General features: G+C 71.8%; 51 protein-coding genes and 1 pseudogene (2 of these 52 only partly in view). 40 read left to right on the top strand and 12 right to left on the bottom strand.

Annotated elements, in window-relative coordinates:
- The 8 genes from murG to OHT01_RS28890 all read left to right on the top strand — a co-directional run.
- Window positions 1-1,035 carry the 3' portion of an undecaprenyldiphospho-muramoylpentapeptide beta-N-acetylglucosaminyltransferase gene (gene murG / locus OHT01_RS28855; RefSeq protein ID WP_328556027.1) on the top strand. Its footprint begins 57 nt before the window's first position, so the window shows 1,035 of its 1,092 coding nt (coding positions 58-1,092); its start codon lies off the left edge, out of view; the stop codon is at window positions 1,033-1,035.
- Window positions 1,036-1,060: 25 nt separating this feature from the next.
- Window positions 1,061-1,846 (top strand): cell division protein FtsQ/DivIB, encoded by a 786-nt coding sequence (locus OHT01_RS28860; protein ID WP_328556028.1) that lies wholly within the window; start codon window positions 1,061-1,063, stop codon window positions 1,844-1,846.
- Window positions 1,847-2,120: 274 nt separating this feature from the next.
- Complete coding sequence (gene ftsZ, locus OHT01_RS28865; protein ID WP_328556029.1) at window positions 2,121-3,314, top strand: cell division protein FtsZ; 1,194 nt, start codon at window positions 2,121-2,123, stop codon at window positions 3,312-3,314.
- Entirely contained in the window at window positions 3,311-4,048 is a 738-nt protein-coding gene (gene pgeF, locus OHT01_RS28870) for a peptidoglycan editing factor PgeF (protein WP_328556030.1), read from the top strand. The genes ftsZ and pgeF overlap by 4 nt, the downstream gene beginning before the upstream one ends.
- Before the next feature lie 6 nt (window positions 4,049-4,054).
- Window positions 4,055-4,774 carry a YggS family pyridoxal phosphate-dependent enzyme gene (locus OHT01_RS28875; RefSeq protein WP_328556031.1) on the top strand — a complete coding sequence of 240 codons (720 nt, stop codon included), beginning with the start codon at window positions 4,055-4,057 and terminating at the stop codon, window positions 4,772-4,774.
- Window positions 4,775-4,903: 129 nt separating this feature from the next.
- A complete protein-coding gene (locus OHT01_RS28880) occupies window positions 4,904-5,545 on the top strand; it encodes a cell division protein SepF (protein ID WP_328556032.1) in 642 nt (213 codons plus the stop codon).
- Window positions 5,546-5,598: 53 nt separating this feature from the next.
- Complete coding sequence (locus OHT01_RS28885) at window positions 5,599-5,886, top strand: YggT family protein (protein WP_326788310.1); 288 nt, start codon at window positions 5,599-5,601, stop codon at window positions 5,884-5,886.
- 55 nt (window positions 5,887-5,941) lie between these two features.
- A complete protein-coding gene (locus OHT01_RS28890; RefSeq protein ID WP_328556033.1) occupies window positions 5,942-7,258 on the top strand; it encodes a DivIVA domain-containing protein in 1,317 nt (438 codons plus the stop codon).
- Between the two features lie 406 nt (window positions 7,259-7,664).
- Here the strand turns inward: OHT01_RS28890 and ileS are convergent, their stop codons facing one another.
- On the bottom strand, window positions 7,665-10,808 hold the full coding sequence (gene ileS, locus OHT01_RS28895) for an isoleucine--tRNA ligase (protein ID WP_328556034.1): 3,144 nt from the start codon (window positions 10,806-10,808) through the stop codon (window positions 7,665-7,667).
- 582 nt (window positions 10,809-11,390) lie between these two features.
- Between ileS and OHT01_RS28900 the strand changes: the two genes are divergently transcribed.
- The 5 genes from OHT01_RS28900 (at window position 11,391) to OHT01_RS28920 (ending at window position 16,299) form a co-directional block, all read left to right on the top strand.
- On the top strand, window positions 11,391-12,221 hold the full coding sequence (locus tag OHT01_RS28900; protein ID WP_328556035.1) for a TraR/DksA family transcriptional regulator: 831 nt from the start codon (window positions 11,391-11,393) through the stop codon (window positions 12,219-12,221).
- A gap of 125 nt (window positions 12,222-12,346) precedes the next feature.
- Window positions 12,347-12,970 (top strand): signal peptidase II, encoded by a 624-nt coding sequence (gene lspA / locus OHT01_RS28905; RefSeq protein ID WP_328556036.1) that lies wholly within the window; start codon window positions 12,347-12,349, stop codon window positions 12,968-12,970.
- A gap of 208 nt (window positions 12,971-13,178) precedes the next feature.
- Window positions 13,179-14,123 carry an RluA family pseudouridine synthase gene (locus OHT01_RS28910; RefSeq protein WP_328556037.1) on the top strand — a complete coding sequence of 315 codons (945 nt, stop codon included), beginning with the start codon at window positions 13,179-13,181 and terminating at the stop codon, window positions 14,121-14,123.
- A 38-nt stretch (window positions 14,124-14,161) separates the two neighbouring features.
- Complete coding sequence (locus tag OHT01_RS28915; protein WP_328558308.1) at window positions 14,162-14,632, top strand: GNAT family N-acetyltransferase; 471 nt, start codon at window positions 14,162-14,164, stop codon at window positions 14,630-14,632.
- Between the two features lie 80 nt (window positions 14,633-14,712).
- A complete protein-coding gene (locus tag OHT01_RS28920) occupies window positions 14,713-16,299 on the top strand; it encodes a Na+/H+ antiporter (RefSeq protein ID WP_328556038.1) in 1,587 nt (528 codons plus the stop codon).
- A gap of 124 nt (window positions 16,300-16,423) precedes the next feature.
- Here the strand turns inward: OHT01_RS28920 and OHT01_RS28925 are convergent, their stop codons facing one another.
- On the bottom strand, window positions 16,424-17,575 hold the full coding sequence (locus tag OHT01_RS28925; RefSeq protein WP_328556039.1) for a mechanosensitive ion channel family protein: 1,152 nt from the start codon (window positions 17,573-17,575) through the stop codon (window positions 16,424-16,426).
- A gap of 354 nt (window positions 17,576-17,929) precedes the next feature.
- On the opposite strand from OHT01_RS28925, the gene OHT01_RS28930 reads away from it, so the two are divergent.
- The gene (locus OHT01_RS28930) at window positions 17,930-18,499 is read left to right on the top strand and encodes a dienelactone hydrolase family protein (RefSeq protein ID WP_328556040.1); all 570 of its coding nucleotides are present in this window, start codon (window positions 17,930-17,932) and stop codon (window positions 18,497-18,499) included.
- A 79-nt stretch (window positions 18,500-18,578) separates the two neighbouring features.
- Here OHT01_RS28930 and OHT01_RS28935 read toward each other — a convergent pair whose 3' ends face one another.
- The 4 genes from OHT01_RS28935 to OHT01_RS28950 form a co-directional block, all read right to left on the bottom strand.
- Window positions 18,579-20,246, bottom strand: coding sequence for an alkaline phosphatase D family protein (locus OHT01_RS28935; RefSeq protein ID WP_328556041.1), 1,668 nt, complete (start codon window positions 20,244-20,246; stop codon window positions 18,579-18,581).
- Window positions 20,247-20,428: 182 nt separating this feature from the next.
- Window positions 20,429-21,274 (bottom strand): thioredoxin domain-containing protein, encoded by an 846-nt coding sequence (locus OHT01_RS28940; RefSeq protein ID WP_328556042.1) that lies wholly within the window; start codon window positions 21,272-21,274, stop codon window positions 20,429-20,431.
- Between the two features lie 172 nt (window positions 21,275-21,446).
- Complete coding sequence (locus tag OHT01_RS28945; RefSeq protein ID WP_328556043.1) at window positions 21,447-22,133, bottom strand: hypothetical protein; 687 nt, start codon at window positions 22,131-22,133, stop codon at window positions 21,447-21,449.
- A 119-nt stretch (window positions 22,134-22,252) separates the two neighbouring features.
- A complete protein-coding gene (locus OHT01_RS28950) occupies window positions 22,253-23,581 on the bottom strand; it encodes a DUF2252 domain-containing protein (protein ID WP_328556044.1) in 1,329 nt (442 codons plus the stop codon).
- 266 nt (window positions 23,582-23,847) lie between these two features.
- Between OHT01_RS28950 and dnaE the strand changes: the two genes are divergently transcribed.
- Window positions 23,848-27,387, top strand: coding sequence for a DNA polymerase III subunit alpha (gene dnaE / locus OHT01_RS28955; RefSeq protein ID WP_328556045.1), 3,540 nt, complete (start codon window positions 23,848-23,850; stop codon window positions 27,385-27,387).
- A 90-nt stretch (window positions 27,388-27,477) separates the two neighbouring features.
- Here the strand turns inward: dnaE and OHT01_RS28960 are convergent, their stop codons facing one another.
- On the bottom strand, window positions 27,478-27,657 hold the full coding sequence (locus OHT01_RS28960; RefSeq protein ID WP_328556046.1) for a hypothetical protein: 180 nt from the start codon (window positions 27,655-27,657) through the stop codon (window positions 27,478-27,480).
- A 224-nt stretch (window positions 27,658-27,881) separates the two neighbouring features.
- On the opposite strand from OHT01_RS28960, the gene OHT01_RS28965 reads away from it, so the two are divergent.
- The 4 genes from OHT01_RS28965 (at window position 27,882) to OHT01_RS28980 (ending at window position 31,914) form a co-directional block, all read left to right on the top strand.
- Entirely contained in the window at window positions 27,882-29,099 is a 1,218-nt protein-coding gene (locus OHT01_RS28965; RefSeq protein ID WP_328556047.1) for an NYN domain-containing protein, read from the top strand.
- 194 nt (window positions 29,100-29,293) lie between these two features.
- Complete coding sequence (locus OHT01_RS28970; protein ID WP_328558309.1) at window positions 29,294-30,268, top strand: ABC transporter ATP-binding protein; 975 nt, start codon at window positions 29,294-29,296, stop codon at window positions 30,266-30,268.
- An 88-nt stretch (window positions 30,269-30,356) separates the two neighbouring features.
- The gene (locus OHT01_RS28975) at window positions 30,357-31,178 is read left to right on the top strand and encodes an ABC transporter permease (protein WP_328556048.1); all 822 of its coding nucleotides are present in this window, start codon (window positions 30,357-30,359) and stop codon (window positions 31,176-31,178) included.
- Between the two features lie 34 nt (window positions 31,179-31,212).
- Window positions 31,213-31,914, top strand: coding sequence for an AAA family ATPase (locus OHT01_RS28980; protein ID WP_328556049.1), 702 nt, complete (start codon window positions 31,213-31,215; stop codon window positions 31,912-31,914).
- Between the two features lie 400 nt (window positions 31,915-32,314).
- On the opposite strand, the gene ybaK is transcribed toward OHT01_RS28980, so the two are convergent.
- From ybaK to OHT01_RS29000, 4 genes are all read right to left on the bottom strand, one after another.
- Window positions 32,315-32,815, bottom strand: a complete 501-nt coding sequence (gene ybaK, locus OHT01_RS28985; RefSeq protein WP_328556050.1) for a Cys-tRNA(Pro) deacylase — start codon at window positions 32,813-32,815, stop codon at window positions 32,315-32,317.
- A gap of 17 nt (window positions 32,816-32,832) precedes the next feature.
- Window positions 32,833-33,573, bottom strand: a complete 741-nt coding sequence (locus OHT01_RS28990) for an LON peptidase substrate-binding domain-containing protein (protein ID WP_328556051.1) — start codon at window positions 33,571-33,573, stop codon at window positions 32,833-32,835.
- Between the two features lie 11 nt (window positions 33,574-33,584).
- The gene (locus OHT01_RS28995) at window positions 33,585-34,625 is read right to left on the bottom strand and encodes a hypothetical protein (RefSeq protein ID WP_328556052.1); all 1,041 of its coding nucleotides are present in this window, start codon (window positions 34,623-34,625) and stop codon (window positions 33,585-33,587) included.
- A gap of 405 nt (window positions 34,626-35,030) precedes the next feature.
- Window positions 35,031-36,608, bottom strand: coding sequence for an oxidoreductase (locus OHT01_RS29000; protein ID WP_328556053.1), 1,578 nt, complete (start codon window positions 36,606-36,608; stop codon window positions 35,031-35,033).
- Between the two features lie 174 nt (window positions 36,609-36,782).
- On the opposite strand from OHT01_RS29000, the gene hisD reads away from it, so the two are divergent.
- The 11 genes and pseudogenes from hisD to OHT01_RS29055 all read left to right on the top strand — a co-directional run bounded on the left by hisD (window position 36,783) and on the right by OHT01_RS29055 (window position 48,321).
- A complete protein-coding gene (gene hisD / locus OHT01_RS29005) occupies window positions 36,783-38,123 on the top strand; it encodes a histidinol dehydrogenase (RefSeq protein ID WP_328556054.1) in 1,341 nt (446 codons plus the stop codon).
- Complete coding sequence (locus OHT01_RS29010; protein WP_328556055.1) at window positions 38,120-39,256, top strand: histidinol-phosphate transaminase; 1,137 nt, start codon at window positions 38,120-38,122, stop codon at window positions 39,254-39,256. Before hisD ends, OHT01_RS29010 begins: the two co-directional genes overlap by 4 nt.
- Complete coding sequence (hisB, locus tag OHT01_RS29015; protein ID WP_266757720.1) at window positions 39,253-39,846, top strand: imidazoleglycerol-phosphate dehydratase HisB; 594 nt, start codon at window positions 39,253-39,255, stop codon at window positions 39,844-39,846. The genes OHT01_RS29010 and hisB overlap by 4 nt, the downstream gene beginning before the upstream one ends.
- Window positions 39,843-40,007: a hypothetical protein gene (locus OHT01_RS29020; protein ID WP_261708150.1), complete on the top strand. Its 165-nt coding sequence runs from the start codon at window positions 39,843-39,845 to the stop codon at window positions 40,005-40,007. The genes hisB and OHT01_RS29020 overlap by 4 nt, the downstream gene beginning before the upstream one ends.
- Window positions 39,998-40,645, top strand: a complete 648-nt coding sequence (gene hisH / locus OHT01_RS29025; protein ID WP_328556056.1) for an imidazole glycerol phosphate synthase subunit HisH — start codon at window positions 39,998-40,000, stop codon at window positions 40,643-40,645. Before OHT01_RS29020 ends, hisH begins: the two co-directional genes overlap by 10 nt.
- On the top strand, window positions 40,642-41,367 hold the full coding sequence (gene priA / locus OHT01_RS29030; RefSeq protein WP_328556057.1) for a bifunctional 1-(5-phosphoribosyl)-5-((5-phosphoribosylamino)methylideneamino)imidazole-4-carboxamide isomerase/phosphoribosylanthranilate isomerase PriA: 726 nt from the start codon (window positions 40,642-40,644) through the stop codon (window positions 41,365-41,367). The genes hisH and priA overlap by 4 nt, the downstream gene beginning before the upstream one ends.
- A pseudogene (locus tag OHT01_RS29035) lies at window positions 41,364-41,744 on the top strand (RidA family protein); the annotation flags it as partial. The gene priA and the pseudogene OHT01_RS29035, both read left to right, overlap by 4 nt.
- Before the next feature lie 86 nt (window positions 41,745-41,830).
- On the top strand, window positions 41,831-42,586 hold the full coding sequence (hisF, locus tag OHT01_RS29040; RefSeq protein WP_328556059.1) for an imidazole glycerol phosphate synthase subunit HisF: 756 nt from the start codon (window positions 41,831-41,833) through the stop codon (window positions 42,584-42,586).
- Window positions 42,587-43,045: 459 nt separating this feature from the next.
- On the top strand, window positions 43,046-44,023 hold the full coding sequence (gene bdeA / locus OHT01_RS29045) for a bis(hydroxyethyl) terephthalate hydrolase (RefSeq protein WP_443043459.1): 978 nt from the start codon (window positions 43,046-43,048) through the stop codon (window positions 44,021-44,023).
- 443 nt (window positions 44,024-44,466) lie between these two features.
- On the top strand, window positions 44,467-46,734 hold the full coding sequence (locus OHT01_RS29050) for a LuxR C-terminal-related transcriptional regulator (protein ID WP_328556060.1): 2,268 nt from the start codon (window positions 44,467-44,469) through the stop codon (window positions 46,732-46,734).
- 114 nt (window positions 46,735-46,848) lie between these two features.
- Complete coding sequence (locus OHT01_RS29055; protein WP_328556061.1) at window positions 46,849-48,321, top strand: helix-turn-helix domain-containing protein; 1,473 nt, start codon at window positions 46,849-46,851, stop codon at window positions 48,319-48,321.
- A 177-nt stretch (window positions 48,322-48,498) separates the two neighbouring features.
- Here the strand turns inward: OHT01_RS29055 and OHT01_RS29060 are convergent, their stop codons facing one another.
- On the bottom strand, window positions 48,499-49,134 hold the full coding sequence (locus OHT01_RS29060) for a TIGR03085 family metal-binding protein (RefSeq protein WP_328556062.1): 636 nt from the start codon (window positions 49,132-49,134) through the stop codon (window positions 48,499-48,501).
- 142 nt (window positions 49,135-49,276) lie between these two features.
- Between OHT01_RS29060 and hisI the strand changes: the two genes are divergently transcribed.
- The 10 genes from hisI to OHT01_RS29110 all read left to right on the top strand — a co-directional run.
- Window positions 49,277-49,690, top strand: a complete 414-nt coding sequence (hisI, locus tag OHT01_RS29065) for a phosphoribosyl-AMP cyclohydrolase (RefSeq protein WP_328556063.1) — start codon at window positions 49,277-49,279, stop codon at window positions 49,688-49,690.
- An 11-nt stretch (window positions 49,691-49,701) separates the two neighbouring features.
- Window positions 49,702-51,189 carry an anthranilate synthase component I gene (locus OHT01_RS29070; RefSeq protein ID WP_328556064.1) on the top strand — a complete coding sequence of 496 codons (1,488 nt, stop codon included), beginning with the start codon at window positions 49,702-49,704 and terminating at the stop codon, window positions 51,187-51,189.
- A gap of 270 nt (window positions 51,190-51,459) precedes the next feature.
- Complete coding sequence (locus OHT01_RS29075) at window positions 51,460-52,113, top strand: TIGR02234 family membrane protein (RefSeq protein ID WP_328556065.1); 654 nt, start codon at window positions 51,460-51,462, stop codon at window positions 52,111-52,113.
- Between the two features lie 159 nt (window positions 52,114-52,272).
- Window positions 52,273-52,521, top strand: coding sequence for an HGxxPAAW family protein (locus tag OHT01_RS29080; protein ID WP_328556066.1), 249 nt, complete (start codon window positions 52,273-52,275; stop codon window positions 52,519-52,521).
- Window positions 52,522-52,613: 92 nt separating this feature from the next.
- The gene (locus OHT01_RS29085) at window positions 52,614-53,066 is read left to right on the top strand and encodes a DUF2752 domain-containing protein (protein WP_328556067.1); all 453 of its coding nucleotides are present in this window, start codon (window positions 52,614-52,616) and stop codon (window positions 53,064-53,066) included.
- A 166-nt stretch (window positions 53,067-53,232) separates the two neighbouring features.
- A complete protein-coding gene (gene trpC / locus OHT01_RS29090; RefSeq protein WP_328556068.1) occupies window positions 53,233-54,042 on the top strand; it encodes an indole-3-glycerol phosphate synthase TrpC in 810 nt (269 codons plus the stop codon).
- Between the two features lie 223 nt (window positions 54,043-54,265).
- Window positions 54,266-54,478: a tryptophan biosynthesis modulator TrpM gene (gene trpM, locus OHT01_RS29095; RefSeq protein WP_328556069.1), complete on the top strand. Its 213-nt coding sequence runs from the start codon at window positions 54,266-54,268 to the stop codon at window positions 54,476-54,478.
- Between the two features lie 288 nt (window positions 54,479-54,766).
- Window positions 54,767-56,059 carry a tryptophan synthase subunit beta gene (trpB, locus tag OHT01_RS29100; protein ID WP_328556070.1) on the top strand — a complete coding sequence of 431 codons (1,293 nt, stop codon included), beginning with the start codon at window positions 54,767-54,769 and terminating at the stop codon, window positions 56,057-56,059.
- Entirely contained in the window at window positions 56,056-56,871 is an 816-nt protein-coding gene (gene trpA / locus OHT01_RS29105; RefSeq protein WP_328556071.1) for a tryptophan synthase subunit alpha, read from the top strand. Before trpB ends, trpA begins: the two co-directional genes overlap by 4 nt.
- Window positions 56,872-57,022: 151 nt before the next feature.
- A protein-coding gene (locus tag OHT01_RS29110; protein ID WP_328556072.1) for a DsbA family protein crosses the window boundary here: on the top strand, window positions 57,023-57,671 show its 5' portion. The gene runs 128 nt beyond the window's last position; the window shows 649 of its 777 coding nt (coding positions 1-649); the start codon lies at window positions 57,023-57,025; its stop codon lies beyond the right edge, outside the window.

Below are 57,671 nucleotides of genomic sequence, written 5' to 3' on the forward strand. Positions count from 1 at the left end.
CTCGCGGATGCCCTGCGCAGGCAGGACCCGACCGTGGGGATCACGGCCCTGGGCACGGAACGCGGACTTGAGACCCGGCTCGTACCCGAGCGCGGTTACGAACTCGCGCTGATCCCTGCCGTACCGCTGCCGCGCAAGCCCACCCCCGAGCTGATCACCGTCCCCGGGCGGCTGCGCGGCACGATCAAGGCCGCCGAGCAGATCATGGAGCGGACCAAGGCCGACGCCGTCGTCGGCTTCGGCGGCTACGTCGCGCTGCCCGGCTACCTGGCGGCCAAGCGCCTCGGCGTGCCGATCATCGTCCACGAGGCCAACGCCCGCCCCGGTCTCGCCAACAAGATCGGATCGCGGTACGCGGCCCAGGTCGCCGTCTCCACGCCCGACAGCAAGCTCCGCGGGGCCCGTTACATCGGCATCCCGCTGCGCCGCTCCATCGCCACCCTCGACCGGGCCGCCGTACGGCCCGAGGCGCGCGCCGCGTTCGGGCTCGACCCGAACCTGCCGACGCTGCTCGTGTCGGGCGGCTCGCAGGGCGCCCGCCGCCTCAACGAGGTGGTCCAGCAGGCGGCTCCGTACCTCCAGCAGGCCGGGATCCAGATCCTGCACGTGGTGGGTCCGAAGAACGAACTGCCGCAGGTGCACCAGATGCCGGGAATGCCCCCGTACATCCCGGTATCGTACGTGGACCGGATGGATCTCGCGTACGCCGCGGCCGACATGATGCTCTGCCGCTCGGGCGCGATGACCGTCGCCGAGCTCTCCGCCGTCGGACTGCCCGCCGCCTACGTCCCGCTGCCCATCGGCAACGGCGAACAGCGGCTGAACGCCCAGCCGCTGGTCAAGGCCGGCGGCGGACTGCTGGTCGACGACGCGGAGCTGACCCCGCAGTGGGTGCAGCAGAACGTGCTGCCCGTGCTCGCCGACCCGCACCGGCTGTACGAGATGTCGCGTGCCGCCAGCGAGTTCGGCCGCCGGGACGCCGACGACCTGCTCGTCGCCATGGTGTACGAGGCGATCGCCTCGCGGCACCGCTAGGACCGCATGAGGGAAGGCAGGGAGCGTGGCCGGACCGACGACCGCCGACCGCGGCGAACGGCAGAAGCTGGAGTCCGGCCCGCCCCGGCCGCCCCTCATCGGGCGGCTCCGCCGCCTTCGTAGGCTCATCATCCTTTTGCTTGCTGTGCTGTTGACCGGAACCGCCGCGGTGTGGGTTCTCTACGGTTCCCCGTGGCTGCGCACGGAGCGCGTGTCGGTTTCCGGGATGCGGGTGCTGACGGCCGCGCAGGTGCGGGAGGCGGCCGACGTCCCGGTCGGATCCCCGTTGATCTCCGTTGACACGGACGCGATCGAAGCGCGACTGCTCAGGAAATTGCCCCGAATCGACTCGGTCGACGTCGTCCGGTCCTGGCCGCACGGAATCGGTTTGAAAGTGACCGAACGAACCCCGGTCCTGATCGTCAAAAAGGGCGCAAACTTCATCGAAGTGGACGCCAAGGGCGTGCGGTTCGCCACCGTTCCCGACGCTCCGAAAGGTGTGCCCGCACTGGAACTGGCGGTTTCGCGGCGCGCCGCGCTGCGCCGCTTCCCCGCCGACCGGCTGGTGCGTGAGGCGGTGCGGATCGCCGGGGAACTTCCGGGCGCCGTCGCCCGTGACACCCGTACCGTCAAGGTCCGTTCCTACGACGCCGTCTCGCTGGAGTTGACCGGCGGGCGGACGGTCGAGTGGGGCAGCGTCGAGAAGGGGCCGGCGAAGGCCAGGACGCTCCTTGCTCTCATGAAAGCCGATCCCGGGGCCCGGTACTTCGACGTAAGTGCCCCCACCGCCCCCGCATCGTCGGGCAGTTGACTCGCATCGATGCAGGCCAGCACCCTGGTTGGGCAGTGCTGCGCCTGATCACATAGGGTGAAAAGAAAAACGGGAGGTTCGGCGTGTTCGTTGAACGTGCGCCGCTTGTCGACTTAGTGTCCTGTTCGGAGAGTCCAAGGAACAGACACACTGGTAACCCTAAACTTCAGCGTTAGGGTTCGGGTCGGCGTTCGGACCGTCCCATTCGGCATCAGTCGTCGGATCGCGAACGTGCGAGGCGACGACACGTAACTCGAGGCGAGAGGCCTTCGACGTGGCAGCACCGCAGAACTACCTCGCAGTCATCAAAGTCATCGGTGTCGGCGGCGGTGGTGTCAATGCCATCAACCGGATGATCGAGGTCGGTCTCAAGGGCGTCGAGTTCATCGCCATCAACACCGACGCGCAGGCGCTGTTGATGAGCGACGCCGACGTCAAGCTCGACGTCGGCCGGGAACTCACCCGCGGCCTCGGGGCCGGAGCCAACCCGGCAGTCGGCCGCAAGGCCGCCGAGGACCACCGCGAGGAGATCGAGGAGGTCCTCAAGGGGGCCGACATGGTCTTCGTGACGGCCGGAGAGGGCGGCGGCACCGGAACCGGCGGCGCGCCCGTCGTGGCCAACATCGCCCGCTCGCTGGGCGCCCTCACCATCGGCGTGGTCACCCGCCCGTTCACCTTCGAGGGCCGGCGCCGCGCCAACCAGGCCGAGGACGGCATCGCGGAGCTCCGCGAAGAGGTCGACACCCTCATCGTCATCCCGAACGACCGGCTGCTGTCCATCTCGGACCGCCAGGTCTCGGTCCTCGACGCCTTCAAGTCGGCCGACCAGGTCCTGCTCTCCGGCGTTCAGGGCATCACCGACCTCATCACCACGCCCGGTCTGATCAACCTCGACTTCGCCGACGTCAAGTCCGTGATGTCCGAGGCCGGTTCCGCGCTCATGGGCATCGGCTCGGCCCGCGGCGACGACCGCGCGGTGGCGGCGGCCGAGATGGCGATCTCCTCGCCGCTCCTCGAAGCCTCCATCGACGGCGCCCGCGGCGTGCTGCTCTCCATCTCCGGCGGCTCCGACCTCGGCCTGTTCGAGATCAACGAAGCGGCCCAGCTGGTCAGCGAGGCCGCGCACCCCGAGGCCAACATCATCTTCGGCGCGGTCATCGACGACGCCCTCGGCGACGAGGTACGGGTCACCGTCATCGCCGCCGGCTTCGACGGCGGCCAGCCGCCGGCCAAGCGGGACAACGTCCTCGGCTCGTCCTCGGCCCGTCGCGACGAGCCCGTCCAGACGCGCCCCGCCGAGAGCCGCCCGTCCTTCGGGTCGCTCGGCAGCGTCACGCCCAAGGAGGTCGCCCCGGAGCCCGCTCCGGAGCCGGTCAGTGAGCTGCCGGTGTCCCCGCCGGTCCCGCCGTCCCGCTCCTACTCGGACAGCGCGGCCGAGGAACTGGACGTGCCGGACTTCCTGAAGTGATAGGACAACGCTCCGAAACGAGCACCGTGGGCGGCGCCCACTTCGCCTTCACCGACAGGTGGGGCGGGGTGAGCGCCGTTCCGTACGAGGAGCTCAACCTCGGCGGAGCGGTCGGCGACGACCCCGACGCCGTACGCGCCAACCGGCGACTGGCGGCCGAGGCGCTCGGCCTCGACCCGGCCCGGGTCGTCTGGATGAACCAGGTGCACGGACCGGACGTGGCCGTCGTCGAGGCGCCCTGGGACTCCTCGGAGATCCCGTCCGTCGACGCGATCGTCACGGCGCGGCGGGGGCTCGCGCTCGCCGTCCTCACCGCCGACTGCACGCCCGTCCTGCTGGCCGACCCCGTCGCCGGAGTGGCGGCCGCGGCGCACGCGGGACGGCCCGGCATGGTCGCCGGGGTGGTTCCCGCGGCGGTACGGGCCATGGTGGAACTCGGCGCCGATCCGGCCAGGATCGTCGCCCGCACCGGACCCGCGGTCTGCGGACGGTGCTACGAGGTGCCGGACGCGATGCGCGCCGAGGTCGTCGCCGTCGAGCCCGCCGCGTACGCCGAGACCGGGTGGGGAACGCCCGCGGTCGACGTGACCGCCGGAGTGCACGCGCAGTTGGAACGGCTCGGAGTGCGTGACCGGGAGCAGTCGCCGGTGTGCACGCTCGAATCGGGGGACCACTTCTCTTACCGACGGGACCGCACCACCGGGCGGCTCGCGGGCTATGTCTGGCTGGACTGATGGGGCATGACGGACCGTAAGGCTCAACTCGCCGCGAATCTGGCGAAAGTGGAAGAACGCATCACGGCGGCGTGTGTCGCCGCCGGGCGCAAGCGTGAAGAAGTGACCCTGATCGTGGTCACCAAGACCTATCCCGCGAGTGATGTGCGGATCCTGTCGGGACTCGGTGTGCGTCATGTGGCCGAGAACCGGGACCAGGACGCGGCACCCAAGGCCGCGGAGTGCTCGGATCTGCCCCTGTTGTGGCATTTTGTCGGCCAATTGCAGACCAACAAGGTGCGTTCTGTGGTCGGTTACGCGGATTTCGTGCAGTCCGTCGACCGTTCCCGACTCGTCGCGGCCCTGTCCAAGGAAGCGGTGCGGGCGGAGCGCGAGGTGGGATGCCTCATCCAGGTCGCGCTGGACGCGCAGGAGAGCGGCCGGGGTGAGCGGGGAGGTGTGGGGGTCGGCGGGATCGAGGAGTTGGCCGACCTCGTCGCGGCGGCTCCGGGACTCAGGCTCGACGGGCTGATGACCGTCGCTCCGCTCACCGGCGAGTACGCGGGCCGCCAACAGGAGGCGTTCGGGCGGCTGATGGATTTGTCGACTGCCGTGCGCCGGGCTCATCCGGCTGCGAACATGGTCTCGGCAGGGATGAGCTCGGACCTCGAACAGGCCGTGGCGGCCGGAGCGACACATGTACGCGTCGGTACTGCGGTACTCGGAGTCCGACCCGGCCTCGGGTAACGTCGCCAAGAAGTCGGACCACAGCAGAAAATATGGTCATTTCCGCCAAAGGCGGGCATAACGACCTCGTGGATCGCGGGCACTTGGCAATTCGTCAGCCGATCCACCACAGAGCGGAGGACTCAGAGCATGGCCGGCGCGATGCGCAAGATGGCGGTCTACCTCGGCCTCGTGGAGGACGATGGGTACGACGGCAGGGGCTTCGACCCCGATGACGACTTCGAGCCCGAGCTGGATCCGGAGCCCGAGCGGGACCGGCGACGGCATGAACCGCCGCACCAATCACATCAGGCGCACTCGTCCCAACGGGACGAATCGGTACGAGTGGTACAGCCCCCGGCGCAGCGCGACCCGGTGCCGCATTCCGCCTCGCTCGCCTCGGAGTCCGGGCGTCCGGCGCGCATCGCCCCCGTGGCGTCCATCACACAAGAACGTCAGAGCCTGGAGAAGAACGCCCCGGTGATCATGCCCAAGGTCGTGTCGGAACGAGAGCCGTACCGGATCACCACGCTGCATCCCCGGACCTACAACGAGGCCCGTACCATCGGGGAACACTTCCGTGAGGGCACCCCGGTGATCATGAACCTGACGGAGATGGATGACACCGACGCGAAGCGACTTGTCGACTTCGCGGCCGGTTTGGTGTTCGGTCTCCACGGCAGCATCGAGCGGGTGACGCAGAAGGTGTTCCTGTTGTCGCCTGCTAACGTCGATGTCACGGCGGAGGACAAGGCCCGCATCGCAGAGGGCGGGTTCTTCAACCAGAGCTGAGACGCAGGACCGGAAACACCGCATGGGAAACAGGGGAGAGGGAAGCACGGATCATGAGCGTGGTCGGGCAGGTCTTCTACATCGCGCTGATGTGCTTCCTCATCGTGCTGATTTTCCGGTTGGTCATGGACTACGTCTTCCAGTTCGCCCGCTCATGGCAACCCGGCAAGCCGATGGTGGTCGTTCTGGAGGCCACCTACACTGTCACCGATCCACCGCTCAAGCTTCTGCGGCGGTTCATTCCGCCGCTGCGTCTCGGGGGCGTGGCGCTTGACCTGTCCTTCTTCGTACTGATGATCATCGTCTTCATCCTGATCAGACTTGCGCAGAGCGTGATGTGAGCGATGTGAACGATACGGTCTTGCCGAATGCCGACGACTACGTTGAGGTGAAGAGATGCCGTTGACCCCCGAGGACGTGCGGAACAAACAGTTCACGACCGTCCGCCTCCGAGAAGGCTATGACGAGGACGAGGTCGATGCCTTCCTCGACGAGGTCGAAGCCGAACTGACTCGCCTGCTCCGCGAGAACGAGGACCTGCGCGCCAAGCTGGCCGCTGCCACGCGCGCGGCCGCACAGAACCAGCAGCAGCAGGGTATGCGCAAGCCGCCCGAGCAGCAGGACCAGCAGGGCCCGCCGCAGGGTATGCGTGGGCCCGGCGCTCCTGTGCCCGCCGGCATATCGGGTCCGCCGCAAGGCATGGGTGGCCCCATGGGTGGCCCGCCCCAGCTGCCGAGCGGTGCGCCGCAGCTGCCCGCGGGCCCCAGCGGCCAGGGCGGCCAGCAGGGCCAGGGCCCGATGGGTCAGGGTCCGATGGGCCAGGGCCCCATGGGTCAGGGTCCGATGGGTCAGGGTCCGATGGGCCAGGGCCCCATGGGTCAGGGTCCGATGGGCCAGGGTCCGATGGGCCAGGGCCCCATGGGTCAGGGTCCGATGGGTCAGGGTCCGATGGGCCAGGGCCCCATGGGTCAAGGTCCGATGGGCCAGGGCCCCGGCCAGATGCAGCAGATGCAGCAGATGGGCGGCCCGATGGGTGGCCCCATGGGCGGTCCCATGGGTGGCCCCATGGGCGGTCACGGTCAGCAGATGCCGCAGCAGGGCCCCGGTGGCGACAGCGCCGCGCGTGTCCTCTCGCTGGCTCAGCAGACCGCCGACCAGGCGATCGCCGAGGCCCGCTCCGAGGCGAACAAGATCGTCGGCGAGGCCCGTAGCCGCGCCGAGGGTCTGGAGCGCGACGCCCGTGCCAAGGCCGACGCCCTGGAGCGGGACGCGCAGGAGAAGCACCGCGTCGCGATGGGCTCCCTGGAGTCCGCCCGCGCCACGTTGGAGCGCAAGGTCGAGGACCTGCGCGGCTTCGAGCGCGAGTACCGCACGCGTCTGAAGTCCTACCTGGAGTCGCAGCTGCGCCAGCTGGAGACGCAGGCGGACGACTCGCTCGCCCCGCCGCGCACCCCGGCCGCGGCGTCCCTGCCGTCGTCCTCCTCGCCCTCGATGGCCCCCGCAGGCGCCGGTGCGCCGTCCTACGGCGGCAACCCGGGCATGGGCGGTGGCATGGGCGGACCGTCGCAGGGCGGACCGTCGTACGGCGGCCAGCAGCAGATGTCTCCCGCGATGACCCAGCCGATGGCTCCGGTGCGGCCCCAGGGCCCGTCGCCGATGCAGCAGGCGCCCTCGCCGATGCGCGGGTTCCTCATCGACGAGGACGACAACTGACGGCCGTGAACACGCCTTAGGCGTCGGCAGCGTTCAGGGCGGGGCCCCCGGAGATCTCCGGGGGCCCCGCCCTTTTGCGTGGGCGCGGGCCACCAGGGGCTCGTACGGGGCCCAGAGGGCGTTCGCGGGGGTGCGTGGGCTCCTGCTCGACGAGCCGGGCCCGCCCGCTCGTACGGGGCGCGCAGGCGGCCGGGGCGTGATGCGGCGGCCCGCACGTGCGGGGAGCGGCGGTCCCCGGGACCAGGGCGCCCCGGCCGCTCGTACGGGGTGTGCCCGGCGCCGGCGCCTCGGGACGGGGCCCTGGTGAAGGCCGGGGCACCCGAGGCCGGGCGCCGGAAGCGGAAGGCCCGGGGCCGCCAGGATTTCCTGGCGGCCCCGGGCCTTCCGTGCCGGTGTGCGGTCCTCGTTACGCCTTGCGGAGGCGGAACACCAGGGACAGGCCCTCGTCCGTGAACGGCTCCCCGTAGGCGCCGTCGGCCTCACCCTGGGCGAAGTCCGTGGCCAGGACCTCGTCGGCGATGAGACCGGCGTGCTCGCCGAGCGCCGCGACGACCGCCGGGTCCGTGGAGGTCCAGCGGAGCGCGATGCGGTCGGCGACGTCGAGGCCGCTGTTCTTGCGGGCCTCCTGGATCAGCCGGATCGCGTCACGGGCGAGGCCCGCCTGCCGCAGTTCCTCGGTGATCTCCAGGTCGAGGGCGACGGTCGCGCCGGAGTCCGAGGCCACCGACCAGCCCTCGCGCGGGGTCTCCGTGATGATGACCTCGTCGGGGGCCAGGGTCACGGTCTCGCCGCCGACCCCGACCGACGCCGTGCCCTCACGCAGGGCGAGGGAGAGCGCGGCGGCATCGGCCCCGGCGATGGCCTTCGCCACATCCTGGACGCCCTTGCCGAAGCGCTTGCCCAGCGCGCGGAAGTTCGCCTTCGCCGTGGTGTCGACCAGTGAGCCGCCGACCTCGGAGAGTGAGGCGAGCGAACTCACGTTCAGCTCCTCGGTGATCTGCGCGTGCAGCTCGGGGTCGAGCGTCGCGAAGCCGGTCGCGGCGATCAGCGCGCGCGACAGCGGCTGACGGGTCTTGACGCCCGACTCCGCGCGCGTGGCCCGCCCGAGCTCCACGAGCCGGCGCACCAGCACCATCTGGCGCGACAGCTCAGGGTCGATGACGGACAGGTCCGCCTCCGGCCAGGACGACAGGTGCACGGACTCAGGGGCGTCCGGGGAGACCGGGACGACCAGGTCCTGCCAGACCCGCTCGGTGATGAACGGGGTCAGCGGGGCCATCAGCCGCGTGACCGTCTCCACGACCTCGTGCAGCGTGCGCAGCGCGGCCTTGTCGCCCTGCCAGAAGCGGCGGCGGGAGCGGCGGACGTACCAGTTCGAGAGGTCGTCGACGAACGCCGACAGGAGCTTTCCGGCACGCTGGGTGTCGTACGCCTCCAGGGCCTGCGTCACCTGGTCGGTGAGCGCGTGGAGTTCGGAGAGCAGCCAGCGGTCCAGCACCGGACGGTCCGCCGGGGCCGGATCGGCCGCGCTGGGAGCCCAGTTGGAGGTGCGGGCGTACAGCGCCTGGAAGGCGACGGTGTTCCAGTAGGTGAGGAGCGTCTTGCGGACGACCTCCTGGATGGTGCCGTGACCCACGCGCCGGGCCGCCCACGGGGAGCCGCCGGCCGCCATGAACCAGCGCACCGCGTCCGCGCCGTGCTGGTCCATCAGCGGGATCGGCTGGAGGATGTTGCCCAGGTGCTTGGACATCTTGCGGCCGTCCTCGGCGAGGATGTGGCCGAGGCAGACGACGTTCTCGTACGAGGACTTGTCGAACACCAGGGTGCCGACGGCCATCAGCGTGTAGAACCAGCCGCGCGTCTGGTCGATGGCCTCGGAGATGAACTGCGCCGGGTACCGGCTCTCGAAGATCTCCTTGTTCTTGTACGGGTAGCCCCACTGCGCGAACGGCATCGAACCCGAGTCGTACCAGGCGTCGATGACCTCGGGCACGCGGGTCGCGGTCAGACCGCAGCCGTCCTGCGGGCACGGGAAGGTCACCGCGTCGATGTACGGGCGGTGCGGGTCCAGCTCCGACTGGTCGGTGCCGGTCAGCTCGGACAGCTCCGCGCGCGAGCCGACACAGGTGATGTGGCCCTCCTCGCAGGTCCACAGCGGGAGCGGGGTACCCCAGTAGCGGCTGCGCGAGAGCGCCCAGTCGATGTTGTTGTTCAGCCAGTCGCCGAAGCGGCCGTGCTTGACCGACTCCGGGAACCAGTTGGTCCCCTCGTTCTCCTCCAGGAGGCGGTCCTTGACGGCCGTCGTGCGGATGTACCAGGACGGCTGCGCGTAGTACAGGAGCGCGGTGTGGCAGCGCCAGCAGTGCGGGTAACTGTGCTCGTACGGGACGTGCTTGAAGAGCAGGCCGCGGTTCTGGAGGTCCTCGGTGAGCTTTTCGTCCGCCTTCTTGAAGAAGATGCCGCCCACGAGCGGGACGCTCTCCTCGAAGGTGCCGTTCGGGCGGATCGGGTTCACCACCGGAAGGCCGTACGAGCGGCAGACCTTGAGGTCGTCCTCGCCGAAGGCGGGGGACTGGTGGACCAGACCCGTACCGTCCTCGGTCGTCACGTACTCGGCGTTGACGACGTAGTGGGCGGGCTCGGGGAACTCGATGAGCTCGAACGGACGTTGATACGTCCAGCGCTCCATCTCGGCACCCGTGAAGGACTCGCCGGTGGCCTCCCAGCCCTCGCCGAGCGCCTTCTCCACGAGCGGCTGCGCGACGACGAGCTGCTCATCGCCGTTCGTCACGACGACGTAGGTGACGCCGGGGTGGGCGGCGACCGCGGTGTTGGAGACCAGCGTCCACGGCGTGGTCGTCCACACCAGGAGCGCGGCCCGGCCGGCCAGCGGACCGGAGGTGAGCGGGAAACGGACGTACACGGAGGGGTCGACGATGGTCTCGTAGCCCTGGGCCAGCTCGTGGTCCGACAGGCCCGTCTCGTCGCGCGGGCACCAGGGCGCCACGCGGTAGTCCTGGACCAGCAGGCCCTTGTTGAAGATCTCCTTGAGCGACCACCACACGGACTCGATGTACTCGGGGTCCATGGTCCGGTAGGCGTCGTCGAGGTCGACCCAGTAGCCCATGCGGTTCGTCAGCTCGGTGAACGCGTCGGTGTGGCGGGTCACGGACTGGCGGCACCGGTCGTTGAACTCGGCGATGCCGTACGCCTCGATGTCCTGCTTGCCGGTGAAGCCGAGCTCCTTCTCGACCGCGAGCTCCACCGGGAGGCCGTGGCAGTCCCAGCCGGCCTTGCGGCCCACGTGGTAGCCGCGCATGGTGCGGAAGCGCGGGAAGACGTCCTTGAAGACGCGCGCCTCGATGTGGTGGGCGCCCGGCATGCCATTGGCGGTGGGCGGACCTTCGTAGAACACCCACTCCGGCCGGCCCTCGGACAGCTCAAGGCTCTTGGCGAAGATCTTCTGCTCGCGCCAGAAGTCGAGCACGGCGTGCTCGAGGGCGGGCAGGTCGATCTGGGCGGGCACCTGGCGGTACGTCGGCGCTGTCATCGGCGAGCTTCCTCCAACGGACTTTCTGCCTTCCGTCGGAGGGACGAGAGCCGTGTTGCTACGGACGCCGTGTGCGGCGCGCTCCCGCGGTACCACCCTCCTTGGCTCCCCGATGCGCCTTTCGCATCAGTGAGCCCCCTCATTGGGGTCGCGATACCGGGTCTACTGGCCCCTGCGGGGTGTTCTGCCGGCGGCTCCGGGGTGATCTTCACGTCGCGCTCGCCCCCGGGCTTCCACCGTCCCCGGGTCGCTCCTGGCCGCGTACGCCGCTACTCGTCCCCATCCACGCTTCTCGCTCCGCCCAGTGTACGGGGCACCGGGGACGGCGGCCGACCGGTTTTCCCGGGCCCCGCCGTGGCCTGCGGCATGACCCGAATGGCGAGGCGCGCGCGTCCGGATCGCGGGACGCCGGGTCCGGCGGATTACCCGGCGGGGAGCTGGGCACAACGCATGCAGACTCGCCGCGCGGGGCTCGCGAGGCGGGCGAATCGTGGGCGGGCCCCGTTGCCGCGGGACAGAAGTCGATTTATCGTCCCAGCACGATTCGCGAGCAAGATCACAATATGTGAAGGGGCCGCGGCCATGGTGGCGAAGAAGACCGCCGTACAGCAGTCGGCGTCCGGCAGATCCACGAGTGCGGCGGCCCAGGACGAGGGTGGGAACAAGAACGCGCAGGCGGCCCCCGCGACAGCCGAAACGACGCTCCCGAAGACGGCCGCCACGAAATCGGCGTCCAGGAAGACCGCGTCCACGAAGAGCGCGGCCAAGAAGACGGCCGCCAAGAAGGCCACGAAGAAGGCGGCACCGGCCGCGCGGAAGCCCGCGGCCAGGAAGTCCACCGCCACGAAGAGCACCAGCACGGCCAAGAAGACGGCCGCTTCCGCGGCCCAGGACGCGGTCGAGGCCGCGAAGACGACGGGAGCCACGACGGTGGTTGCGAAGAAGACTCCTGGCACGGCCACGGCCGCGAAGAAGGCCACCGCGCTCCCCAAGGCGAGGCTCGCCGCGGCGGAGCCCGGCGAGCTCGCGGTGCGCCCGGGGGAGGACCCCTGGACCCCGGAGGAGGTCGGGGAGGCGCGCGCGGAGCTCCAGTCCGAGGCGCTGCGGCTGCGCACCGAGATCACGTCGTCCGAGGAGGCCCTGGCGGGCCTGATGCGGGACTCCGGCGACGGCGCGGGCGACGACCAGGCGGACACCGGTACGAAAAACATCACACGCGAGCACGAGATGGCACTCAACTCGAACGCGCGCGAAATGCTGGAGCAGACCGAGCGCGCCCTGGACCGCCTCGACACGGGCACCTACGGGCTCTGCGAGAACTGCGGAGACCCCATCGGCAAGGCCCGGATGCAGGCCTTCCCACGCGCCACTCTGTGCGTCGAGTGCAAGCAGAAGCAAGAACGCAGGCACTGAGTCCCGGGTGCCGCGCGCGAGCGCGGCCACCTCGCGGCCCGGGACCGCTCCGGAGCACCTGGGCCCGCGAGCGGGTGACGTACCCTCGTCCTCAGTCAGGAACCTAGGTCGAGGGACTCACTCACGTGGCAGAGGCGGAGCGCATCATCGGTACGCCGGACATTCCAGGGGCGGCGGGGGCCGATCCGGGGCAGTCCGACGGGAACGCGGCGTCCGGCGACCGCTCCGGCGCCGACGCGCCGGCGGCGGCCGAGCGGCCCAGGGGCAAGCGCCGGATCGCCGTGCTCTTCACGGTGGCCGTGCTGGCGTACGCCCTGGATCTGGTCAGCAAGATGATCGTGGTGGCGAAGCTGGAGCACCACGACTCGATCGAGATCATCGGGGACTGGCTGAAGTTCGAGGCGATCCGCAACGCGGGCGCCGCCTTCGGCTTCGGCCAGGCGTTCACGATCATCTTCACGGTGATCGCGGCGGCGGTGATCGTCGTCATCGCCCGGCTCGCCCGCAAGCTCTACAGCGTGCCGTGGGCCATCGCCCTGGGCCTGCTGCTGGGCGGCGCGCTCGGCAACCTGACCGACCGGATCTTCCGCTCGCCCGGCGTCTTCCAGGGCGCGGTCGTGGACTTCATCGCGCCCAAGCACTTCGCCGTCTTCAACCTCGCCGACTCGGCGATCGTCTGCGGCGGCATCCTGATCGTGCTGCTGTCCTTCCGGGGCCTCGACCCGGACGGCACGGTCCACAAGGACTGAGACACGGCCCGCAGGCACTGAGACAGGGTCCGCAGGCACTGAGACACGGCCCACAAAGGCCGACGTCCGGGCCGTCGGGCAGAGGCCGTCGGACGGGCCGTGGGCCGGGCGCTCACGGCCCGCGTACGGGCAGCCCGGTGGTGCCTGCCGTGCACTGGCGTTCGGGCCGTGGTCCGGCGGTGTCCGAGCCGTCCGGCATACTCGACGGGTGAGCACCGTTCCCGAGATCCGCACCCTGCCCGTGCCCGACGGCCTGGAGGGCGAGCGTGTCGACGCCGCCATCTCCCGCATGCTGGGCTTCTCCCGTACCAAGGCCGCAGAGCTCGCCGCGGCGGGGAAGGTCTCGGTCGACGGCTCGGTGGTCGGCAAGTCCGAGCGGGTGCACGGCGGCGCCTGGCTCGAGGTCGAGATGCCCGGGGCCCCCGCGCCCGTACAGATCGTCGCCGAGCACGTCGAGGGCATGGAGATCATCCATGACGACGACGACGTGCTCGTGATCGTCAAGCCCGTCGGCGTGGCCGCGCACCCCAGCCCCGGCTGGTCGGGACCGACCGTCATCGGCGGTCTCGCGGCCGCCGGCTACCGGATCTCGACCTCCGGCGCCGCGGAGCGCCAGGGCATCGTGCACCGCCTCGACGTCGGCACCTCGGGCCTGATGACGGTCGCCAAGTCGGAGTACGCGTACACCTCGCTCAAGCGGCAGTTCAAGGAGCGCACGGTCGACAAGCGCTACCACGCGCTCGTGCAGGGCCACCCGGACCCGACCAGCGGCACCATCGACGCCCCCATCGGACGCCACCCGAACCACGACTACAAGTGGGCGGTCACGGCCGAGGGCAAGCCCTCGGTCACCCACTACGACCTGGTCGAGGCGTTCCGTGCCGCCTCCCTGCTCGACATCAAACTGGAGACCGGGCGCACCCACCAGATCCGCGTCCACATGGCAGCCCACCGCCACCCCTGCGTCGGCGACCTGACCTACGGGGCGGACCCCACCCTCGCCAAGCGGCTCGGCATCACCCGCCAGTGGCTGCACGCGGTGCGGCTCGGCTTCGAGCACCCGGGGGACGGGCGCTGGGTGGAGTTCGAGAGCGACTACCCCGAGGACCTGCAGAAGGCGCTCGACAAGGTCCGCGAGGAGAGCAACGCGTGAGCGGCGGTCCGGACGGGGCGGCCACCGCCTCCCCCGCGGTGCGGGGCTCCGCGTACGCGGTGCGCGTCGCCGAGGACACCACCGACCGCGAGGCCTGCTTCGCGGTGCGCAAGGACGTCTTCGTCGGTGAGCAGGGCGTGCCCGAGGACATCGAGTACGACGCCTACGACCCCGGTGCGCTGCACGTGCTGGCGGTCCGTGAGGACGGCGTACCGCTCGGCACCGGGCGGCTGCTGGAGGGCGGGGCGGCCGCCGCGAAGACCGGCGGGGATCCGGCCGTCGGCTCGCTCGGGCGGCTCGCCGTGACGCGTGAGGCGCGCGGACTCGGCGTCGGCGCCGCGCTCGTCCGCGCCATCGAGGACGCGGGACGCGCGCGTGGCCTGACCGCCGTGGACCTGCACGCGCAGACCCACGCGCTCGGGTTCTACGAGCGGCTCGGATACGTGGCGTACGGGCCGGAGTTCCCGGACGCCGGAATGCCGCACCGCGCGATGCGCAAGGCCCTGTGAGCGGGGATTGCCGCTAGGGGCGTGGCAATGTTGAGGTCTGGTTCGACTCTGATCGTCTAGACCCCGCCGGAGTGCAGACCGTGGATCAGCTGGCCCTGCTGTTCGTGCTGTTGCTCGGGGCCGTGATCAGCGTCCCGGTGGGAGAGCGGTTCGGGCTTCCCTCGCCGGTCCTGATGACCCTGCTCGGCATGGTGCTGGCCGTGCTGGACTTCGTCCCGAACGTGGACATCCCGCCGGAGTTCATCCTGCCCGCGCTGCTGCCGCCGCTGCTGTACGCCGCGGTGCGGCGCACCTCGTGGAGACAGTTCGCCGCGAACAAGCGCCCGATCTTCCTGCTCGCCGTGGCGCTGGTGTTCGTCACCACGCTGGCCGTGGCGGCCGTCGCGAGCTCGATCGTGCCGGGCCTGCCGCTCGCCGCCGCCTTCGCGCTCGGCGCGCTGGTGGCGCCCCCCGACCCGGTCGCGGCGACCGCCGTCGCGGGCCAGCTCGGGCTGCCGCGCCGCCTGGTGTCGATCCTGGAGGGCGAGGGGCTCTTCAACGACGTGACGGCCATCGTGCTGTACCACGTGGCGATCGCCGCCGCGGTCAGCGGGAGCTTCTCGCCGTGGCGGGCCGGACTCGACCTCGTCCTCTCCGCCGTCGTCGCGCTCGTCATGGGAGTCGCCCTCGGGTGGGCGGCGAACAGGCTGATGACGATCGTCGGCGACGCCACCCTCCAGATCGGCCTGACCCTGCTGGTGCCGTACGCCGCGTACGTGCTGGCCGAGGAACTCCACGGGTCAGGGGTGCTCGCCGTGCTCACCACCGCCCTGTTCCTCGCGGAGTACGCCACCGACGCCGACGACGTCATGACCCGGCTCGCCGGGTCGACCGTCTGGGACGTCGTGGACACGCTCGTCACCGGCGTCGCCTTCGGCCTCATCGGGCTCGAACTGCACAACGCGATCCGTACGGCGGCGGGGCGGTGGGGCGAGCTGCTCGGCTGGGCCGCCACGATCGTGGTCGTGGTCGTGCTCGTACGCCTGGCGTGGCTGCTGCCCGCGACCTGGCTCACCAAGCGGCTGCACGCCAAGCGGGACTACGACGAGGAGATCCCGACGTCGTGGCGGGAGACCGTGGTCATGTGGTGGGCCGGGATGCGCGGGGTCGCCTCCGTGGCCCTGGCCCTCGCGATTCCGCTGAGGATGGACGACGGGGCGCCGTTCCCCGACCGGGACGAGATCGTGTTCATCGCGTTCGGGGTGATCATGGCGACCCTGGTGATCCAGGGGCTCACTCTGCCGTGGCTGGTCAGGAAGCTCGGGGTGCGGGCCGACGAGGACGTCGAGAAGGCCTTCGAGAAGGAGCTCGCGGTACGGGCCGCCAAGGCCGCGAAGCGGCGGCTGCGGGAGATCGAGGAGGTGGAGGAGCTGCCGGAGGAGGTCTCCGAGCAACTGCTGCGCCGGGCCTTCGAGATCGGCGTGCGGATCAGCCCCGACATGGGGGACGAGGAGCGGCGCGACGCGCACCTGCAGCGGGTGAGGCGGATGAAGCGGATGCGGCGGATCCAGGGGGAGATGATGAGCGCGGCCCGGCACGAGGTGCTGTCCGCGCGCAGCGAGCCCGGAGCCGACCCGGAGATCGTGGACCGCGTCCTGCGCCACCTCGACGTACGTAGCCTCCGCTGACCCCACGCCGCTCCGGCCGACCTCCGCTCGCGGTCCGGCGCCGCGCCCCGCCGCGCCCGTCACGCCCGCCACGCTCGGCGGCCTGCGCGGGGGCGGGCGGTCCGGCGGACCGGGAACGGGGGCGTCAGCCGCGGCCGGGGCCCGTCCGGGGCGGTTCGTGGACGTGGCGGCCGTGGTTCGCGCGGGCCGCCGCACCGTCCGCGCCGTCCGGCTCCGCGCGCCCCGTGTGCCAGGTCCGCCCCGGAGGCAGCACCCCCTCGGCGGTGTTGACGCGGGGGAGCGCGTAGGGGTGCTGTTCGGTCAGCCAGCGGATCAGCTGCTCGCGGACCGTGACCCGTACCGTCCAGATGTCGTCGGCGTCCTTCGCGGTGACCAGGGCCCGCACCTGCATGGTGTTGGGCGTCGAGTCGGTGACGGCGAGTCCGTAGTTGCGGCCGTCCCAGGCGGGGCACTCGCGCAGGATGTCGCGCAGCTTCGCGCGCATCGCCTCCACCGGGGCGGAGTGGTCGAGATGCAGGAAGACGATGCCGGTCATCTGAGGGGTGCCGCGCGACCAGTTCTCGAACGGCTTGGACGTGAAGTACGAGACCGGCATGGTGATCCGGCGCTCGTCCCACGTCCGTACCGTCAGGAACGTCAGGGTGATCTCCTCGACCGAACCCCACTCGCCGTCGACCACCACCGTGTCGCCCAGCCGCACCATGTCGCCGAAGGCGATCTGCAGCCCGGCGAAGAGGTTCGCGAGCGTGGACTGGGCGGCGACACCGGCGACGATGCCGAGGATTCCGGCGGAGGCCAGCAGCGAGGCCCCGGCCGCGCGCATCGCCGGGAACGTGAGCAGCATCGCGGCGATGGCGACCACGCCGACGACCGCGGTGACCACCCGTTGGATCAGCGCCACCTGGGTACGGACCCGGCGGACCCGCGCCGGATCGCGGTGCGCGTTCGCGTAGCGGTTGTACGAGGTGTCGACGACCGCCGTGGCGATGCTCACCACCAGCCAGGCGGCGGCGCCGATGAGGATCAGGGTCAGGGTCCGGCCGATGCCGATCCGATGCTCCACCAGCAGCTCGGCCTGGTCGTAGGAGCCTCTGAGCAGGGCCGCGAACAGGACGAGCTGGAAGGGGACTCGGCCGCGGCGGAGCAGACCCCACAGGGAGGTCTCGCTGTGCCGGTCGTCCGCCCGACGCAACAGGCGGTCCACGGACCACCCGATGAGCATCGTGAGCACGACCGAGCCACCGACGACGATCACCGGGCGCAGTACGTTCTCCATGCCTGAGAACGTAACCGGCCATCGGCGTCATGAACATGTGTTCTCCGGGCGGAACGGGGTATCCCCGCCGTCCGGCGGGGGGTTGTCTCCGTCACATGGGCGACAGCCCCTGCCACCTGCCACCTGCCACCTGCCACCTGCCACCTGCCACCTGCCACCCGCCACCCGCCGTCCCCGTCACCCGGCACGGGCTCAGGGTCTGCGGCCCGGCATGGGCCCGGGACTCGCGCCCCGGCAGGGGGCAGTCCCCTTCAGCGGGCCCGCCCAGTTCTGATCATCCGGCCCCGGGAGCCCGATCGTCCGGGCCCGGTCGCCCGGTGCTGTCCGGGTCGGGTGACGGGGACAATGGGACGCATGAACATCATGCTCTTTCACTCGACCTACGGTCCCCGGCCGGCGGTGCGCGCGGCGGCGGACCGGCTGCGCGCCGCGGGACACGAGGTGTGGACGCCCGACCTCTTCGAGGGGCGCACGTTCGAGACCGTCGAGGAGGGTATGGCCTTCTGCGACGAGATCGGCAAGGACGAGCTGCTCAAGCGGGCGGTCCTGGCCGCCGCGCCCTACTCCGAGCGCGGCCTGGTCTACGCCGGGTTCTCCCTCGGTGCCTCCATCGGCCAGACCCTGGCGCTCGGCGACGAGAAGGCCCGCGGGCTGCTCCTGCTGCACGGTACGTCGGACATCGCCGAGAGCGCGTCCGTGGACGACCTGCCGGTCCAGCTGCATGTCGCCGAGCCGGACCAGTTCGAGACGGACGACTGGCTGAGCGCCTGGTATCTCCAGATGCAGCGAACCGGCGCCGACGTGGAGATCCACCGTTACGCGGGCGCCGGGCACCTCTACACGGACCCCGATCTGCCCGACTACGACGCCGAGGCGGCCGAGGCCACCTGGAAGGTGGCGCTCGGCTTCCTCGACAGTCTGTGACCGGAGCCCCGGACGGCGGCCGGCCCGTCCGCCCGACGCACGGACGGACGCCGAGCCTTCGGGGCCCCTGGTGGGGGACCTACACGGGGTCGTACGTCCGCTCCACCGTCTGCGTGCCGCTGCGCGTGCGGTACGAACGGACCCAGGACGAGGTCGCGTTCGGGTCCGTGCGGTCGGAGACCACGTAGTAGTCCATCTGCGCGCGGTCGGCGGTGACGTCCAGGACGCCGAAGCCGTGCCGGTCGGTGTCGACCCAGTGGACATGGCGGTTGGCCGCGCGGATGACCGGTGAGGCGATGGCCGAGACGACGCCCTCGGGGACCTTGACGATGTCGTCGAGGTTGTCGGAGGTCATCGAGGTGACCACGAACTCCGTGGCGGCGGAGGGGGACAGCGGGTACGTACCGGCGTCCACCGGCACGTCGTTGGCCCAGGCCATGTGGATGTCACCGGTCAGGAAGACCGTGTTGCGGATGGCGTTGGAGCGCAGGTGCGCGAGCAGTTCGCGGCGGTCGTCGGTGTAGCCGTCCCACTGGTCGGTGTTGACGGCGATGCCCTCCTGCGGGAGACCGAGCAGCTTGGCCAGCGGCTTGAGCAGGTCGGCGGAGAGCGAGCCCACCGCGAACGGCGAGATCATCACCGAGTTGCCGACCAGACGCCAGGTGGTGTCCGAGGACTTGAGCCCGGACTTCAGCCAGTCGAGCTGGGCGCGGCCGGTGATCGTACGGTCCGGGTCGTCGACCGAACCGCTGGCCGTGGACGCCTGCTGCGACCTGAACGAGCGCAGGTCGAGCAGCGCGAGGTCGGCCAGCTTGCCGAAGCGCAGCCTGCGGTAGGTGGTGCCGGCGATGGCCGGGCGGACCGGCATCCACTCGAAGTAGGCCTGCTTCGCGGCGGCCTGACGGTCCGTCCAGGCTCCCTCGGCGCCCTCCGTGTGGTTGACCGCGCCGCCCGACCAGGAGTTGTCCGCGAACTCGTGGTCGTCCCAGATCGCGACGACGGGCGCCTTGTGGTGCAGGGCCTGAAGGTCCGGGTCGGTCTTGTAACGGCCGTGCCGGGTGCGGTAGTCGGCGAGGGTGAGGATCTCGTTGGCGGGGGAGTGCGGCCGTACGACCGTGCCGCGGGTCCCGTACTCGCCCGACTTGTACTCGTAGATGTAGTCGCCGAGATGCAGCCAGGCGTCCAGGTCGCCCCGGGCCGCGAGGTGACGGTAAGCCGAGAAGTAGCCGGCCTCCCAGTTGGCGCAGGAGACCACGCCGAACCGCAGGCCCGGCACGGCAGCGTCCGCAGCCGGCGCGGTGCGGGTACGCGCCGCCGGTGAGTCGGTGCCGCCCGCCGAGAAGCGGAACCAGTAGTCGGTGGCCGGGGCCAGACCGCGGATGTCGGCCTTGACGGTGTGGTCGGAGGCGGCCGTGGCGGTGGTGGAGCCCTTGGCGACGATCGTGGTGAACGCCTTGTCCGTGGCGACGGTCCAGCTCACCTCGGTGTCCGCGCCCAGTCCGGAGCCCGGTATCGACCGGGAGTCGGGTGTCACCCGGGTCCAGAGCAGGATGCCGTCGGGCAGCGGGTCGCCGGACGCGACCCCGTGCAGGAACACGGGCGCCTCGGCGGCGCGGGCGGGCAGGGCGGCCGCGAGCGGGGCGGCGAGGACGGCGGTGGCGGCCGCGGCCTTGACGACCGTACGGCGGCGCGGGGCGCGGGAGTTGAGGTCTCGCGCGAAATCGGATGATCTCTGTCGACTGGTCACGGGCGATGAGGTTACCGAGCAGTACAAGCCAAGAGCGGGCGAACCGGAAAAGTTCGCCCGCTCTTCGGCTTTTCGCCGCTCGGGTCACACGGACCACACGGCCCGCTCACGTCACCCGCCCGTGCCGGCGGAGGGCCCGGGGCCCTCCACGACGGCCGGACGGACCTCGACGGCGGCGCCGGTCAGGCCTTGAGGGCCGCGTCGATCGCCGTGGTGAAGTCGGCGACCGTCATGGGCACGTTGCCGCCCGTGGCGGTGAGCTGCTTGCCGTTCATCACGAGGCTCGGGGTGCCGGTGACGCCGTCCTTGTTGGTGTTCCACGTCTCGGACATGGCCAGCGCCCAGGCGTCGTACGTGCCGTTCTTGACGGCTTTCTGGAACGCGGTGTTGTTCTTGAGCGCGTCGACCGTGTTCGCCACCTTGATCAGGTAGTCGTCGCTCTTGAACTTGTCGGTCGTCTCGTCGGGGTGGTACTTCGCCGAGTAGAGCGCGCTCTTGTACTCCAGGAAGGCTTCCTGGCTCACGTTCAGCGCGGCACCCATGGCGCTCATCGCGTTCTTCGAGCCCTCGCCGCGGGAACCGATCTGGATCTTCCCGCTCTTGTCGGAGTCACCGTCGAGGAACGTGCCGCCGATGTACTGGATCTTGAACTTGCCGTCGTCGAGGTCCTTCTTGACGGTCGTGCCGACGGTCTGCTCGAACTGGGCGCAGACCGGGCAGCGCGGGTCCTCGTACAGCTTCAGGGTCTTCTTCGCGGTGCTCTTGCCGAAGACGACGGTCGTGCCGTCCTTGCCCGTGGTGTTGGCCGGGGCGACCACCTTGTCGCTCGCGACGGCCTCCCACTGGGACGGCTTGTTGTTCTGGACGACCGCGTAGCCGATCCCGCCCGCTATCGCGAGGACCGCGACGAGGGAACCGGCCACGATCGCCTGGCGCTTGATCTTGTCGCGCTTGGCCTGGCGCTCGCGTTCGAGGCGCAGCCGCTCGCGCGCCGCCGTCTTCGACTCCTGGCTGTTCCGCTTGCTCATAGTGGTGATCTCCATCGGGGACGCGCACACGTGGTACGCGGAATACGTAAGGGGGGCTGCTGGTGCTCAGGGCTGTTCTGGGGAACGTTCGTTCAGACGCCTCGCCCGGAAGCGGTGGCGGTCGAGCCGCGGCCCGGGAGCGGTGCTCGGGGGCGGGCTCAGGAGTCGTCGCTCAGGCGAGAACGGCCGGGCGGGGCGGTCCGCGTCGTCCCAGGGAGTGCACGAACAGGCGCGTACGGGCCGCGGCCGACCGGCGCGCGGTGCGCGGCAGCGGACGGGCCGGGGCGAGCCGTACGGTCACCGCGGCGACCGCGAGCAGCAGCGGCCGGAAGGTCGAGGCGGCCGCCGCGCGCAGCAACTGGTCCAGGGCGCGCTCGCCGCGGCGCAGCCAGGCGGCGGCGAGCAGACCGACGGTGACATGCGCGCCGAGGAGCAGCCAGGCGGCGGCCGGACCGGTGTTCGCGAGCAGCGAGGCGGCGTGGTCGGGGGCGCCGCCGGTCACCCGGGACAGCGGGGTGCCCACGCTGCCGCCGCCGCACAGCACGTCGAGGCCGACCGAGCGCAGCGGACCCGCCACCGGGCCGCCCGCTCTGCCGTAGCAGACGTGCTGGCCCGTGGTGAACACGGTGTCGGCGGCCAGTTCCAGCGGGACGAGCAGGGCGGCGATCCGGCCGAATCCCCGCTCACGGCCCGCCAGCGCGAAGGAGAGCGCGAACACGGCGGCGGTGATCGCGGCCACGGTGGTCAGCGGCAGCGCCACCCGGGACAGCAGCACGTGCGACGCGGCGGAGAGCGTCACGACGACGGCCGTGAACACGGCCGCGCGCGCGGCTCTGAGCTGGGTCCCGGATATGTCCATAGCGGAGGTGAGTCTCCCACGTGCTCCCGTAAGCGTCCCCTAAAGGGTTCCTGTGCGTTACGGGAGCGTTGTGAGACGGCCGGTCGCGTGGATCACAGCCCCGCGACCGGCCGTGCGTCCTACAGTCCCGGGATCCGTCCGTTGCGGAACAGGTCCACGAAGATCTGGTGGTCACCGCGCGCGCGGGTGCCGTAGCTGTGCGCGAAGTCCACCAGGAGGTCGGCGAAGCCGTCCTCGTCGGCCGCGATGGCCGCGTCGATGGCCCGCTCCGTGGAGAACGGCACCAGCTCCGAGTGGCCGCTCTCGTCGTCCGCCGCCGCGTGCATCGTGGCGGTGGACCGGCCGAGGTCCGCGACGACCGCGGCGATCTCCTCGGGGTCGTCGATGTCGCCCCAGTCCAGGTCCACCGCGTACGGCGAGACCTCGGCGACCAGCTGGCCCGCCCCGTCCAGCTCGGTCCAGCCCAGCCACGGGTCCGCGTGCGCCTGCAGGGCGCGCTGCGAGATGACCGTGCGGTGACCCTCGTGCTGGAAGTACCCGCGGATCGCGGAGTCCGTCACGTGCCGGGACACGGCCGGGGTCTGGGCCTGCTTGATGTAGATCACCACATCGTTCTCCAGGGCGTCGCTGTTGCCCTCCAGAAGGATGTTGTACGACGGCAGGCCGGCCGAGCCGATGCCGATCCCCCGGCGGCCCACGACGTCCTTCACGCGGTACGAGTCCGGGCGGGTCAGCGAGGACTCCGGAAGCGTCTCCAGATAGCCGTCGAAGGCCGCGAGGACCTTGTAGCGGGTCGCGGCGTCCAGCTCGATGGAGCCGCCGCCCGGCGCGAAGCGGCGCTCGAAGTCGCGGATCTCCGTCATGGAGTCGAGCAGCCCGAAGCGGGTCAGCGAGCGCGCGTCGCGCAGCGCGTCCAGGAGCGGGCCCTCGGCGGTGTCCAGGGTGAAGGGCGGCACCTCGTCGCTCTTGGCGCCGGTGGCCAGCGCGTGGATGCGCTCGCGGTAGGCGGCCGCGTACACCCGCACCAGCTCGGTGATCTGCTCGTCGCTGAGCGCCTTCGCGTAGCCGATCAGGGCCACGGAGGCGGCGAAGCGCTTGAGGTCCCAGGTGAAGGGGCCCACATAGGCCTCGTCGAAGTCGTTCACGTTGAAGATCAGACGGCCCTGGGCGTCCATGTACGTGCCGAAGTTCTCGGCGTGCAGGTCGCCGTGGATCCACACGCGCGAGGTGCGCTCGTCCAGGTACGGGCCGCCCCGCCGGTCCTGGTCGAGGTCGTGGTAGAAGAGCGCCGCGGTGCCGCGGTAGAACGCGAAGGCGGAGGCCGCCATCTTGCGGAACTTCACACGGAACGCGGCCGGGTCGGCGGCCAGGAGCTCGCCGAAGGCGGTGTCGAAGACGGCGAGGATCTGCTCGCCGCGTTGCTCGGCGCTGAGCTGCGTGACCGACATCGCTGGGTGCCTCCTGGTGCAGGTGCTGCGGGACATGACGGGACGGACGCGCCGCCCCCGGGACAAAGGGTCCGTCCACTTCCAACGGACGAAGATACGCGGGAGTGCCCGGGTTCCGGCGGCGAACGCCGACCCGGATTCCGCGCCCCCGCATGAAGGTACGGATGATCCTCCGCGGAGTGTCAGTCGCGCGTCATAGACTTCGACGCTGACCCCCCAGACTGTTCGCAGCCTGTCACCCATGGTTCTTCCTGGAGGCCGAAACCGTGTCGAAGCCGCCGTTCACGCACCTGCACGTCCACACCCAGTACTCGCTGCTGGACGGTGCCGCGCGGCTCAAGGACATGTTCGACGCCTGCAACGAGATGGGCATGACCCATATCGCGATGAGCGACCACGGCAACCTCCACGGGGCCTATGACTTCTTCCACACGGCGAAGAAGGCGGGCGTCACCCCGATCATCGGCATCGAGGCGTACGTCGCCCCGGAGTCCCGGCGCAACAAGCGCAAGATCCAGTGGGGTCAGCCGCACCAGAAGCGCGACGACGTGTCCGGTTCGGGTGGTTACACGCACAAGACGATCTGGGCGTCGAACCGGACGGGCCTGCACAACCTCTTCAAGCTCTCCTCGGACGCGTACGCCGAGGGCTGGCTCCAGAAGTGGCCCCGGATGGACAAGGAGACGATCTCCAAGTGGTCGGAGGGGCTCATCGCCTCCACCGGCTGCCCCTCCGGCGAGCTCCAGACCAGGCTCCGCCTCGGCCAGTTCGACGAGGCCCTGAAGGCGGCCGCCGAGTACCAGGACATCTTCGGCAAGGACCGCTACTTCCTGGAGCTGATGGACCACGGCATCGAGATCGAGCGCCGGGTCCGCGACGGACTCCTGGAGATCGGCAAGAAGCTCGGCATCCCGCCCCTGGTGACGAACGACTCCCACTACACGTACGCGCACGAGGCGACCGCCCACGACGCCCTGCTGTGCATCCAGACCGGCAAGAACCTCTCCGACCCGGACCGCTTCCGCTTCGACGGCACCGGCTACTACCTGAAGACGACGGACGAGATGTACGCCGTCGACTCCTCGGACGCCTGGCAGGAGGGCTGCGCCAACACTCTCCTGGTGGCCGAGCAGATCGACACCACCGGCATGTTCGAGGCGAAGAACCTCATGCCGAAGTTCGACATCCCGGACGGCTTCACCGAGGTCACCTGGTTCCAGGAGGAGGTGCGCCTGGGCATGGAGCGCCGCTTCCCGGGCGGCGTCCCCGACGACCGCCAGAAGCAGGCCGAGTACGAGATGGACGTCATCATCCAGATGGGGTTCCCGGGGTACTTCCTCGTCGTCGCCGACTTCATCATGTGGGCCAAGAAGCAGGGCATCGCGGTGGGCCCCGGACGTGGTTCCGCGGCCGGCTCGATCGTCGCGTACGCCATGGGCATCACCGACCTCGACCCGATCCCGCACGGCCTGATCTTCGAGCGGTTCCTCAACCCCGAGCGCGTCTCCATGCCCGACGTCGACATCGACTTCGACGAGCGTCGGCGCGTCGAGGTGATCAGGTACGTGACCGAGAAGTACGGCGCCGACAAGGTCGCCATGATCGGCACGTACGGCAAGATCAAGGCGAAGAACGCCATCAAGGACTCCGCGCGCGTGCTGGGCTACCCGTACGCCATGGGAGACCGGCTCACCAAGGCGATGCCCGCCGACGTCCTCGGCAAGGGCATCGACCTGAACGGCATCACCGACCCCTCGCACCCCCGCTACAGCGAGGCCGGCGAGATCCGCGGGATGTACGAGAACGAGCCGGACGTGAAGAAGGTCATCGACACCGCCAAGGGCGTCGAGGGCCTGGTCCGGCAGATGGGCGTGCACGCGGCCGGCGTGATCATGTCCAGCGAGCCCATCGTCGACCACGCCCCCATCTGGGTGCGGCACAGCGACGGCGTGACCATCACCCAGTGGGACTACCCCCAGTGCGAGTCGCTGGGCCTGCTGAAGATGGACTTCCTCGGCCTGCGCAACCTGACGATCATGGACGACGCCATCAAGATGGTGAAGGCCAACAAGGGCGTCGACCTGGAGATGCTCGCCCTCCCGCTGGACGACCCCAAGACCTTCGAACTGCTCTGCCGCGGCGACACCCTCGGCGTCTTCCAGTTCGACGGCGGCCCGATGCGCTCGCTGCTCCGCCAGATGCAGCCCGACAACTTCGAGGACATCTCCGCCGTCTCGGCCCTGTACCGGCCGGGCCCGATGGGCATGAACTCGCACATCAACTACGCGGAGCGCAAGAACAAGCGCCAGGAGATCACCCCGATCCACCCGGAGCTGGAGAAGCCGCTCGAAGAGGTGCTGGCCGTCACCTACGGCCTGATCGTGTACCAGGAGCAGGTCCAGAAGGCCGCCCAGATCATCGCCGGGTACTCCCTCGGCGAGGCCGACATCCTGCGCCGCGTGATGGGCAAGAAGAAGCCCGACGAGCTGGCGAAGAACTTCGTCCTCTTCCAGGAGGGCGCCCGCAAGAACAACTACAGCGACGAGGCGATCCAGGGCCTGTGGGACGTACTGGTCCCCTTCGCCGGCTACGCCTTCAACAAGGCGCACTCCGCCGCGTACGGACTGGTCTCGTACTGGACCGGCTATCTGAAGGCGAACTACCCGGCCGAGTACATGGCCGCGCTGCTCACCTCGGTCAAGGACGACAAGGACAAGTCGGCCGTCTACCTGAACGAGTGCCGGCGCATGGGCATCAAGGTGCTGCCGCCCAACGTGAACGAGTCGGAGCAGAACTTCGCCGCCCAGGGCGACGACGTGATCCTCTTCGGCCTCTCGGCCGTCCGCAACGTCGGTACGAACGTGGTGGAGTCGATCATCCGCAGCCGCAAGGCCAAGGGGAAGTACGCCTCCTTCCCCGACTACCTCGACAAGGTCGAGGCGGTCGCCTGCAACAAGCGCACCACGGAATCCCTGATCAAGGCCGGCGCGTTCGACACGATGGGGCACACCCGCAAGGGCCTCACCGCGCAGTTCGAGCCGATGATCGACAACGTGGTGGCGGTCAAGCGCAAGGAGGCCGAGGGCCAGTTCGACCTCTTCGGCGGCATGGGCGACGAGGACACCAGCGAGCCCGGCTTCGGACTCGACGTGGAGTTCACCACCGACGAGTGGGACAAGGTCTACCTGCTCGCCCAGGAACGGGAGATGCTCGGCCTGTACGTCTCCGACCACCCGCTCTTCGGCCTGGAGCACGTCCTGTCCGACAAGGCGGACGCGGGCATCTCCCAGCTGACCGGGGGCGAGCACGCGGACGGCGCGGTCGTGACCATCGGCGGCATCATCTCGGGCCTGCAGCGCAAGATGACCAAGCAGGGCAACGCCTGGGCGATCGCCACCGTGGAGGACCTCGCGGGCTCCATGGAGTGCATGTTCTTCCCGGCGACCTACCAGCTGGTGTCGACCCAGCTCGTCGAGGACGCGGTCGTCTTCGTCAAGGGGCGCCTCGACAAGCGCGAGGACGTGCCGCGCCTGGTCGCGATGGAGCTCCAGGTCCCGGACCTGTCGAACGCGGGCACCAACGCACCCGTGATCCTCACCATCCCGGCGCTGAAGGTCACTCCGCCCATGGTCAGCCGCCTCGGCGAGATCCTCAGCCACCACAAGGGCGAGAGCGAGGTCCGCATCCGGCTCCAGGGCCCGAGCAAGACCACCGTGCTGCGACTCGACCGGCACCGGGTGAAGCCGGACCCGGCGCTCTTCGGAGACCTGAAGGTGCTGCTCGGCCCGTCCTGCCTGGCCGGCTGACCCGGGCACGGACCACGCACCGAGGGGCGCATCCGGTAACGGATGCGCCCCTCGGTGCGTGCCTGGGCCTCAACAGCCCGCGCGGCGGCCTCAGTTGTGGCCGAAGCGCCTCTGATGCTTACGGGCAACATCAGCGGGGCTGCCCTGGGCCTGCGACATCGGCGACTGCTGTGCCTGTGCCGCTGACCGCTGTGCCTGCTCCTGCGCACGCTCGGCCTGCGAGGAGCGGTCCTGCTGGCCGCCCTGCTTGCGATTCTTGTTCTTGGCCATGGTGATCTGCCTCCTGAAGGGGATCTAGGGGCCAGGGCCGCGACCAGATTCACATACGCTGACAAGTGGCGCATTTCGTAGAATTACCGTGCGTAATAAGACCTGTCGGTAGGTGTTCTCCCGATCCGCCACGCCGAAGATCGAGTTCCGGCCGTTAACCTCCGCACGGTCGGGCAGACTCCAAGGAAGCCCGAAGCAAACCTCCCGGAAAGAGGGTGGATCGCGTGGACCGCTGCATCGTCCTGGTGGACGCCGGGTATCTGCTCGGGGCCGCCGCCAGTCTCCTCGCCGGGGAGCCGTCGCGATCCCGGATCACCGTCGACCACGCCGCCCTCATCCAGGGCCTTCGCGAGCGCGCCGAGTCCGACACCGAGCGGCCCCTGCTGCGCATCTACTGGTTCGACGGCGCCCCCGACCGCGTACCGCAGCCGGAGCACCGCAGGCTCCGCGTGATGCCCCGGGTGACCGTGCGCCTGGGCGCGCTGACCCGCAGCGACGGGCGCTGGGCGCAGAAGGGCGTGGACGCCGCCATGCACGCCGAGCTGACCGAACTGGCACGCAACCGCGCCTGCTCCGACGTGGTCCTCGTGACCGGCGACGGGGACCTGCTGCCGGGCATGATGGCCGCCAAGGAGCACGGCGTCGCCGTACACCTGTGGGCCGTACAGGCCGCGGACGGCGACTACAACCAGTCCGAGGACCTGGTGGCCGAGGCCGACGAGCGGCGGGTGCTCGACCGCGCCTGGATCACCAAGGCGGTCCGCGCCAAGGAGATCGGCGGGATCTGCGCCCCCTCGCCCGTGCCGCGCCCGGAGATCGCCGCCATCCTCTCCGCGCCGCTGCCCGAGTCGGCGCTCGCCGCGGCGGCCGAGCGCTCCGTCCAGGAGGCCGAACACCACCAGGCGGCCGAATCGCAGAACGGCACCCAGGAGCCGTTGCCCACCCCCAAGGGGGTCCCTACACCCAAGGACCTGGCCGCGCTCCGCGGACCGGGCACCCAGGCCGCCCAGCACCCCACCAACGCGACGCTGCGCTGGTCCTCCGACAAGGGCTGGGTCGACCGGCCCGGCGGCACCATGGAGTCCGCGGAGGCCGCCGCGCTGCCCACCCTCGCCCAGCTCACCTCCGCGGAGCAGCGGTGGGCGGACCGCGAGGAGGACATCACCACCGTCGGCGGCGACCCCTACGAGGTCGGCCAGGTGTTCGCGCGCCGCTGGATGGGGCGCCTCACCGACCCGAGCCATCTGCAGAAGCTGTCGGCGATGTACCCGCGGGTCCCGCACCGGGTGGACGGCGAGCTGCTGCGCTACGCGGCCCGCTTCGGCCTGCTCGCGCACAAGGACGACCAGATCGACGAGCACGACCGCTACGCGATCCGGGCCGGATTCTGGCGGGAGATCGATGTGCGCACCGCGACGGAGCACGCGCCCGTCGGGGAGTGAGGTACCCGTCCGGCGGCTGCTGACGGACGGGCCCGGCGGCGAGTGGCCCGAGGCCGTTCGTGAAGGTTCGCGGAGGGGCTCGTCCGGGGGCGCCACCGGCCCGGTCGCATGACAGGGCCCCGGACCACGTACTCTCGTCCTTCGTGAGTACGCGCACGGCACAGGCGGCCCGGATGGGACACAGGGGCGACGTCGTGTGCGCCGTGCGAGGTCTGACCAAGACCTATCCGGCGGTCCGCGGCCGCCGGGGCACCCCGGCGACACCCGAGGTCAGGGCCACCGACGGGGTCCGTCTGGACATCCGCCGCGGCGAGATCTTCGGGCTGCTCGGCCCGAACGGCGCCGGCAAGTCCACCCTCGTACGCCAGCTCACCGGACTGATGCGCCCCGACAGCGGCAGCGTCGAGATCCTCGGGCACGACATCGTGCGCCATCCCGAGCGGGCGGCGAGGATCCTCGCCTACCTCGGGCAGGAGTCCACCGCCCTCGACGAGCTGACCGTGTCCCTCGCCGCCGAGACGACCGGGCGGCTGCGCGGGCTCGACCTGCGCGCGGCACGGGCCGAGCGGGACGCCGTCCTCGACGAACTGGGCCTGGCCCCACTCGCCTCCCGCCCCCTGAAGAAGCTCTCCGGCGGGCAGCGCAGGCTCGCCTGCTTCGCCGCCGCGCTCGTCGGCCGGCGCCCGCTGCTGGTCCTCGACGAGCCCACCACCGGCATGGACCCCGTCGCCCGGCGCGCCGTCTGGGCCGCCGTCGACCGGCGCCGCGCCGAGCACGGCGCCACGGTCCTGCTCGTCACCCACAACGTCATCGAGGCCGAGACGGTCCTCGACCGGGTCGCCGTCCTCGACGAGGGACGGGTCATCGCCTGCGACACCCCGGCCGGGCTCAAGGAACGCGTCGCCGGCGAGGTGCGCGTCGAGCTCGTCTGGCGCGACGGCGCCCCGCTGCACGTTCCCGAGGTGGCCGCGCTGCGGGCCCGCGCCGTCGAGTCGGGCCGCCGCTGGACGCTGCGGCTCGCGCCCGAGGAGGCCCGCGCGGCGGTGGCCACGGTCACCGGCGGGGCCGCCTTCGCCGCGCTCGACGACTTCACGCTGGCCACGCCGAGCCTGGAGGATGTGTACCTGGCGCTCGGCGGCCACGCGACACAGGGACTGGTGAAGGCGTGAGCGTCCGGGGTGTGGAATCCGTACGGGAGAGGGGCGTCGTACGTGTGCGGAACAGGACGGCTGCCGGAGTGAAGGGGAGCAGTTCGACGTGAGTGTCGTACCCGCTGGAGTCCTGCCGGGCAGCGCGCTGCCGCTGGCCGAGGACGCCGGTGCCGCCGCGGAGCTGGGGCCGCGCGCGCGGCTGTGGCCGTCGCTGGCCGCCGTGTACCGCGCGCAGCTCTCCCGCGCCCGCGTCGCGCGGATCCCGCTGCTGTTCGTGGCCACCTTCCAGTCCGTCGGCATCATGATCATGATGCGCGGGGTGGTGGACGGCGGCGCCGAGGCGCGCGCCGTGGTGGCCGGGTCGACCGTCCTGGTCGTCGCGTTCGTCGCCCTCAACCTGCTCGCCCAGTACTTCGGGCAGCTCCGGGCGAGCGGCGGGCTCGACCACTACGCGACGCTGCCGGTGCCGCCGGCGGCCGTGGTGCTCGGCGCCGCGGGCGCGTACGCGTCCTTCACGGTGCCCGGCACCGTCGTCACCGCCGTCTTCGGCTCCCTGCTCTTCGGGCTGCCGCTCACCCATCTGTGGGTGCTCGCCGCGGTCGTCCCGCTCGCGGGCGCCGCCCTGGCCGGGCTCGGGGCCGCGTTCGGGCTGCTCGCCCCGCGGCCCGAGCTCGCCACGCTGCTCGGCCAGCTGGGCATGTCCGCGGCCCTGCTGCTGGGCGTTCTCCCGGCGGACCGGATGCCGGCCGTGGTGCAGTACGCCCGGGACCTGCTGCCCTCGACCTACGGCGTCGAGGCGCTCGCGCGCACGTTCGGGGCGCATCCCGACTGGGCCGCCGTCCTCGGCGATCTGGCCGTCTGCGCCGGAGTCGGGGTGGCCTCACTGGCTCTCGCGGCCTGGGCCTACCGCCGGGCGGCCGTCCGGTGACGCGGCCGACAGCGGGGCCTGGCACGATGGCAGGGTGACCGCTCCGCTGACTCCGCCTCCGCCGCCGCACGAACAGTCCCCGCAGGACCGGCAGCAGCCGCACCCTGCCTGGCAGGCTCCGCACGCTCCCGGACCCGCGGGTTACCCCGTGTATCCGGCCGCGTACGAGGCCTCCTACGGACAGGACGGGCCCGGGATGAAGACCGAACTGCGGGAGGCGGCCGTGATCACGGTCGCGCTCGCGCTCGCGGGAGCTCTGCTCGGGGTGCTCTGGTCGTGGCTGACGCCACATGTGCCGCTGATCGCGGACGCCACCGCGGTGTACCTCAAGGACACCGAGGGGGAGCAGGCCATCGGTGTCGACGGAACCTTCACTCTCCTCGCGCTGGGTTTCGGAGCCCTGAGCGCTCTCGTCGTGTTCCTCGTACGACGGCGTGGCGGGGTGCCCCTGGTGATCGCGCTCGCCCTCGGCGGCCTGCTCGGATCGCTGCTCGCCTGGCGGATCGGTATATGGCTCGGCCCCATGCAGAACGTGGTCGCGCACGCCAAGGCCGTGGGCAAGGGCGTCACGTTCTCCGCGCCGCTGAAGCTCGGGGCCAAGGGCGCGCTGCTGGCGTGGTCGCTGAGTGCCATGGTGGTCCACCTCGGCCTCATGGCCCTGTTCGGCCCCAGGGACCCCGACCCGTACCAGCAGAACCCCTACCCGGCCACACCACCGGAGCCTCCCACCGCCTGATCGGGCGGCACGAGACAGCACCGCCAGGACGCCCGGAGCCGGGCCGCCCCGCCGCCCGATGGGGATGCGCGCAGCCGGTCCGACGGGCCGCCCGGCCGGCAGACGGCCGTCGTGGACGCGTGGATCCCGGCTGCCCGGCCGACCCCCGGTGCGGATGCACTCAGTCGGGCTGCCCGGCCGGTGCCGGGGCGCCGGCCGGGTCCGGGGTCCGGGTCACGCCGGACGGCGGCCGTGGTTCGAGCGGCCTTTCCTGACGCGCCACTTGCGTTTCCGCGTTTTCTTCGACATGCCCCTCGTGCTTAACCGAGGACGCGCCGTCCGTGAAGGGTCCATACACGCCACGACGGGCGCGGACCCGGCCCGTCACGGCCGCCGCACCGGGTGCGGACGCCCCGGGGGGTCACCCGCGTCCGACGGGCGCGGTCACCGCCCCCGTGAGCTCGGCCAGGTCGGTGGGGGAGAGCTCGACCTCCAGGCCGCGGCGCCCCGCCGAGACGCAGATCGTGGCGTGCCCGGACGCCGAGGAGTCCAGCACGGTGCGCAGCCTCTTGCGCTGGCCGAGCGGCGAGATGCCGCCGCGGACGTACCCCGTCGTGCGCTCGGCCGCCGCCGGGTCGGCCATCGCCGCCCGCTTGCCGCCCACCGCCGTGGCGAGGGCCTTGAGGTCCAGGGACCCGGCCACCGGTACGACCGCGACCACGAGCGCGCCGTCCACGTCCGCCACCAGGGTCTTGAACACCCTCGCCGGAGAGACGCCCATCGCCTCGGCCGCCTCCTCGCCGTACGACGGGTGCGCCGGGTCGTGCTCGTAGGCGTGGACCGTGTACGGGACGCCCGCCTCGGTCAGTGCCACCGTCGCCGGGGTGCCGCCGGACTGCTGCTTCTTCGCCTTCTTGGCCATCGACCTTCTCGCAAGCGTCAGTTCAGGCTCGTCGGGCCGCGCGTCAGTTCCGACGCGGGCAACGACGGCAGATTACGGATGATGGCGGTCTCCGTGCGCAGCAGTTTCAGCTCCTCGCGCAGCCGGGACGCCGTGTCGGAGGCCTGCAGCAGCCGCTGTCTGGCCGGGACGTCCAGCATCACGGCGGCCGCGACGAGATAGGAGACGACCGCCGGTTCGTCCGGCAGGTCCGCGCCGGTCGACAGCGAACGCTCGCGGGCTCCGGCCAGCCGTTTCTGGTACTGGCGGAAGGCGCGCAGCACGCCCTCGGCGAGCGCTCCGGCCTCGTCCCCCGCGTCCTCGGGGAGTTCCTCCAGCTCGGCGGTCAGGAACGCCCCGGAGGCGTCCACCGACAGCAGCCGCACCCGTGTGGTGCCGGTCGCCAGCACCTCGAAGCTGCCGTCGGCGCGCTCGCGGACGGTCGCCGCGTCCGCGATGCAGCCCACCTCGTGGAAGGCCTTGAGCGGATCGTCGCCGAAACCGGCGGCGGCCCCGCGCTCGGGCACGGCGGTCCCGTCCGGCATGCCCGGCGCGCTGGGTGAGACCTCATGGCCGTCGCGGATGGCGACGACGGCGAATCGGCGGGATTCGTCCTCGGGCGTCTTGAGCAGATCGCGCATCATGGCGCGATAACGCTCCTCGAACACGTTCAGAGGAAGCACGAGCCCGGGGAACAACACCGAGTTCAGGGGGAAGAGCGGGAGCCGGACGGTGGTCACGACGCGAAAGCCTAATGGTCGACGGAGGGGACGCGTCCGCCGTGCCCACTCCATGGATGCCGATCGGGGACCGGATCGCACAGCGGAAGCCCCGAGGCGACCTCCAGACGGACACCGTCGCGCAGCTCCAGGAACTGGTCGAGCGGGTCCTCGGAGACCCGGTCCCAGGGGAACGAGGTCACGTACGGGCCGATGAGACGCAACTGCTCCAGGGCGTCCTGCCAGCGCTCCAGCCGGACCAGCACGTAGGTGAGCAGGTTGCGCACCTCGGCGGGCCACGGATCGGAGGGCGCGTAGGCCGCGGAGACCGAGATCGCGAGGTCGGCGGCGGCGTCCAGGCGCTTGCGCGGGACCTGGGGACCGCCGCCCTCGGTCAGATAGGCGAAGGCGGCACGTACCGGCAGCGCCTGGACCAGGGAGCCCGGCAGCGCGTCCTGCGCGGCCGGCTCGGCGAAGTCGAAGCACTCGCTGTGCGAGCCGTACCAGGCGGCCGAGAGGTACTGCAGAGCGGCCACGTGACAGCCGTAGTGGTGCGGGGAGCGCCGGACGGCCTCCGTCCACAGGTGCTCGAACTCGGTGTGCCCCACGTTGGTGCCGCGGGCGTGGTCGAGCGCGATCCGCCACGGCACCGGGTCGCGCGGATCGCCCTCGGCGGCGGACATGATCAGCGGGCCGACCTCGCGCAGCAGTTCCACCCGTGCGGGCGACTCCCAACCGCGCCGGACCGCCAGTTCGGCCCTGACGAGGAGGACGTCCGGGTCGTGCGGGTCGGCGGCCTGCCACTGCCTGAGCCACTCGTCGCGGGAACGCGCGAAGGTCGCGAGACGCATCGCGTACCGGTCGCGGTTCTCCCACTCGGCGGACTCGCGGGTGGTGGCCAGCAGTTCGGCCGCGGGGACGTAGTCGCCCCGGGCCGCCGCGACGAGCGCCGGACCCAGCCGGTGGTCGGGGGCGTCGAGGAGCACCTCTTCGTCGGCCGGCAGTCCGGTGGCGAGGCGAGAGGTGTTCCGTGCCATCCGGGCCGTACGGAGGAGTGCGCGCAGCAGTGCCATGGTGTCGACCATTGAAAACCGCAGGTCGAGGCTGTGCCATAGGTGCACGGTGACGCTTTCGTAAACGCCGATTGGTTGTGCGGTATGCGGTCAAGGGCGAGTAAAAGGGTCGTGTACATCTCGTGTGCGACGGTCCCGCGAGGGCGGTGCGGGGCCCAGTGGCGGCCTGGTGGCGGTGGTGCGAGCGGTCCGCGGCGGCCTGGAGGCGGTGCTGCGGGGGCTCCGCGGCGGCCTGGCAGCGGTGGTACGAGCGGTCCGCGGCGGCCCGGCGGCGGCGGTGCGGGGGCCCATGGAGCCCCCGCAGCCCAGCCGCCCCGCAGCCCAGCCGCCCCGCAGCCCAGCCGCCCCGCAGCCCAGCCGCCCCGCAGCCCAGCCGCACGGGCGGCCCAGCCGCACGGGCGGCCCTCAGCCGCGGCGGAGCAGCCGGGTGGCCCCGGCGGCCACCGTCGTCGCCAGGATCCAGCCGAGGAGGATCACCACCGCGGCCAGCCACTGCCAGCCGCCGCGCAGCTGCCAGGAGCCGACCTGGCCCAGATCGATGACCGGCAGCAGCAGGTCCAGGGCGTAGAGCGAGGCGTTCCACGGCGGATGGCCGCCGTTGACCGGCTGATGGCCGGCGTGCGAGAAGGCGACCGACGTCGCACCCCACAGCACCGCCATCCACAGGGCGGCCCGGCCGGGCCGGTACCCGTAGGCGACCGTCAGGTCCTGCGCGTAACCCCACAGTTTGGCGGCCAGCGGCAGGGTCTCGCGGCGGCGGCGCTGCTTGGCGAGCAGCACCTCGCGGGCGTCCTCGTCCTCACCGGAGTTGCGCAGCACGGTGGCCAGGCGCTCGTACGGCTCCGGGCCGTACTCGGCGGTGGCCGCCGCCACCCACTCCAGCCGCCGGGTCAGCGGGAAGGCGCCCTGCGGGACCAGGTTCTCGTAGCTGAAGCCGCCCATGTGCAGCCGGCCGGGCCCCGGCCAGCTGGACGCCCGGTCGACCAGGTTGACCACGCGCGCGCCGGACAGCACGACCTTGCCGCGCTCGGGCCGCTCGCCCAGGAAGCGCAGCTCGGGCGTCTGGACCCGGAGCAGTGACAGCTCCTGGTCGTCGTCGAAGGCGAACCGGGCCCGGTCGAAGTCGACCGCGTCACCGAACCGCCCGTCGTCCAGCCGGATGCCGCCCTGGCACTCGAACCGCTGCACCAGCGTGCCGCGCGCCGGTGTGGTGCCGCTGGTCATCAGCGGATTGCCGAGGCCGGCCGGGGTCATGTAGAGCGTGCGGTTGACGGTGAGCTGGGGGGCGTTGAGGGCGAGCCGGGTGTACGGGTTGTTCAGCCTGCTGCCGCGCAGGCTCAGCGACACGCCGACGGTGGCGCCGCGCAGACTCAGCTCGCCGTGCGACTCCAGCATCTCGGCCTGGAGGTCCTGTCCGACGGTCATGCCGTCGCCGGTGATCGAACGCCCGCGCCGGTCCCGGTAGACCACGGCCTGGTTGAGCAGCAGATCCGTGCCGATGTGCGCGTCCGTCAGCCGTACCCCGTTGTGGAAGCGGCAGCGCGGCAGATGCAGATCGCCCTCGGTGTGCAGCCGGGCCGCCTCCAGCCGGGGCACCGAGCAGTTCACCAGCCGTACGGTCGTGAACCGGGACTCCGGCAGCAGGACCTCCTTCTCGAACCGGCACCCCTTCAGCTCCACGTACGGCACCACCGTGCCGCCCGCGAGATCGAGCACATCGGTGATCCGGACGCCGGTCAGCTTCAGGGAGGCGACCCGGCCCTGGAGGGCGGGCGGCCCGTCGAGCAGCAGCCAGGCCACTATCCGGGCCCGGACACTGCGCTCGGGCCCCCAGGGATGGCCGCCGTGCGGATCGTCCACGGCCGTGTCCCCGGCGCGCAGGTCGTACACGCTGCCGTTGCGGAAGGCCTGCCACATCCCCGCTTCGGCGGCGGTCAGCTCGTCCGGCAGGTCCCCGGTGCGCAGGCCGGCCCCCTCGGTCACAGCACGTCCCTTCCTCCCCAGCTACTCGCGGGTTTCGTACATTCGTGCAATGCCCGCTCAGTGACGGCCCGAACGCTACTGGTGACGGGGATCTTCCGCGGAACCGAAGGTGGCTTGTATCAGCCATTGATACGGGCGTCCGGCGCCTCGGCGCCGTCTGAGAGAATTGTCCCCGTGCTGCAACATTTCGCGATCACTCGAATCGATCTGCGCGGCGACGCCCTCCCCGAGGGCTCCGCCCTGCGCGACCTGCTGCCCCGAGCCGACTTCGACGTCTCGGCCGCCCTGGAGAAGGTGCGACCGATCTGCGAGGCCGTGCATCATCGGGGCGACGCGGCGCTGATCGACTACGCGGAGAAGTTCGACGGAGTACGGCTGGAGTCCGTGCGTGTTCCGGCCCAGGCCCTCGCCGACGCCCTGGAGCAGCTCGACCCCGCCGTGCGCGCGGCCCTGGAGGAGTCCATCCGCCGCGCCCGTCTCGTCCACCGCGAACAGCGCCGCACGACGCACACCACCCAGGTCGTGCCCGGTGGCTCGGTCACCGAGAAGTGGGTGCCGGTCGACCGCGTGGGGCTGTACGCCCCCGGCGGACGGTCGGTGTACCCGTCGTCCGTGATCATGAACGCCGTCCCGGCACAGGAGGCCGGCGTCCCCTCCATGGCGCTGGCGTCCCCGCCGCAGAAGGAGTTCGGCGGCCTTCCGCACCCCACGATCCTCGCCGCCTGCGCGCTGCTCGGCATCGACGAGGTGTACGCGGCCGGAGGCGCCCAGGCCGTCGCGATGTTCGCGCACGGCACCGAGTCCTGCCCCTCGGCCACCATGGTCACGGGCCCGGGCAACATCTGGGTCGCCGCCGCCAAGCGCTACTTCACCGGCCGGATCGGCATCGACGCGGAGGCCGGCCCGACCGAGATCGCGGTCCTCGCGGACGACACCGCCGACCCGGTGCACGTCGCCGCCGACCTGATCAGCCAGGCCGAGCACGACCCGCTCGCCGCCGCCGTCCTGGTCACCGACTCGCCGGCCCTCGCGGACGCCGTGGAGAAGGAGCTGGAGCCGCAGGTCGCGGCCACCAAGCACATCGACGACCGGATCGTCCCGGCCCTGAACGGCCGGCAGTCCGCGATCGTCCTCGTCGACGGGATCGACGAGGGCCTGCGGGTCGTCGACGCCTACGGAGCCGAGCACCTGGAGATCCAGACCGCGGACGCGGCGGCCGTCGCCGACCGGGTCAGGAACGCGGGAGCGATCTTCGTCGGCCCCTGGGCCCCGGTCTCGCTCGGCGACTACGCGGCGGGCTCCAACCACGTGTTGCCCACCGGCGGCTGCGCCTGCCACTCCTCGGGCCTGTCCGTCCAGTCCTTCCTGCGCGGCATCCACATCGTCGACTACACGAAGGACGCGCTCGCGGACGTAGCGCATCACGTGGTGACGCTGGCGGAGGCTGAGGACCTGCCCGCGCACGGCGCGGCGGTCAAGGCAAGGTTCGGTTGGAAGGTACCCGAGGGCAAGTGACTGGCATCGACGATCTCCCCGTACGGGACGAACTGCGCGGCAAGACCCCCTACGGCGCACCCCAACTGGACGTCCCCGTACGCCTGAACACCAACGAGAACCCCTACCCGCTGCCCGAGCCGCTCGTCGAGCGGATCGCCGAGCGGGTCCGTGAGGCCGCCCGCGGGCTCAACCGCTACCCCGACCGGGACGCGGTGGAGCTGCGCACCGAGCTGGCCGCCTATCTGACGAAGACCGGCAAGCACCCGGTCACCACCGAGAACGTCTGGGCCGCCAACGGCTCCAACGAGGTCATCCAGCAACTGCTCCAGACCTTCGGCGGACCCGGCCGCACCGCGATCGGCTTCGAGCCGTCGTACTCGATGCACGCGCTCATCGCGCGCGGCACGGGCACGGCCTGGATCTCGGGCCCCCGCAACGAGGACTTCACCATCGACCTCGCCGCCGCCGAGCGGGCCATCGCCGAGAACCGGCCGGACGTCGTCTTCGTCACCACCCCCAACAACCCCACGGGCAACGCGGTCCCGCCCGGGACGGTCCTCGCGCTCTACGAGGCGGCGCAGGCGGCGAAGCCGTCGATGGTCGTGATCGACGAGGCGTACATCGAGTTCAGCCACGGCGACTCGCTGCTGCCGCTGCTCGAAGGACGGCCGAATCTCGTCGTCTCCCGGACGATGTCGAAGGCCTTCGGCGCGGCGGGACTGCGCCTCGGCTACCTCGCCGCCCACCCGGCGGTGGTCGACGCCGTCCAGCTCGTACGACTTCCGTACCACCTGTCGGCCATCACCCAGGCGACCGCGCTGGCCGCCCTGGAGCACACCGACACCCTGCTCGGCTATGTGGAGCAGCTCAAGTCCGAGCGGGACCGGCTGGTCACCGAACTGCGCGCGATGGGCTACGAGGTGATCGAGTCGGACGCGAACTTCGTGCAGTTCGGGCGGTTCGCCGACGCCCACACCGTCTGGCGGAAGATCCTCGACCGGGGCGTCCTGGTCCGGGACAACGGCGTACCGGGGTGGCTGCGGGTCTCCGCCGGAACCCCGGAGGAAAACGACGCGTTCCTCGACGCGGTACGTGAACTACTGGGCTCTGCGGGAGACATCCCCGCACCCCCGAAGGAGCAGAGCGCATGAACCGCGTAGGACGCGTGGAGCGGGTGACGAAGGAGACGTCGGTCCTCGTCGAGATCGATCTCGACGGCTCCGGCAAGGTCGACGTGGCCACGGGCGTCGGTTTCTACGACCACATGCTCGACCAGCTCGGCCGGCACGGTCTGTTCGACCTGACCGTGAAGACCGAGGGTGACCTGCACATCGACTCGCACCACACCATCGAGGACACCGCCCTCGCACTGGGCGCCGCCTTCAAGCAGGCACTCGGCGACAAGGTGGGCATCTACCGCTTCGGCAACTGCACGGTCCCGCTGGACGAGTCGCTCGCCCAGGTGACCGTCGACCTGTCGGGCCGCCCCTACCTCGTGCACACCGAGCCCGAGAAGATGGCGCCGATGATCGGCGAGTACGACACGACGATGACCCGGCACATCCTGGAGTCCTTCGTCGCCCAGGCCCAGATCGCCCTCCACGTGCACGTGCCCTACGGGCGCAACGCGCACCACATCGTGGAGTGCCAGTTCAAGGCGCTGGCCCGTGCCCTGCGTTATGCCTCCGAGCGCGACCCGCGCGCCGCCGGAATCCTCCCCTCCACGAAGGGCGCGCTGTGACAGGCCTGTCGAGCATCCTGATCGTTGTCGGCCTCTTCCTCCTCGGAGGCATCTACTCCTTCGTGAAGCAGGACATGCCCAAGAGCCTGGTCGTGCTGCTCTCGATAGGAGCCGCGATGTGTCTCGTCGCGGGTGTCATGCGGCTGGAGGTGTGGAGTTGAGCGCACCCAAAAAGGTCGTCGTCTTCGACTACGGCTTCGGAAACGTACGGTCGGCCGAGCGTGCCCTCGCCCGCGCGGGTGCCGAGGTCGAGATAACACGCGACTTCGACACCGCGATGAACGCGGACGGACTGCTGGTGCCCGGCGTGGGCGCCTTCGCCGCCTGCATGAAGGGCCTCAGGGAAGCCCGCGGCGACTGGATCATCGGCCGGCGGCTGTCCGGCGGCCGTCCCGTCATGGGCATCTGCGTCGGCATGCAGATCCTCTTCTCGCGCGGCATCGAGCACGGCGTGGAGACCGAGGGCCTCGACGAGTGGCCGGGCACGGTCGGGCCGCTGCAGGCCGACATCGTGCCCCACATGGGCTGGAACACCGTCGAGACCCCGGCTGGCTCGCAGGCCTTCGCGGGCCTCGACGCCGACGCGCGCTTCTATTTCGTCCACTCCTACGCCGTCCACGACTGGTCCCTGGAAGTCGGCAACCCGTTGCTGCGCGCCCCCCTGGTGACCTGGTCCACGCACGGCAAGCCCTTCGTGGCGGCCGTCGAGAACGGCGCGCTGTGGGCCACCCAGTTCCACCCCGAGAAGTCCGGCGACGCCGGAGCCCAGCTCCTCACCAACTGGATCGGAACACTGTGAGCAAGCTCGAACTCCTCCCCGCCGTCGACGTCCGCGACGGCCAGGCCGTCCGCCTCGTGCACGGCGAGTCCGGGACCGAGACCTCCTACGGCTCCCCCCTGGAGGCCGCCCTGGCCTGGCAGGGCGCCGGCGCCGAGTGGCTGCACCTCGTCGACCTGGACGCCGCGTTCGGCACCGGCGACAACCGGGACCTGATCTCCGAGGTCACCAAGGCGATGGACATCAAGGTCGAGCTGTCCGGCGGAATCCGCGACGACGCCTCCCTGGCGGCAGCCCTCGCGACCGGCTGCACCCGCGTCAACCTCGGCACCGCCGCCCTGGAGACCCCCGAGTGGGTCGCCAAGGTCATCGCCGAGCACGGCGACAAGATCGCGGTCGGTCTCGACGTCCGCGGCACCACCCTGCGCGGCCGCGGCTGGACCCGCGACGGCGGCGACCTCTACGAGACGCTGGAACGCCTCAACTCCGAGGGCTGCGCCCGCTACGTGGTGACCGACATCGCCAAGGACGGCACGCTCCAGGGCCCGAACCTGGAGCTGCTGCGCACCGTGTGCGCGGCGACCGACCGCCCGGTGGTCGCCTCCGGCGGCGTGTCGTCGCTGGACGACCTGCGCGCCATCGGCGAACTCGTGCCGCTCGGCGTCGAGGGCTCGATCGTCGGCAAGGCCCTGTACGCCAAGGCGTTCACCCTCGAAGAGGCGCTGGCGGCGGTAGCCCGGTGAGCGCCGTACGCCGCGTCGTGACCGGCGCGCCCTGGGAGGAGACCTTCGGGTACTCCCGCGCGGTTGAACTGCCGAACGGCCTGGTACTGGTGTCCGGCTGCACCTCGGTGATCGACGGCCAGATCGCCGAGGGCGACCCGTACGAGCAGGCGCTCAACTCCTTCAACGCCGCGTTCGCCGCGCTGGAGCAGCTCGGCCTCGGCCGCGACGACGTCGTCCGTACGCGCATGTACATCACCCATGCCCGGGACGTCGAGGCAGTCGGCCGCGCCCACAAGCAGTTGTTCGACGTCGTCCGCCCCGCCGCGACGATGATCATCGTCGCGGGTCTGGTGGACTCGCGTCTGGTCGTCGAGGTCGAGGTGGAGGCGTTCCGTGCGAGCGAGGACCGTACGGAGGCGTCGGGCGACGACCGTACGGAACAGTCCGGCGAAGACCCCGCAGAGCAGGGAGAAGCACAGTCATGACCCTGGCGGTCCGAGTGATTCCCTGCCTGGACGTGGACAACGGCCGGGTCGTCAAGGGTGTCAACTTCCAGAACCTGCGCGACGCGGGCGACCCGGTCGAGATGGCCAAGGTGTACGACGCCGAGGGCGCCGACGAGCTCACGTTCCTGGACATCACCGCGTCCTCGGGCAACCGTGAGACCACCTACGACGTGGTGCGCCGTACGGCCGAGCAGGTATTCATCCCGCTGACGGTCGGCGGCGGTGTCCGCACCGCCGAGGACGTCGACAAGCTGCTGCGGGCCGGCGCCGACAAGGTCGGCGTCAACACGGCCGCCATCGCCCGGCCGGACCTCATCCGGGAGATCGCGGAGCGGTTCGGGCGGCAGGTGCTCGTGCTGTCGGTGGACGCGCGCAGGACCGAGGACGGTTCCTTCGAGGTGACCACCCACGGCGGCCGCAAGGGCACCGGCATCGACGCCGTCGAGTGGGCCCACCGGGCCGCCGAGCTGGGCGCGGGCGAGATCCTGCTCAACTCGATGGACGCGGACGGCACGAAGGACGGCTACGACATCGAGATGATCGAGGCCGTACGCAAGCACGTCACCGTTCCGCTCATCGCCAGCGGCGGTGCCGGCCGGCTCGACCACTTCCCGCCGGCCATCGGGGCGGGCGCCGACGCGGTGCTGGCCGCGTCCGTCTTCCATTTCGGTGACCTGCGGATCGGTGAGGTCAAGGAGACCCTGCGAGCGGCGGGGCATCCCGTCCGCTGACACCCCGTTGGCTGACACCTCGCGCCACCGTTCACGTCCCGCGTGACCGCTCAGGTCGCGCGTCACGGCCCGCACCCGGCGGTTTCCGCCGCCGGGCGCGGGCCGTGTTCCGTGGAGAGCCGTGTCGGCGGGAAGGGGTGTCCCTACGGAGACGTGTCCGCGCGGAGGCCCGTCCGCGGCGCCGGGTGGCCGTGGTGCAGGCCCCCCCCGTGGGGCCGGGTGTCCGACGTCGGTTCTTGGCGTGCGGGTTCGGTGCGGGAGCGACAGGGCGACGGGCACGGCGGGCCAAGACCGGTGATTCCGCCGATGTACGAGCCGGGTCCGGGGCGGACAGTTGCCAACGCAACCACCGAGACGGACCCCGTCGTCTCGCGGCGTGCGCCTTCAACACCCCATGCCAGGGCGGCGCTTCGACCGCGGCGCGGGTCCGTTCTCCCTCACCGAGAGGACGCACCCACCGTGCAGCAGCCGAACCGCGCACTCCCCGCCGCACCCGTCGGCCCCGACCCGTCTCCCCGCCGCCCCAACCGGCTCACGAGCCGTCTGGTGCGGACCGGCCTCGCGGTGCTCCTGGCCGCGGGCGGCCTCGTCGCCGCGCAGGCCGGCGGGGCGCAGGCCATCGGAGCACCGGCCGTATCGGCACAGGTCGCCGCGAACCCGTACGAGCGCGGCCCCGCTCCCACGAACGCCAGTATCGAGGCGGTCACCGGTCCCTACGCCGTCTCCCAGACCACCGTCTCCGCGCTGTCCGTGAGCGGCTTCGGCGGCGGCACCGTCTACTACCCGACCTCGACCAGCGACGGCACCTTCGGCGCGGTCGCCATCGCCCCCGGGTACACGGCCTACCAGTCGTCCATCGCCTGGCTCGGCCCCCGGCTCGCCTCCCAGGGCTTCGTGGTGTTCACCATCGACACCCTCACCACGCTCGACCAACCCGCCAGCCGGGGAAAGCAGTTGCTGGCCGCGCTCGACTACCTGACCCAGAGCAGTTCCGTGCGGAGCAGGATCGACAGCAGCCGGCTCGGCGTCATGGGCCACTCGATGGGCGGGGGCGGCACACTGGAGGCCGCGAAGAGCCGCCCCTCGCTCCAGGCGGCGATCCCGCTGACCGGCTGGAACCTCGACACCACCTGGCCGGAGATCAAGACGCCGACCCTGATCGTGGGCGCCGACGGCGACACGATCGCGCCGGTGGCGACGCACTCCGAACCCTTCTACGCGAGTCTGCCGAGCACCCTCGACAAGGCGTACCTGGAACTCAGGGGCGCCACCCACTTCACGCCCAACAGCCCGAACACGACGATCGCCAAGTACAGCATCTCGTGGCTGAAGCGGTTCATCGACAATGACACCCGCTACGAGCAGTTCCTCTGCCCGCTGCCGCAGCCCTCTTCGACGATCGTGGCCTACCAGGGCAACTGCCCGCACACCTCCTGACCCGTCCCGCACGGTCCGACCGTGCGCGGGCGGCGGCCGCCCGTTCCGGCGGCCGTCGCCCGCGTGCGTCCCGGGCCAACCGCGCCGCGGCCGTTGTGCAGGCGCACAAGCCTTGCCCCCCAGGCCTGGGAGCGCGCCCAGCCGCTGTCCCCCGGAAGACCTTGTCCGCCCAGTTCAGAGGGGGTTTCGGGGCCCGAGCCGACAAGCGAACGCGGGGCTTCCGCCGTCGTTTACGCGGAAGTAACGTGACGGTCGTGACTGGAAACGCGACTGCGCGAAGTCCCCTCCGGACGGCGGGCCGGAACACGTTACCGCCACCCTCCCGGAGTGCGTCGAACGAGCCGGCCCGGAGCGGCGGCCCGGCCCGGCCGCCGGCTCCCGGGTACGAGCCGGAACCGCTCTCAGAGCCGGGTCCCAAGCCGCCGCCCAGGGCGCCGGGCCCGGTGACCGTGCTCCGCGCGGCCGTTCCCGGGGAGGGGAGCGGCCGCCGGTGGCCGGAGCGCCCGGAACTCCGGGCCGGCCACGGCCGCGCGCCCACGGCCCGCGACACGGCACCCGTATACGACTCCGCCCCACCGGCCGCGCCCTCCGGCTCCGCCGGGCCACCCCTCCCGGGGGCCCTGGGCCCGGATGCCCCGGCGGGGCTGTCGCTGTTGCTCGCGGCCGAGCGGGAGCGGGATGCCCGGGCCGCCGGGGCGGACGCCGGAGTGATTCTCGGGGCGGCCGGGGCGGCCGGGCTCGACGCCGGTGCCCTGGAAGCCGCCGAGGCCGCGGGACTCGTCCGGTTCGCCGGGGGCCGCGTCCGCCTCGCCGATCCGTGCCTGGCCGACACCGTCTACGCGAGTGCCCCGCCCGCCCGTCGGCGCGCTGCCCACCGCCTGCTCGCCGACGCCCATACCGGGGGACCGCACGCCCTGCCGGTTCTCTTCCACCGGGCCGCGGCGGCCACCGCTCCCGCACCCGGCATCGGAGACGCGCTCGCCGCCGCGGCGGCGCTGCCGGACGGCGGACCCGCACACGCCGAGCGTTCGGCGGCCTGGGCGCGGTCGGCCGAACTCGCCGCCGACGAGGAGTCACGCGCCGTCCGCCTGATCAACGCCGCCGATCAGGCCCGGCTGGCCGGACTGCCGCACCGCGCGCGGGAGTTGCTGTCACAGGCCGCGTGCGAGGGCTCGCGCGACGCCGTACGCGGCGCGGCCCAACTGGTGCGCGGGCAGCTCGCCCTCCAGGACGGCCCGGTCGCCGACGCCCGCGAAACGCTGCTGCTGGCAGCCGAGTTACTGGCTCCCGCCGACGCGGACCGCGCCCTGGTCGCCCGGCTTGCCGCCGTCGAGGCGTCCTGGGCGACGGGTGACGCGGCGGCCTGCGTGGAAGCCCTGGACCCCGCTCCCGCGGGGCTGGACCCCGCTCCCGCGGGGCCGGAACGCAGCCCGGCGGGGCCGGAACGCAGCCCGGCGGGGCCGGACCCCGCTCCCGTAGGGCCGGAGGCCGACCGCCGGCTCGGGGCGTACCGGGCGGGGATGTCCGCCGTGCTGCACGGCCGCCCGGACGCCGGACGGCAGCCGCTGCGGGAGATGGTGGCCCAAGGGGCGGCGACCGGACTCCTCGACGGCCCCGAGGCCCTCCTTCGGGCCGGAGGTGCCGCTCTGGTCGTCGGCGATCTCCCCGCCGCCTGCCGGGCCAACTCCCGCGCGCTCGCCGTCGCCAGGGCCCGGGGCCCGTACATCCTGGTCGCCCAGGCGCTGGAGCGCCTCGCCTACGGGGAACTGCGAGCCGGCCGCCACGCCCGCGCCCGTGCCCACGCCGAGGAGGGCCTGCGCACGGCTCTCGGTGCCGGGCAGGACAACCTCGCGGCACACCACCACGCGATCCTCGCGCTGGTGGCGTCGGTCGAGGGGTGTTCGGGGGCCGTCGAGGAGCACGCCGACGCCGCGGAACGCGTCGCCGCGCGGCACGGCCTCGTCCAGACGGCCACGCTCGCCCAGTGGGCGCGGGCCCGTGCCGACCTGGCGCGCGGCCGGCTCCCGGACGCCGCCGCGCGGCTCGGCCCCCTGGTCGGCGCCGGCCCGCGCCGCGGTCACTTCGCGGTACGGATGCTCGCCGTCCCCTGCTTCGTGGAAGCGGCGGCCCGCACCGGCCAGACCGAGGCCGCCCGGTGCGCGGTGAGCGCGTTCGCCCGTTGGGCCGCGCAGGGCACCGATCCGCAGGCCCCGGCCCAACTCGCGCGCTGCCGTGCACTGTTGAGCGGCCCGGAGGAGTGCGAGGCACTGTTCACCACCGCGCTGGCCCGACACGACGAAGTGGCCGGGGACTTCGAACGCGGTCGCACCCAACTCCTCTACGGCGCCTGGCTGCGGCGCCGGCGCAGACCGGGTGAGGCCCGGGGCCGGCTCCGGGACGCGCTGGTGTCCTTCGAGCGGGGCGGGGCCTTCGGCTGGGCCACCCAGGCGAGGGCCGAACTGCGGGCCACCGGAGACGCCGGAGCGGCCGAACCGGCCGGGCCGCTCACGCTCCTGACCCCCCAGCAGCTCCGGATCGCCCGCTGTGTGGCGGAGGGCGCCACCAATCGCGAAGTGGCGCTGCGCCTGTCCGTGAGCCCGCGCACCGTGGACCACCACCTGCGCAATGTCTTCGCCACCCTGGGCGTCCGCTCGCGCGTCGAGCTCTCCCGGCTGGTGGACCGGGCGGAGAAGACCACCGCACACCCCTAGGTACCGACCGGGCGGTATGTCATCCTGCGGGATCAGGAGGTCCGGAGCACCCGTGTGCCGCGCGTCGGCCGACCCGGGCGGCACGGACCGAGCCGACTCCGGTGGAGGACAGCGATGCAGCACCTCGTACCCGCCCACGTCCGGCCCCGGCCCGGACCGCGGCCCCCGGTACCGGCCGCGCGCCCGGCCGTCGACGCGGAGGCCCTTGCCGTGCTGCACCGCGCCGCCCGGGCGCTGATGGCGGGGCTGCCCGAACTCACGGAACGCCTGATGGACCTGCTTCGGGAGCGCGAACCCGCGTACCGCACCGCCATGGAGGCCGACGCGGAGAGCGTGCGCGACGAGGTGCGGCGCTCGCTGCGGCTCAATGTCGGATCCCTCATCCAGCCCGGTGAACTGCGCGAGGCCGCCCACCGCTGCTCATGGGCCATCGGCAGGGCCCGTGCCGAACGCGGCCTCCCGCTGGACGCCCTGCTGCGCGCCTTCCGGCTCGGCGGCGGCATGATCTGGCAGGAGCTCCTCGACGAGACGACCCGGCGTCATCCCTCCGACGCGCGTCTGCTCGTCCATGTGGCCGCCGACGTGTGGAACTTCGTCGACGACCACTGCGCCGTCGTCACCGACGCCTACCGCCAGACGGAGCGCGAGCTGATGTGGCGCCGGGAGAACCGGCTGCGGCTGATGACCGCCGCACTGCTCGACGGCACCGCGCGGATCGCCGACCTCCCGGCCACCGCCGCCGCCCTGCGCCTTCCCGAGCAGGGCCGGTACGCGGTGGTGCTGGCGCGGCTGCCCGTCGGCCGGGCGCTCGCGGACGTACGAGGGCAGGTGCGCCTCTCCGGCCTGCGGGTCCTCTGGTACCGCGACCGCGACCGGGCCGACGAGGGGAGCTACGGCATCGTCCTGCTCGACGACCGCCCCTACGACGGCGACCAGCCCTACGCCGGGGATCGACTCCACGGCGGTGACCAGCACTACGGCGGAGACCGGCCCGGTCACCGCCACGACAGCGGGTTCCTCGACACGGGCCCCGGACCGGTGCCCGGGACGGCGGCCGACGACGGTCCCGACCACGCGGCGGGCCGCGGCGGGGAGCGCCCCCGCACGCACGGGCTCGACATGGACGCCGGGGAGATCGCCCGCCGGCTGACCGCCCCGCCGGTGGCCCGGATCGGCGTGAGCCCGGTGGTGGACGGGCTCGCCGCGATCGGTGACGCCCGCCGGCTGGCCGACACGGCGCTGCGTGCCTGCCCGCGCTCGGGCGGAACCGTCGTCCTGGAGGAGCACCTGCCCGCCGCGCTCGTCGTCTCCGCGCCGATCCTCGGCGCGGCGCTCTCCGAACGGGTTCTCGGCCCGCTGCTGCGGCTGGACCTGTCCGACCGGGACGTCATGCTGGACACGCTCACGGCCTGGCTCGCCTGCGACGGCTCCGCCCAGCGGGCCGCGGGCCGCCTCTACTGCCACCGCAACACGGTCCTGAACCGGCTGCGCCGCTGCGAGCAGCTCACCGGCCGCTCCCTGACCCGGCCCGCGGACGTCGTGGAACTGTCCCTGGCCCTGGCCGCCCACTCCCTGCTCGACCCCTGACCGGCCCGTCATGGCCGGACAGGACGGCCGGTGACCGCAGCGTCCGGCGGCCGCCGGGGCCCCGGGCCCGTCTTCGTCACCCGCGCCGCGGTGGGCGGTCCCGGCGGGGTTCTCGTCCGGTGCGTACGGGCCCTGCGGCGCGCCGAGCCTCCCCGCCGACCCGGTGACCCGGTGGGCCTAGATGCCGAGCTGTTTCGCCTCGTGCAACTTGGCGATCGCGTCCTTGTCGCCGTCCAGCTCGACGTCCGCCACGCCCTGCCGGCCGAACGCGAACAGCAGCAGTTCCGAGGGCTCGCCGGTCACCGTCACCACCGGCGTGCCCTTGTTCAGTACCGCCGTCTGGCCGTTCGGGCGGCGCAGGACCACACCCGTCGGGGCGCCGCGGCCCATCAGCCGGGCCGTGCGCTCCAGGCGCGACCACAGGGCCTCCTGGAACACCGCGTCCAGCTCACGCGGCGTCCAGTCCGGCTGCGCGCGCCGTACGTCCTCGGTGTGGACGTAGAACTCGACCACGTTCGACGCCTCGTCGAGCTGCTTCAAGGCGAACGGAGAGAAGCGGGGCGGCCCCGTACGCACCAACTGGAGCAGTTCCTCGTACGGCTTCTCGGCGAACTCCGTCATCACCCGCTCCAGACGGGGCGCGAGCTGCTTGACGACCAGGCCGCCCGCGGCGTCGGGGCGGCGCTCACGCACCACCACATGCGCGGCGAGATCGCGGCTGTTCCACCCCTCGCAGAGGGTGGGGGCGTCCGGTCCCACGGCTTCCAACAGATCGGCGAGGAGGAGCCGTTCGCGCTTCGCATGGGTCGACATGTCAGCCAGCCTACGACCGGGCGGCCGCTCCGCCCAGTGGAGAGCACGGCGGATCCGGGCCCGTCCGGCCTGTGGACGACCGCGGGGTCCGGCCTGTGGACAAGGCCCGGGTACGACGGTCCGGCGCGGCACAATGGCATCCATGACCAGCACGCCTCCTCCCAGCAGCCTGGACCCCGGGATCGCCGCCCGCCTCAAGCGCAGCGCCGACGGACTCGTCCCCGCCATCGCCCAGCAGTACGACACCGGTGAGGTGCTGATGCTCGGCTGGATGGACGACGAGGCGCTGCACCGCACCCTCACCACGGGCCGCTGCACCTACTGGTCGCGCAGCCGCCAGGAGTACTGGGTCAAGGGCGACACCTCCGGCCACTTCCAGCACGTCAGGTCCGTGGCCCTGGACTGCGACGCCGACACCCTGCTGGTTCGGGTCGACCAGGTGGGCGCCGCCTGCCACACCGGGGACCGCACCTGCTTCGACGCCGACGTGCTGCTGAAGGACGCCGGCGACCGGTCCGACGGCGCCGATTCCGGTGCAGCGGCCGGGAATCAGTAAGGTCAGCAGCCATGGACCTCGAGACGTTCCGCAAGCTGGCCACCGACCGCCGTGTCATCCCCGTCGGCCGCAAACTGCTCGCGGACGGCGACACGCCGGTCGCGCTCTACCGCAAGCTGGCCGCCGAGCGCCCGGGCACGTTCCTGCTCGAATCCGCGGAGAACGGCCGCACCTCCCTGTCCTGGTCCCGCTACTCCTTCGTGGGCGTCCGCTCCGCCGCGACCCTCACCGAGCGGGACGGACAGGCGCACTGGCTGGGCACCCCGCCCGTCGGCGTCCCCGTGGACGGTGATCCGCTCGCGGCCCTGCGCGCCACCATCGAGGCGCTGCACACCCCGCAGGGCGAGGGGCTGCCCCCGTTCACCGGCGGCATGGTCGGCTATCTGGGCTACGACATCGTGCGCCGCCTGGAGAAGATCGGGCCCGGCGAGCGGGACGACCTGAAGCTGCCCGAGCTGACCATGCTGCTCACCAGCGACCTGGCCGTACTGGACCACTGGGACGGCTCGGTCCAGCTGATCGCCAACGCGATCAACCACAACGACCTCGACACGGGCGTCGACGAGGCGTACGCGGACGCCGTCGCCCGTCTGGACGCCATGGAGGCCGACCTCTCGCGCGCGGTGTCCCAGCCGCCCGCAGCGCTCCCGCCCTCGGAGCTCCCCGAGTACACCGCGCTCTGGGGCGGCCCCGACTTCCGGGACGCCGTCGAGGACATCAAGGAGCGCATCCGGGCCGGCGAGGCCTTCCAGGTCGTCCCCTCCCAGCGCTTCGAAACGCCGTGCACCGCCAGCGCGTTGGACGTCTACCGGGTCCTGCGGGCGACCAACCCCTCGCCGTACATGTACCTGTTCCGCTTCGACGGGTTCGACGTCGTCGGCTCCTCCCCGGAGGCCCTGGTCAAGGTCGAGGGCGGGCAGGCCATGGTGCACCCCATCGCGGGCACCCGGCCGCGCGGCGCGACCGTCCAGGACGACCAGGCCCTCGCCGACGAACTGATCGCCGACCCCAAGGAGCGCGCCGAGCACCTCATGCTCGTCGACCTCGGGCGCAACGACCTCGGACGGGTCTGCGAGCCCGGCTCCGTCGAGGTCGTCGACTTCATGTCCATCGAGCGGTACTCGCACGTGATGCACATCGTCTCCACGGTGACCGGCCGGGTCGCCGCGGGCCGTACGGCCTTCGACGTGCTCACCGCCTGCTTCCCCGCGGGCACCCTCTCCGGCGCGCCCAAGCCGCGCGCGATGCAGATCATCGACGAACTGGAGCCGTCCCGGCGCGGGTTGTACGGCGGCTGCGTCGGCTACCTGGACTTCGCCGGCGACTCCGACACCGCCATCGCCATCCGTACGGCCCTGCTGCGCGACGGCACGGCGTACGTCCAGGCCGGTGCCGGCATCGTCGCCGACTCGGTCCCGGCTCTGGAGGACGACGAGTGCCGGAACAAGGCGGCGGCGGTCCTGCGCGCGGTGCACACGGCGAACCGGCTCGGGCGGTAGCGCGAGGAGCGGGCTCCGGCCCGGGTGCGCCCGTGCCGGGCCGGCTCGTGCGTACCCGGCCGCGAACCGGCCGGGTCGGTCGGCCGGGGCACTCGGGCGGGCCGGCGGGGCGGGGCTGTGGGGCGGCGAAACGGCTCGGGCCGCCGGGCGGTGGGCAGTTGCCGTACGGCCCGACCGCGCCCCCGGGCCCTGCGGCCGCGGGCGAAACGCAGCCAATAGGACGAGGCTCACGCAACCCCGGATGAGGGTTCGCCCGGGGTTCAGGCGATAGTGGGGTACGTGACTGCTGTACCTCACCCCCGAACCGAAGCCGCGGGACCCGCCCGGTCCGGCCGCCGCAGCCTCGCTGTGACCCTGCTGAGCGGCGCGCTCGGCGCGGCCGTGGCCCTGCTGTCGACCCGGCAGAGCTGGGCGCAGGGGACCGCGACCGTGGCCGGCGGTGCCTTCCCGCTGACCGTCAAGGGCAGCGACATCACGGGTGTGCCCGCGGCACTCGCGATAGTGGGCCTCGCCGCGCTCGTCGCCGTCTTCGCCGTACGCCGCTCCGGGCGACTCCTGGTCTCCGCGCTGCTCGCGCTCTCCGGCGCGGGCACGGTGGTCGCCGCGGTCCTCGGCGCGAGCGACAGCTCCGCCCTCGACGAGCGGGCCGCCGCCGCCTCCGGCAACACCGCCGCCACCGCGAGCGGGCTCAGCCACACCGGCTGGCCGTACGTGGCCGCCGTCGGCGGCGCGCTGATCCTGCTCGCCGGGCTGCTCGCCCTGCGCTACGGACGGCTGTGGCCCGCCATGTCCGGCCGCTACGAGCGGGACGGCAGGCCCCGGCCCCGCAAGGCCAAGCCGGTCGACCCGGACCGCCCCGAGGACATCTGGAAGGCACTCGACCGCGGCGAGGACCCCACCGGTCCCGACCCGGCCGGGACCTAGGACCCGGCGCCCCCGGGACCCGCGCCCCGGGTCCCCCGTCCAGCCTCGGCCGGACCGACGCGCGAGGGACCACCCCCCGCTCACCGCGGGCCCGCCCGTACGGGACAATGGACGGTGAGCGTCCGACTCACACACGCATACAGCAACGAGGAGCAAGTCATGGCGGGCAGCAGCCACGGTCACACCCCGGCCGCCTGGACCGGTGTCATCATCGCCTTCATCGGTTTCTGCATCGCGGGTGCCTACATGGTGATGGCCGAACCGCTGGGCTTCTGGGCCGGCATGGTCGTCGTCGTCCTGGGCGGTGTCGTGGGCATGGTCATGCGGAGCATGGGTCTCGGCCAGCCGAAGACCTCCGACGCGCACTCCGCGAACACGGCCCGTTCGACCGTGGGCGCCGACGCCTGACCCACCGAGGTACACGGAAGGCGGCCCCGGCACACCCGCCGGGGCCGCCTTCCGCGTACCCGGGCGAGCGCCCGCCCCGCGCGAGGGGCAGAATGCGTCGCGTGAACGCCGAAACCCAGAGGGTGACGCGGACCGGGCCGGGCGCCGGCGACCTGGTGCGGCGGCTCGCCGTTCCCGGCGGGATGCTCGCGGCCGTCTCCGGGGCCTTCGCCTACGTCGGGGCGGTCGACCCCAACCAGCCCGGCCACTACCCCGTCTGCCCGCTGCTGCGTCTCACGGGCCTGTACTGCCCCGGCTGCGGCGGACTGCGCAGCGCGCACGCCTTCGTCCACGGGGACCTCGCCACGGCCCTCACGGACAACGCGCTCGCCGTCGGCGGCTATCTGGTCTTCGCGGTGGTGTGGGCCGTCTGGGTGATCCGCGCGGTCCGCGGACGGCCGACGCGGCTCGACCTCGGACCGGTCCACCTGTGGAGCCTGGGCGCGTTGGTGCTGGTCTTCACCGTTGTCCGGAACCTGCCGTCCGGCGGCTGGTTGCATCCTTGATCAAATGACAAATGTCCAGGTAGTGGGACCGGCGTCAACCGGATGCGAGGCCTAAGCCTTCCTCCGGATACCATCGCAGTGACCCGACTTTTCCGTCAGGGACGGTGAACCCGGGTCGGCTGCTCGACCGCTTCAACCGTCCACCGCAGGGAAGGGGGCCGCTCGCGTGAGTGTGCTCGACGAGATCATCGACGGAGTCCGTGCCGACCTCGCGGAGCGGCAGGCGCGCGTCAGCCTCGACGAGCTCAAGGAGCGCGCGGCGAAGGCTCCGGCGGCCAAGGACGGCGTGGCCGCCCTGCGCGGTGACGGCGTCAAGGTCATCTGCGAGGTCAAGCGGTCCAGCCCGTCCAAGGGCGCGCTGGCCGCGATCGCCGATCCGGCGGCCCTGGCCGCCGACTACGAGGCGGGCGGCGCGGCCGTCATCTCCGTCCTCACCGAACAGCGCCGCTTCGGCGGTTCGCTCGCCGACCTGGAGGCCGTCCGCGACCGCGTGGACATCCCGGTGCTGCGCAAGGACTTCATCGTCACGTCGTACCAGCTCTGGGAGGCCCGCGCGTACGGCGCCGACCTGGCGCTGCTCATCGTCGCGGCGCTCGACCAGCCCGCCCTGGAGTCCCTCATCGAGCGCGCCGAGTCCATCGGGCTCACGCCGCTGGTCGAGGTGCACGACGAGGACGAGGTCGAGCGGGCGGTGGACGCCGGCGCGAAGATCATCGGTGTCAACGCGCGCAACCTCAAGACGCTGAAGGTCGACCGCACGACCTTCCAGCGGGTCGCCCCCGAGATCCCGGACAACCTCGTCAAGATCGCCGAGTCCGGTGTCCGTGGCCCCCATGACCTCATCGCGTACGCCAACGCGGGCGCCGACGCGGTTCTGGTCGGCGAGTCCCTGGTCACCGGCCGCGACCCGAAGACCGCCGTCTCCGACCTGGTCGCCGCGGGCGCCCACCCGGCCCTGCGCCACGGACGGGACTGACCCGCCGGTGTCCGCCCCGACCCTCGCCGTACCCCGTCCGGGCCAGTGCCCCGACGGTGTACCGGCGTGCGCGGGGCCGGACCTGCCGGACGGGTCGGGCCGCGTCGTCCGGCCCCGGGCCGGATCGCCCGCACCGGCCTCGGACGCGGGGGGCTCCGTTCCGCCCGCCCCCTCGGACGGGCACCCCGTTCCTCCCGGCTGCTCCGGGAGCGGGCGGCTCCGCGTGCCGTCCGGCGCGGCCCTCCCGGCCGCCTCGGCGGCCCGCGATCCGTACGCGCGCCTGGCCCGCGGCTGCCGTCCGCGCGGCTGCCGGGCTCCCGCCCGGCGGGTGCACGGGCGCCGGGTCCGCTACGTCATCGGCGACGAGCCGGGTCAGGTCAACGGCATGCGATGGCCCGAGCGCGTACGCGCGCTCACGCCCTCCCCGGCCAGGTAACCCGCACGGGTGAACCCGGCCGGGTCCTGGTCCGCCGCGACGCGGGGACCGGGCAGAGTCCACGCCATAGGTGGACCGGGCCGCATCCACCCCGCACAGGGACCGCACCGGAATCCGGCATACCCCGGTCCCCGCGACGGCACGTCCGTCGGGCGCGCGGGCGGAGCGGCGGCAGGACGGGCGGCGTCACCGGGGCAGCACCCGGTGCCGGTGGAGCGCGAGTGCGTCCGGTTTCCGTGACCCTGTCCGATCCCGTGACCGGGGCTGTCGCCCCTGCGAGGTATCCGCATGCCCAGCGAGTTCTTCATTCCCGACCCCGAAGGCCAAGTCCCCAGCGCCGAAGGCTACTTCGGAGCGTTCGGCGGCAAGTTCATCCCGGAGGCGCTGGTCGCCGCCGTGGACGAGGTCGCCGTCGAGTACGACAAGGCGAAGGCCGACCCCGAGTTCGCCCGCGAGCTCGACGACCTGCTCGTCCACTACACCGGACGGCCCAGCTCCCTCACCGAGGTGCCGCGCTTCGCCGAACACGCCGGCGGCGCACGGATCTTCCTCAAGCGCGAGGACCTCAACCACACCGGCTCGCACAAGATCAACAACGTGCTCGGCCAGGCCCTGCTCACCAAGCGGATGGGCAAGACCCGGGTCATCGCGGAGACCGGCGCCGGCCAGCACGGCGTCGCCACGGCCACCGCCTGCGCGCTCTTCGGCCTCGAATGCACCATCTACATGGGCGAGATCGACACCCAGCGCCAGGCCCTGAACGTGGCCCGGATGCGGATGCTCGGCGCCGAGGTCATCGCGGTGAAGTCCGGCTCCCGGACCCTCAAGGACGCCATCAACGAGGCGTTCCGCGACTGGGTCGCCAACGTCGACCGCACCCACTACCTCTTCGGGACCGTCGCCGGCCCGCACCCCTTCCCCGCGATGGTCCGCGACTTCCACCGGGTCATCGGCGTCGAGGCCCGGCGGCAGATCCTGGAGCGCGCGGGCCGGCTGCCCGACGCCGCCGTCGCCTGCGTCGGCGGCGGCTCGAACGCCATCGGCCTCTTCCACGCCTTCATCCCCGACACGGGAGTGCGCCTGATCGGCTGCGAGCCCGGCGGGCACGGCGTGGAGACCGGCGAGCACGCGGCGACCCTGACCGCCGGTGAGCCCGGCATCCTGCACGGATCGCGGTCGTACGTCCTCCAGGACGAGGAGGGCCAGATCACCGAGCCCTACTCGATCTCGGCCGGACTCGACTACCCCGGCATCGGCCCCGAGCACTCCTACCTCAAGGACAGCGGCCGCGCCGAGTACCGCGCGGTCACCGACGACGCGGCGATGCAGGCCCTGCGCCTACTCTCCCGCACCGAGGGCATCATCCCGGCGATCGAGAGCGCCCACGCGCTCGCCGGGGCCCTGGAGGTCGGCAAGGAACTGGGCAAGGACGGGCTGATCGTCGTCAACCTGTCCGGGCGCGGCGACAAGGACATGGACACGGCCGCCCGCTACTTCGGCCTCTACGACAACGGCGTCGACGCGGTCGTCGCCGCGGACGCCGACAGCGAGAACGCCGAGATCGAGGGGGACGCCAAGTGAGCGGCAACATCGAGCTGTTGAGCGACACCCTCACCGGCGCCAGGGCGGAGGGGCGGTCCGCCCTCATCGCATACCTGCCGGCCGGGTTCCCGACCGTCGACGGCGGTATCGCGGCGATCAAGGCCGTCTTCGAGGGCGGCGCCGATGTCGTCGAGGTCGGGCTCCCGCACAGCGACCCGGTCCTCGACGGCCCCGTCATCCAGACCGCCGACGACATCGCGCTGCGCGGCGGGGTCAAGATCGCGGACGTCATGCGGACGGTCCGGGAGGCCTTCGCGGCCACCGGCAAACCCGTCCTCGTGATGACGTACTGGAACCCGATCGACCGCTACGGCGTGGAGCGCTTCACCGCCGAGCTCGCCGAGGCGGGCGGCGCGGGCTGCATCCTTCCCGACCTGCCCGTCCAGGAGTCGGCGCTGTGGAGGGAGCACGCGCAGAAGCACGGCCTCGCGACCGTCTTCGTCGTCGCCCCGAGCAGCAAGGACGCCCGGCTCGCCGAGATCACCGCGGCGGGCAGCGGCTTCGTGTACGCGGCCTCGCTGATGGGGGTCACCGGAACCCGGGAGTCGGTCGGGAACCAGGCCCAGGACCTGGTGGCGCGCACCAAGGCCACCACGGAGCTGCCCGTGTGCGTCGGCCTCGGCGTCTCCAGTGCCGCCCAGGCCGCCGAGGTGGCCGGCTTCGCCGACGGCGTGATCGTCGGCTCGGCGTTCGTGAAGCGGATGCTGGACGCGCCGGACGAGGCGGCCGGCCTCGAAGCCGTACGGGCGCTCGCGGCCGACCTCGCGAAGGGCGTGCGCGGAACGGCGTGACGCCAACGCGCGGATCCGTGCGTACGCCACCACGCGGATCCACACGTAAGCCACGGTGCGGATCCGTGCGTAACGGACAATCCGCTCACTCGAACGAGTGGACCTTGGACCGGGGAGGCGCGCTGCGCCTCCCCGGTTCGTTCTGCCGGATGTGAGCGAGAAGAACCGTGACGGAAAGCGCAGCGCCCGCGAGCGGCTGGCGGTCGAGCGAGACAAGCAGAAGGCCGCGGAGAAGCGCCGGCGCGCGCTGATCGTGGGGGCGTCGGTGGTCTGCGTCCTCGGCCTGGCCGCCGTGATCGGCGTCGTGGCCGCCAACGCAGGCAAGGACAAGAAGAGCGACACGTCGGGCCCGGTCGTGTCGCCCTCCGGCGCCACCGGCAAGGACAGTCTCGCGATCCCCGTCGGCAAGGACGGCGCCAAGTCGACCCTCACGGTGTGGGAGGACTTCCGCTGCCCGGCCTGCCAGGCCTTCGAGGCGGCGTACCGCCCGACCATCCACGAGCTGGTCGACTCCGGCCAGCTCAAGGTCGAGTACCACCTCGTCACGCTGATCGACGGGAACACGCGAGGCAGCGGCTCCCTCCGGGCCGCCAACGCCGCCGCGTGCGCCCAGGACGCCGGAAAGTTCCGCGACTACCACGACGTCCTGTACGAGAACCAGCCCGAGGAGACGGACGACGCCTTCGCCGACAACAACAAGCTCATCGAGCTGGCCGGAAAGGTCGGCGGCCTGGACACCCCGGCCTTCCGCGCCTGCGTCAACAAGGGCACGCACGACAGCTGGGTCCACAAATCGCACG

The organism is Streptomyces sp. NBC_00358 (genome assembly GCF_036099295.1).
In the GTDB taxonomy this organism is placed as follows: Bacteria; Actinomycetota; Actinomycetes; order Streptomycetales; family Streptomycetaceae; genus Streptomyces.

Bases quoted from the DNA above. Each gene is read 5' to 3' on its own strand.
- OHT01_RS28875 (WP_328556031.1), top strand. From the start codon at position 4,055: ATGACGGACCGTAAGGCTCAACTCGCCGCGAATCTGGCGAAAGTGGAA.
- OHT01_RS28880 (WP_328556032.1), top strand. From the start codon at position 4,904: ATGGCCGGCGCGATGCGCAAGATGGCGGTCTACCTCGGCCTCGTGGAG.
- OHT01_RS28885 (WP_326788310.1), top strand. From the start codon at position 5,599: ATGAGCGTGGTCGGGCAGGTCTTCTACATCGCGCTGATGTGCTTCCTC.
- OHT01_RS28890 (WP_328556033.1), top strand. From the start codon at position 5,942: ATGCCGTTGACCCCCGAGGACGTGCGGAACAAACAGTTCACGACCGTC.
- ileS (WP_328556034.1), bottom strand. From the start codon at position 10,808: ATGACAGCGCCGACGTACCGCCAGGTGCCCGCCCAGATCGACCTGCCC.
- OHT01_RS28900 (WP_328556035.1), top strand. From the start codon at position 11,391: ATGGTGGCGAAGAAGACCGCCGTACAGCAGTCGGCGTCCGGCAGATCC.
- OHT01_RS28925 (WP_328556039.1), bottom strand. From the start codon at position 17,575: ATGGAGAACGTACTGCGCCCGGTGATCGTCGTCGGTGGCTCGGTCGTG.
- OHT01_RS28930 (WP_328556040.1), top strand. From the start codon at position 17,930: ATGAACATCATGCTCTTTCACTCGACCTACGGTCCCCGGCCGGCGGTG.
- OHT01_RS28940 (WP_328556042.1), bottom strand. From the start codon at position 21,274: ATGAGCAAGCGGAACAGCCAGGAGTCGAAGACGGCGGCGCGCGAGCGG.
- OHT01_RS28945 (WP_328556043.1), bottom strand. From the start codon at position 22,133: ATGGACATATCCGGGACCCAGCTCAGAGCCGCGCGCGCGGCCGTGTTC.
- OHT01_RS28950 (WP_328556044.1), bottom strand. From the start codon at position 23,581: ATGTCGGTCACGCAGCTCAGCGCCGAGCAACGCGGCGAGCAGATCCTC.
- OHT01_RS28960 (WP_328556046.1), bottom strand. From the start codon at position 27,657: ATGGCCAAGAACAAGAATCGCAAGCAGGGCGGCCAGCAGGACCGCTCC.
- ybaK (WP_328556050.1), bottom strand. From the start codon at position 32,815: ATGGCCAAGAAGGCGAAGAAGCAGCAGTCCGGCGGCACCCCGGCGACG.
- OHT01_RS28995 (WP_328556052.1), bottom strand. From the start codon at position 34,625: ATGGCACTGCTGCGCGCACTCCTCCGTACGGCCCGGATGGCACGGAAC.
- hisB (WP_266757720.1), top strand. From the start codon at position 39,253: ATGAACCGCGTAGGACGCGTGGAGCGGGTGACGAAGGAGACGTCGGTC.
- hisF (WP_328556059.1), top strand. From the start codon at position 41,831: ATGACCCTGGCGGTCCGAGTGATTCCCTGCCTGGACGTGGACAACGGC.
- OHT01_RS29055 (WP_328556061.1), top strand. From the start codon at position 46,849: ATGCAGCACCTCGTACCCGCCCACGTCCGGCCCCGGCCCGGACCGCGG.
- OHT01_RS29060 (WP_328556062.1), bottom strand. From the start codon at position 49,134: ATGTCGACCCATGCGAAGCGCGAACGGCTCCTCCTCGCCGATCTGTTG.
- hisI (WP_328556063.1), top strand. From the start codon at position 49,277: ATGACCAGCACGCCTCCTCCCAGCAGCCTGGACCCCGGGATCGCCGCC.
- OHT01_RS29070 (WP_328556064.1), top strand. From the start codon at position 49,702: ATGGACCTCGAGACGTTCCGCAAGCTGGCCACCGACCGCCGTGTCATC.
- OHT01_RS29080 (WP_328556066.1), top strand. From the start codon at position 52,273: ATGGCGGGCAGCAGCCACGGTCACACCCCGGCCGCCTGGACCGGTGTC.
- OHT01_RS29085 (WP_328556067.1), top strand. From the start codon at position 52,614: ATGCGTCGCGTGAACGCCGAAACCCAGAGGGTGACGCGGACCGGGCCG.
- trpB (WP_328556070.1), top strand. From the start codon at position 54,767: ATGCCCAGCGAGTTCTTCATTCCCGACCCCGAAGGCCAAGTCCCCAGC.